This window comes from Flavobacterium tructae, assembly GCF_001853485.1.
Taxonomy (GTDB): Bacteria; Bacteroidota; Bacteroidia; order Flavobacteriales; family Flavobacteriaceae; genus Flavobacterium; species Flavobacterium tructae.
In genome coordinates, this window is sequence record NZ_MIKE01000023.1 from 115343 (window position 1) to 173013 (window position 57671).

A 57671-nucleotide genomic window follows, 5' to 3' on the forward strand; every position below is an offset into this window, starting at 1 on the left:
TGTATTGGAGTACTTTTTACGATCCCTTTTAGCTATTCCATGACTTATGCCATATATTGTGCTATTATAAAAACGGATAAAGAAGATCCTATTGACTCTATCGGTCAGTCTGATTTTTAAAAAATATAAAATTTCAGCTAAAAAAGAGTCTAACCTGCTCTGTTGAAATTTTCAAAATAAAAGATTTACTAAACCAAACATACCCCCGAATTCTATGGTAGCAAACTATAGTCTTTTCAATTCGTTGATCCCAGGAGTTGCCATACTTGGTAATGCCCTGAAATCAATTATTACGAAGTGGTATGTTATCAATTCAGATATCATATTTTACAACAATCCTAAATTGATTATGTTAGGATTGTCGATGATTGCCTTTCTGACCCTTCTCGTATACCAATTCTTCCGGATCAAGACCAGAATTGGCTACTTCATCGAAAGAAAACCGGAAACAGAAACAGTAAACAGAGAGTATCATCTCTATATTTTGTTCTTTGGTATTGCATTGATTGTAATCGAAATCATCAACGAAATTTTTAAAATCAGGCCAAAGAGTTTACTTTTAGTAAATGTAAGCATAGGCTTCTCGATGCTTTTATTTTATTTCATCATTGGTAAAATTAAATTTTTAAAAGAGCGGGTTCAGTCGATATTTATTCTGTCCTTCTTTGTTTATCTCTTTTATATCGGATACAACATCATCTATCGCACCAACGATATTATTCCTATAATTGCTTTTTTAATTTTCTTCTACTTCTCCTACAGCATCTTAAAACCCATAAAACTATACTGGTTCTTTGTTGGATTAGTTTTTACCTTTCTGATTACAACGGTTGTTTACCAATTAATCCCCGTAAAATCATCCATTATCTTAATCAACTACTGTGTTCTGATTTTCATTCTTAATCAGGTTAAATATGCCGTTTTACTAAACAACAGTGATAATTTCAGATTCACCAATGAAATTGTACACAAAGGGAATTCCCTGACTATTGCCACAAACGAAAAAAACGAAATCTTATTTTGCAGTGAAACTATCACTTCTATTCTGGGATATTTACCGGATGAAGTTATGGGAGCTAAATTTTGGAAATTAACGAATGAAACAGACTATCCTGAAAACCTCAGCAATATAAATCATGAAGAAGACAAACTTTATATCCGGAAATTAAGAAGCAAAAACGGGGAATACAAATACATACAGTGGAAAGATAAAAGATTTTCTCAGGGCTTAATTATTAGTATCGGTCAGGATGTTACAGAACAAATTACCGTTCGCGATCAATACAAAAACCTGATCCAAACCGCTACGGATATCATTTTTGAAATTGATTCTGATGGTTATTTTACCTTTATCAATGACTTTGGATTTTCGATATTGGGGTATTCTGAGAACGAAATTATCTCTCAGCATTATTCTAATTTCATCCATGAAAACTACCAGCGTAATGCCGTAGATTTCTATGAAAACCTGGAAATGAATGAAAATAATTTTCCCACCATTGAGATTCCTATTCTGAAGAAAAACGGGAAAAAGCTTTGGATTTCGCAAAAGATTATTGTTCGAAAAAATGACCTCGGACAAACAATTGGCTTTGCCGGAATAGCCCGCGACATTACTGAAATTAGAAATATTGAGAACGACAAAAGAAAACGTCTGAAGAAAATCGAATCGTATAACAATTCGATTAATAAACTCTCGACTACAGATTTTAGCCAATACGACAATTTAAATACGGTTATTGATTTTATCATAAAAGAAGCCGCAATAGTAACCAAAACCAATCGGGTGAGCTTTTGGAAATGTCATAAAGACTTAATCAGCTGCAAGAATCTTTTCAGTATTGACAAACAGCATCTTAATGACAAAAACATACTGGACAAACAATCCTATCCAATTTACTTTGAAACGCTTAAAAGCAAAGCAATCATAAATGCTCCGGACGTTTTCAATAAGCTCGAAACATCCGAATTTCAAAAATTATACTTTACTAAAAACCACATCAAATCGATGCTGGATGTCCCTATATTTTTAAACGGACAGCTTGTTGGAGTTGTTTGCTTTGAAAGTACCGAAGAAAAAAGAAACTGGGACAACGAGGATATCAATTACGCCCGCACCATTTCGGATGTAATCTCATTGGCAATCTCCTCACAAATGCGTTTGGAAGCCGAAAAAAAATTAGAATTCAAAAGTCAGCTATTGTCAGCCCTTTCCCTGTGTACCGAAAAATTTCTAATGAGTAAATCTACTCAGGAAATGTTTCAGGAGACCTACAATTTAATTGGAAAAGCAGCTAAAGTAGACCATATGTACTACTACGAAAAAGATTTTACAACAAATACCGTAAGTCAGAAATACAAATGGTCCAGACAGGGTATTGAGCATCAGATCACAAAATTACAGCGATTAACAAAAGATCAATTACAAGAAATTTACGACGCTGCTCAGAACAAAAAAATCGTCAATACACTTACCCGCAAACTAGACAATACTTTTTTCAAACAACTACTGATTGCCAATGAAATCAAATCGATTCTGATATTACCGCTGTACATCAACGATATCTTTACCGGATTCATAGGCTTCGACGATTGCACCAAAGAACGAAAATGGTCTGAAGAAGAAATCTATATTTTTCAGGTTCTGGCAAATAACATCTCATCGGCACTGGAAAGAAACCGAAACGAAACCAAAATTCTCGAAAGTGAGGAAAAATTCAAATTAATCGCCAACAACATTCCCGGTACGGTATACTTGTCAAAATTTGATGCTTTCTCTACTAAGATATTTCTCAACGATGAAATTTTAAATCTTACCGGTTATTCCAAATCAGAGTTTATTGAGAATAATTTATCATTTTTATCTCTTATTCATCCTGATGACAAAGATGAAGTGATCAACAACCAAATCGATAATCTACAAAGTGGAATGCCGTTGCACAATATCTATCGCATCCGGCGGAAAACCGGCGAGTTTATCTGGGTAGAAGAATTTGGAGACGTGATAAAAAAAGGCGATGAAATTGAATTTGTGGGTGGAATTTATTTCGACATCACCAACAAAAAAGAAAGTGAAGATGCCATAAAAGCCAAGCAGCTTGCCGAGGCAGCCAATAAATCTAAATCTGATTTTCTGGCCAATATGTCGCATGAAATCAGAACTCCTTTGAATGGTATTATTGGTTTCACGCATTTACTGATGAATACCGGCCTTGAAGAAATTCAGGAAAAATACATGACCACAATTAACCAATCAGCGCATTCGCTACTGGATATCATCAATGACATTCTTGACTTTTCTAAAATCGAAGCGGGCAAACTGGAACTTTTTATCGATTTATACGACATCAAAAAAGTACTCGGACAAGTTTTTGATTTAATTGTATACGAATCCAATCAAAAAAATCTGCAGTTAGAATTAAATGTCGCACCCGATGTTCCCAAATACATCTGGACAGATATTGTGCGTATCAAACAAATCTTAATCAATCTGCTTTCAAATGCTGTTAAGTTTACCAACAAAGGCTCTATCAAGCTTAATGTTTCCGTTTTAGAAAAAAGCAGCAACAACGATTGCACTATCCGATTTTCGGTGGTGGATACCGGAATTGGAATTCTCGAAAAAAATCAGAAGAAAATCTTCAAAGCCTTTTCTCAAGAGGATAGCTCTACGACGAGAAAATTTGGAGGTACAGGATTAGGACTGACAATTTCAAATCAATTGCTTGCTTTAATGGAAAGCCGCTTACAGCTGGAAAGCAAAATCGACAAAGGAAGTAATTTTTATTTTGACCTGAACTTAAAAACAAGCAATCAAAGCATTAGCGAGAAATACAATACCGAACTTCAAAATACCAGTCTCGAACTAAATTCCGACGACCCGGTTTCAAATCAAAAAAGCATTACCTTTTTGATTGTTGAAGACAATAAGGTCAACATGCTGCTTTTAAAAACCATCATCAAAAATTTATATAGCGGTGCCTACATACACGAATGCGAAAATGGCTACGAGGCCGTAAGTCAATTTGAAAACATCAATCCTGATTTGGTTTTTATGGACATTCAGATGCCTATTATGAACGGTTATGAAACCACAAGAGCCATCAGAAATACCATTATAGGAAAAGACATTCCAATCATTGCCGTAACAGCTGGTGCTGAAAAAGAGGAACGCAACAAATGTCTTTCTGCCGGAATGAATGACTACATCTCTAAGCCCATAATGAAAGGCAGTGTCGAAGAAGCTTTAGTAAAATGGCTAAAATAATGCAAAACTAAATTCGGCTATTACGTCATTATTCCTAAAAAAAATATAAATTCGTACAACACAAACCTTTACGAACTAAAATCCAAATTACTATGAAATGGAAAGGAACGCGAGAAAGCGATAATGTTGAAGACCGAAGATCAATTTCTGGTGGAAAAGTTGCCATTGGCGGTGGCGTTATCGGTATTATTATTCTATTATTAAATGTTTTTGGTGGTGAAACCGGCCAAACTGTAGGTAATGTATTGGAGCAAATGCAAGGCGGACAACAAGCCACTGAGACTGCTGCCCCATTGAGTAAAGAAGATGAAGAAATGGGACATTTCGTAAGATCTGTTTTAGCTAAAACCGAAGACACCTGGGAGAAAAAATTCGCAGCAGAAGGACTTACTTATAAAAAACCAAAATTAGTACTTTTCAGAGGATCCGTAAACACAGCCTGTGGGGGCGCATCATCAGCGTCAGGACCATTTTATTGCCCGGGAGACCAAAAGGTATATATGGATTTAGGCTTCTTTGAAGAACTAAAAACTAAATTTGGTGCCCAAGGTGGGGATTTTGCTATTGCGTACGTTATAGCGCACGAAATTGGCCACCACATACAAACACTACTGGGGACCTCGGCAAAAATGCGAGAAGCACAGGAAGGAAAAAGTGAAGCCGAAGCCAATAAACTGTCTGTAGCGCTGGAATTACAAGCCGACTTTTATGCCGGAGTATGGGCTCATGACAATCAGCAATATATAGAAGCTGGTGATATTGAAGAAGCCTTAAGCGCAGCCAACGCTGTTGGTGATGATGCCATTCAGAGCAAAATGCAGGGACAAGTGGTTCCGGATTCCTTTACTCACGGTACATCCGCACAGAGAATGTTCTGGTTCAAAAAAGGTTTCCAAACCGGAGACATTAAACAAGGGAATACCTTTGATGAAATAAGATAGTTCACAAACTAAATTATAATAAACAAAAAAGCATGATTTTTTAATCATGCTTTTTTGTTTATTTCTCTCACCAGTTCACCAAATCCACTAAAAAAAGTTTTAAGAATCTTCATAAACGCTGTAAGTTTCATTTCTTATTATTTCCCCCCCTCTTAAATTAAAAACTCCTGAATCGAAATTGTCCTTTAGATTTTTTTGTAATTATTGGGGTTTATTACAAATTATTCAGATTCTAAATTTTAAATTCGATTCAGGAGAAATGCTAGGATCTTCCTTACAGTGCTACCATTTTTACTTTATAAAACCATACTCTTATAGGTTAAATACTTATCTTTTACATTGTAAAGGTAGTACTGAACTTCAACCCATTACATGATTAAAATCATAGAAAATTATTTTTTTTTATTTGATAATGAAATTCTGTCGTTGATCTGCTCTCTGCTCTTCTGGACGATACTACCTAACCTAGATCATAGTGCTTTGCACTATGCTGTCGCTAAGGCTCATTCAGAGCAACAGCTTACTATATTACCCACAAAGCTCGAAACGGAAGCCTGAAACTTGGAACCTGAAACTTGAAACTTGAAACTTGAAACTTGAAACCTGAAACTTGAAACCTGAAATTTTAAAACTCTCAAGATTCGTTTTTGTATAAAAACAAAAAAAGCCTTGAATTTCTTCAAGGCTTTAAATTTCTGGGTGGCTGACCGGGTTCGAACCGGCGACCCGCGGCACCACAAACCGCTACTCTAACCAACTGAGCTACAACCACCATTTTTCTGCTTGTGCATTTCTGCTTAGCGAGTGCAAATATATAACTAATGTTGAGTTCTACAAAGAAAAAAATGAAAAATTTACAGTAAATTTTCTAAACTATTGACAGCCAAACACCTTTCAACAGTAAAACCTTCAGCAAAATCTTTCCCAACAAGCCTTCCTAGATCCTTCGCACGATAATCTAAACTCTCAAAGAAGTTTTTACTCGTAATTGGCGTAGCAGGTTCTTTTGAATTTGGGTCATAAAACTGAGTTTTATATGCCGAAACCGCTTCAACCTTTTTCTTTTCAAAACCTGTGATGTCCACTACAAAGTCAGGCACGATGTTTTTCCATTGTATATAATGGTACACCACCTTTGGTCGCCAGGCTTCCTGACGCTCTCCATCGATCGAGGTTTCGATTTTTGCCAATCCTGACAAGAAGCAGGCATCCGAAACTAATTTACTCCCTTTTCCGTGATCGATATGACGGTCGTCAATTGCATTACACAATACAATCTCTGGCTTGTACTTTCGAATCATTTTAATAACCTCCAGCTGGTGTTTTTCATCATTCGTAAAAAAACCATCACGCATGCCCAGATTTTCACGAACCAAAACTCCTAATATCTTTGCTGCCTCTTTTGCTTCTTCATCTCTGATTTCCGCCGTACCACGCGTTCCTAACTCTCCACGTGTCAAATCGACAATACCCACTTTTTTACCCAGTGATACTTCTTTTAAAATTGTTCCTGCGCAACCCAATTCTACATCATCAGGATGTGCACCAAATGCTAATATGTCTAGTTTCATAATTTTTAATATCAATGTCAAAAATCAAAATTGATGTTTTGTCTATTTTATTTACTCTTTTTTCTTTTTTGTTTCAGGTTTCAAGTTTTCTTTGTTTCAAGTTTCAGGTTTCAGGTTAACAACAAAACTTGAAACCTGAAACCTGAAACTTTTTTCCAACTTATTTTATCTTCAACACTCTTTTCATTGTCATCGACTTGTTCACGCTTTCCTCCCATTCCTTTTCGGGAACGCTTTCTTTTGTAATACCGCAACCCATGTAGAGAATCGCCTTATTCTCCTGAATTTGCATGCTGCGTAAATTTACGTAGAAATCAGAACTGATCTCATCATGAGCAAAACTGCTGTTCAACTCCCCCAGAAATCCCGTGTAAAAAGTCCTGTCGTAATTTTCATTTTCAATAATAAATGCCTTTGCCTTTTTCTTTGGCAGACCACAAACTGCGGGTGTTGGATGTAATGTATCGATTACTTCCTCAAGCGTCGAATTATCATTTAAAACTCCCGAGATATCTGTTTTGATATGCCAGATCGATCCCGCTTTTACACTGTAAGGTTCAAACACATCTACAGAAGAAGCTACTTCACGTAATCTTTTTACAATAAAATCCGTAACATATTGCTGCTCGTCTTTCTCCTTTTGCTGCCATAAAATATCCGTTTCCAGGGTTGCTTTTTGTGTTCCGGCCAAAGCCACTGTTTCAAAAACATTTCCATTAGCTTTCAGCAATCGTTCCGGTGTGGCTCCCATCCACAAACCAATTTTTGGATGAAAAAAAACATATGAAAAAGTCGTGGGATACAATTGAATCAAGTGCTGAAAAGTGGACACAAAATCGAACTCGCTTAAAGTTACTTCTTCACTTCTGGACAATACTACCTTTTTAAATTCGTCATTCTTAATCGCCTGAATTCCTTTTGAAACCAATGCTTCATAGTGTAACCTGGCCTCGTTATCAATACCTGATTCTTCAATTTCAGCAGCCTCAAAAGCAATTTCCAGCTGTTCTGCTGTTAAAATTTCGGATTCATTCTCCGGAATCAATATCAGTTGTTTTTCATCAAAAGAAGCAAAAACAAAACCTTTTTCCTTATAATCGGAGATTTTATGTAACGCGTCATTTTGCTGCAAAAGCGCAAAAATGGTAGTAGAATTCGGTTTAGAGTACATTACAAAAGGCAAACACTTTTCGTACTGTACTTTAATTTTAGAAAAAAAATCATTCATACTTCCTATACTGTTTTCTTTTTTTCCAAAACCATATTGGTCAGTTTGCAAAGCGAAATCAGATTTCCTTCTTCATCCGTAATCTTGATTTCCCACAAGTGAATACTTCTTCCTTTGTGAATGATTCTTGCGGTTCCGAAAACCCAGCCTTCCCGAATACTTTTCAAGTGATTTGCCGAAATTTCTATGCCACGTACTTCCTGTTCTTTCATATCGATAAAAAAGAAGGATGCTGCACTACCAACACTTTCTGCCAGAGCTACTGAAGCTCCACCGTGTAACAAGCCCATTGGCTGATGAACAGAAGGATTTACAGGCATTTTTGCAGTTAAAAAATCAGGCCCTGCATCGATATATTCTATTTTTAGCGTTTCCATCAATGTGTTTTTTGAGAACTCATTACAGCGCGCTAAAATCTGCTCTTTTGTATAATTCATTAAAATAGTCTTTAAAAACGTAAAATTAAAGAAAAGATGAGATACAAATTTGAAAATCCCATTCTAAAATTAAAAATCCACTTCAAACGTGTAAGTTTTTTGTTATTTTTACAAAAACATTAATTGTTAATCTGTTGCTGAGACTTTTTTTTATGCCACAGATTGCACAGATTATTACAGATTATATTTTTGCTGCGTGCAAAATCATTCTAATCCTTATTAATCCGTGGCAAAAAAACTCATTCAAATGCGTCAATACTTTGTACTTTTCATTTTCGGAATAATTCTAGCTTTTAGTTCTTGCCGAACTGATTTTGATACCGTTGCCAGTTCCGGAGATTTAAAGTTTTCAAAAGACACCGTTTATCTGGACACTGTTTTCAAGAATATTGGCTCTGCTACCTATCAGCTTAAAGTATACAACCGAAGCAAAAACGACATCTCCATTCCTATTATTCAGCTCAAAAACGGCTTAAATTCAAAATACAGAATGACGGTCGACGGTATGAGCGGAAACAATGGTAAAATTTTCAAAGACGTCACACTTTTAGCTAAAGACAGTTTGTACATTTTTGTAGAAACCACCGCAGATATTACAGATGCAAATCCAACCGATTTTTTATATACCGATCAGATTCAGTTTGACAGCGGCGCTAATCTACAACAAGTCGCTTTGGTCACACTGATTCAGGATGCTGTTTTTCTTTATCCACAACAAAATCCTGATGGAACCAAAGAGAAAATTAAAATTGAAGGCAAAGATGTAGATGGTTTTTACCTGAATGATAACGATCCTGTCAACGGAAACGAATTGCTTTTCACCAAGCAAAAACCTTATGTAATTTACGGATTTGCCGGTGTTCCTAAAAACAAAACGGTGACTTTTGAAGCGGGTGCACGCGTATACTTCCATGCCAATTCAGGTCTTTTTGTCGACGATAAAGCTTCTTTACAAATTAAAGGAACCACTTCTTCAACTCCAAAATTAGAAAATGAAGTTGTTTTTGAAGGCGATCGATTAGAATCGCTTTACGATAATATTCCCGGACAGTGGAACTCTGTTATTTTTGCTAACGGAAGCACCAATCACTCCATCAATCATCTTACCCTGAAAAATGCGGTCATTGGTTTAAATTTCAAGAATCCGAATCCTGCTTCGACCATTGAAATCAAAAACACCCAGATTTACAACACTGTCGAATATGGAATACTGGCACAAAATGCCCGTATAAGTGGAGAAAACATTGTTATCAATTATGCCGGTCTCGCCAGTTTGTCTTGTGTATACGGGGGAGATTACAAATTCACCCATTGCACCTTCAACAACAGCTGGTCAAATAATTCTCAATTTGCAGTTAGCCTCAGCAACAGTCTGGCCAATGCTGTTCCGGAAACAAATCCGCTGACACAGGCAACTTTTAACAACTGTATCATTTACGGATCGGGAACCAACGAGTTCAATTTAAACAAAAAAACCACTGCCGCCTTTGTGTACCAACTCAATAATTGTTTGCTAAAATTCAGCAGTTCTTCCACCAATCCGGATTACCAGTTCAAAACGGACCCGGCGCACTACAACCAGATCATTCTAAACGAAAATCCCAAGTTCTTTAATGTTGCTAAAAACCTATTCAACATTGACAATACTTCCTCCGCTTTCGCGAAAGGAAACCAGGCCTATAACATTCCTTTAGATATTATTGGAAAAACGAGAACTTCTCCTCCGGATTTAGGAGCTTATCAAAATGCCGCTTTTCCTAAGTAGTTTTATGCCCTCTAAAATTTAACTTCGACAGATTTCTCTCCTTTCATGTCATTTCGACCGAAGGGAGACTCGAGCGACAGTGAACAGGCGAAGCAAATCGCACGCAGAATTCGACAAAGATTGGCGACAATTGGGACGGAGTTTCGCGTGCGATTTCTCCCTTCGGTCGAAATGACAAACTGCGTTCAATTCATGGTAAAAAACTTCACACGATAAACATTTTCCACCCCAAAAAACACTCGTAAGAAAATATATCCAAAATTAAACATCACTTAACTTATATAATTCATAAAAATAGTAGATTTGCTAAAACTGATTTTCAACATTCTAAAATTCAGTATTTTAAAAACAGAAAAACAACCAAATCTTAAAGACTATTAACTATGAAAAAAAACTACTTTTTACTGTTATTGATGTTTGCCGCAACGGCATTTGCGCAAATTCCCACCGGCTATTACAACACCGCAACAGGAACAGGTTATACGTTGAAAACACAATTGTACAACATTATTAAAGGTCATACCGATAACGGATATGGGGGATTGTACACTACTTATCAAACCTCCGATGTTGATAATTTTTTCGAAAATGACGGAACTGTTTTAGACATGTATTCCGAAAACCCATCCGGAACTGACCCATACAATTATACCACAGGATCAACACAGCGTTGTGGGAACTACGTTGCAGAAGGTGACTGCTACAACAGAGAGCATATCATTCCGCAATCGGTTTTTAACGAACAATCTCCAATGGTATCCGATGCACATTTTATCACTCCGACAGATGGAAAAGTAAACGGAATCCGATCCAACTATCCTCACGGGAATGTTAGTTCTGCTACTTATACTTCTCAAAACGGAGGTAAATTAGGTTCCAGTTCGGTATCCGGATACTCGGGAACCGTTTTCGAACCTATAAACGAATTCAAAGGTGATATTGCCAGAATGTATTTTTATTTTGCTACCCGTTATGAAAATACCGTTGCGGGTTACTCTTTCCCTATGTTTGACGGATCAGGCAATAAAGTTTTTACTACGGCATTCTTAAATCTTCTAATAACCTGGCACACACAAGACCCTGTAAGCGCAAGGGAAATTGCACGAAACAATGCTATCTATGCCCGTCAGAACAATAGAAACCCTTATATCGATCATCCGGAATATGTCAATCAAATTTGGGGAGGAACACCTTCTTCAGACACTCAGGCTCCAACTGCACCGACAAGCTTAGCTTCGACTTCAAAAACAGCAACTTCTATTACACTATCCTGGACTGCTTCTACCGATAATGTAGCCGTTACAGCTTATGATATTTATGCAAACAGCGCTTTAAAAACCACTGTTTCCGGTGTAACTGCAACAATAACAGGTTTAACCCCGGCAACAGCTTATTCTATTTATGTAAAAGCAAAAGATGCCGCAGGAAATGTTTCCGCTTCAAGCAATACCATTTCAGTTACAACCGACAGTGGCGGAACAGGATCTACAACGGATCTCCTTTTCTCTGAATACGTTGAAGGGTCCGGAAACAATAAAGCAATTGAAATTGCCAATAACACAGGAAGTTCTGTGAGTTTAGCTTCGTATACGATAAAAAAACAAACCAACGGTTCCGGTTCCTGGAGTACCGGTTTGGCTTTGAGCGGAACCTTAGCCTCGGGAAGTAAATTTGTCATTGTAAACAGCTCCATATCTTCAAGCTGCTATTCAACCAGTGCGGCTAATATTTCGACAACAGCAACTGAAATGGCCTTTAACGGAAATGACCCAATTGGTTTATTCAAAAATGGCGTTTTAATCGACATCATCGGAACTTTCAATGGCGGAACTGCTAATTTCGGAGCTGACGTTACTTTAAGAAGAAAATCAACCGTAACTTCACCAAGTACTACTTTTAATCTGAGTGCACAATGGGATTCATTTTCACAAGATACTTGTACTAATTTAGGCAGCAAAAAAGTACAGTCTACTGTAGCTGGAGGAGAAGAAAACATTGCAGATTATAGCGGAATTATTGTTTATCCAAATCCTTCTAACGGGAATTTCAATATAAATTTAAACGAATCTGGCTCTTCTTATGCTGTAGAAATCGTTTCCTTCTCAGGACAGAAAGTTTTTGAAAAACAGAACGCGACAGAAAACACCATTTCAGTAAGTCATTTACCAAGTGGTATTTATATTTTAAAAATTGTTAAAGATTCGAAAACTAGCATCAGGAAAATAATCATTAACTAAAAATACTTTTCACGCAGATTTAGCAGATTTTTTTTGGAACTACTTATAAAATAGTTCCAGCATTCTAGAATCTGCTGAATTTGCGTGAAAATAAAAACTTTGCACGACAATATCCCAATTTCAGAACGGTATCATATTTTTTAAAAGAGTTTGTTTTCAAATTTGCGCTTGCTAGATATTTAAACTAAATTTGCACTTCAATACAACAAACTACACATCACAATGATCCATTTCTTTGAAAACCAAAGCAAAACTGTTTTTGCAGTACAGACGCAAAACGAAATTTCGGCTCAAGACATTTCAAAACTAAACTGGCTTTTTGCCGACTCCAATAAGATCGAAAAATCCGCACTGACGGATTTTTTTGTTGGTCCTCGTGCCACTATGATCACTCCATGGAGTACAAATGCTGTAGAAATTACTCAAAACATGGGTATTACGGGCATTATCAGAATTGAAGAATTTCATCCGGCAACAGCTGATTTTTCAGATTTTGACCCAATGTTATTACAGAAATTCAGCCAATTAGATCAGGAAATTTTCACGATCAATGTGCAGCCGGAACCTATTCTGGAAATCGATGATATTGCCGCTTACAATACAACAGAAGGATTAGCTTTAAGCGAAGAAGAAGTTGATTACTTAAACAATCTTTCTACTAAATTAGGAAGAAAACTTACTGACTCAGAGATCTTTGCTTTCTCACAAGCAAACTCAGAGCACTGCCGTCACAAAATCTTCAACGGAACATTTGTGATTGACGGAGAAGAAAAAGAAACTTCTTTATTCAAATTAATTAAAAAAACATCACAGGAAAATCCTAACGATATTGTTTCTGCTTACAAAGACAACGTTGCTTTTGTAAAAGGACCAAAAGTGCAGCAATTTGCACCAAAAACAGCTGACAAACCAGATTTTTACGAAATTAAAGAATTCGATTCTGTTATTTCGCTAAAAGCCGAAACACACAATTTCCCAACCACTGTAGAACCTTTCAACGGAGCAGCAACAGGATCAGGAGGAGAAATTCGTGACCGTTTAGCCGGAGGACAAGGTTCATTGCCATTAGCAGGAACTGCGGTTTACATGACATCCTATTCACGTTTAAAGTCCTTCGACTCCGCTCAACCCTTCGACTCCGCTCAGGGTGACCGAAAATGGGAAAATGCTGTTGAAGAAAGAAAATGGTTGTACCAAACTCCAATGGATATCTTGATCAAAGCTTCAAACGGAGCTTCTGATTTTGGGAATAAATTTGGTCAGCCGTTAATTACAGGTTCCGTTTTAACATTCGAACATTCAGAAAACGACCGTAAAATTGGTTACGACAAAGTAATCATGCAGGCGGGTGGAATCGGTTACGGAAAACTGGATCAATCCATCAAAAAGAAACCACAAGAAGGCGATAAAATCGTAATTCTTGGAGGAGAAAATTATAGAATCGGAATGGGTGGTGCTGCAGTTTCATCTGCAGATACCGGAGCTTTTGGCTCAGGAATTGAGTTAAACGCGATTCAGCGTTCGAATCCTGAAATGCAAAAACGTGCTGCCAATGCGATTCGTGGTTTAGTCGAAAGCGATAATAACCCTATTGTTTCGATTCACGATCACGGAGCTGGAGGACACTTAAACTGTCTTTCTGAATTGGTGGAAGAAACCGGAGGATTAATCGACTTAGACAAATTACCTGTTGGTGACCCTACGCTTTCTGCAAAAGAAATTATCGGTAACGAATCTCAGGAAAGAATGGGATTGGTTATTGGTCAAAAAGATATCGATACTTTACAAAGAATTGCCGACAGAGAGCGTTCGCCAATGTATCAGGTTGGAGACGTAACGGGCGATCACCGTTTTACATTCGAATCTAAAACAAATGGTTCAAAACCGATGGATTATGCTTTAGAAGATTTCTTCGGAAGTTCTCCAAAAACGGTTATGACCGATAAAACGATTGACAGAAAATATGCTGATGTTGCTTACAACACGGCAGATTTCGAAAGTTATTTACAAGACGTATTACGCTTAGAGGCTGTAGCTTCAAAAGACTGGTTAACCAATAAAGTAGACCGTTGTGTAGGTGGAAAAGTAGCCAAACAGCAAAATGCAGGACCATTACAATTGCCTTTAAATAATGTTGGAGTTATGGCTCTGGACTATTTAGGTAAAGAAGGAATCGCTACTTCGATCGGGCATGCTCCTATCGCTGCTTTGATTGACCCGGTTGCAGGATCCAGAAATGCTATTGCCGAGTCGTTATCAAATATTATCTGGGCACCAATTAAAGATCAGTTAAAAGGTATTTCATTATCTGCCAACTGGATGTGGGCTTGTAAAAACGAAGGGGAAGACGCTCGTTTGTACGCTGCCGTAGAAGGTTGTTCTGAATTTGCAATCGAATTAGGAATCAATATTCCAACCGGAAAAGATTCCCTTTCGATGAAACAAAAATATCCAAACGACGAAGTAATTGCACCGGGAACAGTTATTATTTCGGCAGCAGGAAACTGTACCGATATCAGAAAAGTAGTAGAACCTGTTTTACAAAGAAACGGAGATTCAATCTATTATATCAATTTGTCACAGGATGATTTCAAATTAGGAGGTTCTTCTTTTGCACAAATCAGAAATACAATCGGAAAAGAGACTTCTACTATTAAAGACGCTTCTTTCTTCAAAAATGCCTTCAATACCATTCAGGAATTAATTGGTGACAACCAAATTTTAGCTGGACACGATATCGGAAGCGGTGGTTTGATCACAACTTTATTAGAATTGTGTTTTGCGGATGTAAACCTTGGGGCAAAAATTGATTTTAGTGCTTTCGCAGAAAAAGACTTATTAAAAATCCTTTTTGCAGAAAACATCGGAATTGTTTTCCAGGCGAAATCGAATGCAGCTGTTGAAGCTAAATTAAAATCAAACAATATCGAATTCTTCAAAATTGGTTCGGTTCAAGAAACTGCTAGTTTGGAATTTGGAATTTATAATTTGGATATTGCGAAGTACAGAGACATCTGGTTCGAGACTTCTTATTTATTAGATCAAAAACAATCTAAAAACGGAAGAGCACAGGCTCGTTTTGAAAACTATAAAAATCAGGCTTTAAACTATACCTTCCCTGCGCACTTCACAGGAAAAGCGCCAGTCATCTCGAGCGGAGTCGAGAGACCAAAAGCGGCTATTATTCGTGAGAAAGGAAGTAATTCTGAGCGTGAAATGGCAAATGCGATGTACTTAGCCGGTTTTGATGTAAAAGACGTTCACATGACCGATTTGATTTCAGGTCGTGAAACACTGGAAGACATTCAGTTTATTGGAGCTGTTGGAGGTTTCTCTAATTCAGATGTTTTAGGTTCTGCCAAAGGATGGGCCGGAGCTTTCTTATACAACGAAAAAGCAAAAACCGCTCTCGATAATTTCTTTAAAAGAGAAGATACTCTATCTGTCGGGATTTGTAACGGATGTCAATTGTTCATGGAATTAGAAGTGATCAATCCGGAGCATGAAGTTCACGGAAAAATGCTCCACAACGAAAGTCAGAAACACGAAAGTATCTTTACTTCTGTAAAAGTACAGGAAAACAACTCGGTAATGCTATCGACGTTGGCCGGAAGTACTTTAGGAGTATGGGTTTCTCACGGAGAAGGTAAATTCAAATTGCCTTTAGCCGAAGAAAATTACAACATTGTTTCTAAATATGCTTACGAAGGTTATCCTGCCAACCCTAACGGATCTGATTACAACACAGCAATGTTATGTGACAAAACCGGAAGACATTTGGTAATGATGCCTCACATCGAGCGTTCAACCTTCCAATGGAACTGGGCACATTATCCAAAAGACAGAAACGACGAGGTTTCGCCTTGGCACGAAGCTTTTGTTAATGCCAGAAAATGGATTGAGAAAAACTAAAAATATATTTCTATAAAAAACGCCCGAATTTATCGGGCGTTTTTTTGTTTAAAAAAAAAGAGTACAACTCAAATTAACTGATCATCAAGCTTTTCAAAACTCTTAAAACAATTTTTATCTGTATTAATTAATCCCTACCAAATTGACGCGAAGCTTGTTTGGGGCAGAGCCTTCAGACATAAAAACCAAATACTTTCCGTCATTTGTCTTTCTAATAATTTGACTAGGCTGCACCAATCGGGAATTATCATCCTTCCCATTAGACAAAGAAACATCTTTAGTAGTAAGCACATTGCCATCATAATCTACGACTGCAAGTGAAGATTTTAAAACTTTATTATTTTTGGACATATCAAATGCATTCCAGGCTATAAATATTTTACCCTGTGAATAATGAGCCATCTGCGCTCCCCAGCCGGCAGTTTCTGTAGCCTTATAACTGGTTAACCAAACATCCTTAACTTTGACTGCACTTCCCATTCCGGCACCTACGCTGGAAAATATAGACAAGCGAAGATCACGACGCAGATCATTAGCAGTAAACTCATGTTGTGTAGTATAAAGAACGGCAATATTTCCATTGGGCAATTCTAATAGATCACCGGTAGCTGTATTGGTAATATTATCATTTGAAGTTGCAGAATTGGGAAGCGGAAAAACATTTGACCATGTACGATTAAACGGATCATCATTAAATTTCCAGGTTTCTATTAAAAGACCTCTTGAGGGCAACGCATCTGCATGGGCAGAGGCAAGATAACGTCCATCATTCAAAGGCAATAATCGCTGGTCGAAGTTATGGGAAATATACCAGGGACGTATAAAAGTTGATTTACCTGTAGCTGCTTCATGAAAGCTAAGCCAGGCTGCCTGATGCTCGCCCATTCCTCTGCGAGCTAAATATATACCAAAATTATCCAGTTTCTTATTGTAAACAATAATACCCTGTCCGGATCTTCCTGCTGCATGAGTATCAGAGGGATTAGGAGGAGCCTGCCATAAATCTATTGAATACTTTACGTTGCCTGAACCGTCAAAACAATAATACACAGGTCTCTTTCTTGCAATGTCATCTGAGTTCACTTCCGATGCTCCCATCATGTAACGATTATTACCAAAATACTCGTAACCCAGAAAAGTCGTATTACCCAAATTTAGTTCTTTGGGAAAGGAAATTTCGGAAACAATAGATTTAGTGCTGAGTGAGATTCTGCTTAAATGGCGGTGTCCGTCAGCAGTTGGTGCTAATTCTCCTTCCCAATAAGTATCCAGATTACCATCTTCACTAACAGAAAAGCGAATACTTGGCTTTATACCATAAGTTTCGTAAGCACTATTTGTTAATGGTCGAAGATTTTCAGGCAGGTTTACTTCAAAAGAAGAATAATTGAGACCTGTACTAACATCACTGTCTTCTTTATCACCCGTACTTCCTGTAGTATCAACCACCGGATCCTCTACATTTTTACTGCATGCTCCTAACGACAATAAGGCAACAACTAATAAGACGTAAATTTTGCTTTGAGAAATGTGTTTCATTAAATTTATTTTAGTTTTATAATAGTAATTCATTTTTTAGTCATCATTTGACGATTTACAACACCCTTTAAGAAGTGTTCCACCTCTTTAAATTCAAACCAAAGTTATAACACCTGTTTTTTATGCATTTTATACTTGTATCAAATGGTATTATTCCTGTAACAAACAGTATTATTCATAAAACTTCTGAATAAAATTCACAGGGAAATACCTTCCGATGAGAATCAGAAATACAAAAGACAGGAACAACAACGTTTCACGCTTTTATAAATTGCCGGAAAAAGAATTGAGAAAAGCTAAAAATATATTTCAATTAAGAACATCCGAATTTATCGGCTGCTTTTTTTTAACCATTCACTTTTTACATCTCACATCTCACCTTTTCAAAAAACTTCCATTTAAAAAGACTCTAAGACTAATTTAATACTATCTTAAGCCAGCTTACACCTGTGTTTTTACTGCTATAAATATCTTTGTTTCATGAAAAAATGGACATTAAATTTATCGCTTTTACTCCTCTTATTTATTATAAGCCAAGTCACGTTTGCCCAAAATTCTTCTGTAAAAGGAACTGTTTCTGACGGGAAACTGGCCATCGAATTTGTCGATGTGGTTTTAAAAAACACTGCCGATTCTACTAAAGTTGCCGGATATGCCGTTACAGATGCTTCCGGGAATTTTTCTTTAGACCATGTTACTTCAGGTGAATATAAAATTCAGTTCAAATTAATCGGTTTTAAAACCGTTACGCAAAAAGTAAAATTTACAGGATCTCCAATTTCTATTGGAACCATAACTTTAAAAACGGACACTAATCTGTTAAACACTGTTGTTGTAAATTCTCATAAAAAGCAAATTCAAAAAACCAACGAAGGCTTCATTTTTAATGCCGTTTCGAATCTTACACAAACAGGCGGAACTGCTACCGATATGCTCAAAAACATCCCTACCGTTGCTGTGGATGCAGACGGAGGAATTACTTTAAGAGGAAAATCTCCAATGATTTTGATTAACGGAAAAAACTCTGCCATTACCAATATGGATCAAATTGCAGCGAGCAGTATTGAAAGTATTGAAGTTATCAGTAATCCTACTGCCAAATACGATGCGAATGCAGAAAGCGGAATTATCAATATCAGACTCAAAAAAAACAACCAAAGCGGTATGAATGGTGCCGTGGTTTTAGGAGGCGGATTTGGAGCCAAAGGCAGATTAAACAGCTCTGTGCTCTTAAATCAGAAAACGGATAAATGGAATTTCGGACTGGGGTACGACAATCGCTTTGCCGGAAGAACTAAAAAGATCAAAGGGGAGAGAATCAATTACCTGATCGATGACGAACATTATATCAATCAAAACAGAAGCGACCAGCGTACGGAAGGCTTGCAGAATTTGAAATTCAACATTGATTTTTCACCAAATGAAAACAACAGCTTTTCTTTTGAAGCTTTGGGAAATATGGAGAGTCAGGACAATGACGAAACTTTATACACGCAGGTAAACAGCAGTGCCAATCAGTTTTTCTCGAGCAATAAAAGACATTCTTTGGAACTCGAGCGTTCTAAGGTAGCCGAACTTGCTTTTAGCTACGACCGAAAATTTGCCGATGACCGAAAAAACCTAAACGCCAGTATTACCTCCTCTTTCAATAAACACAGAGAAAACACTGATATCGATACCTATCAATTCGATCAATACTACAACCTAATTGGTGATGCTGCATGGCAAAGAACACACAATTACGAACACGAAAATATCTCGAACGCTATTGTAAATTATGCGCTTCCGGTGTCTGAAAGAACCATTTTAGAGACTGGCTACAAAGGAACCTTCCGATTCTTCGACTCCGATTTTCAAAGTGCCGATCAAAAAAATGGAGAATACGTTGTAAATCCTTTGGCGAGCAACGGCTTTAAATTCAACGAGCAAATCAACGCGGTTTACGGACTTCTAAACTCTTATATTGGCACTAAAGAAACTCCGAAATGGAAATACAATCTGGGATTACGTGCCGAGCAGGTTTCAAACAACGGAAAAACGCAAAACAACAGTGATAACTTCTCCAATCATTATGTAAAACTTTTCCCTTCTGCCTCTTTACAACTTAATTTAGCATCAGATGAATTTCTAAAAATGGGCTACAGCAAACGTATCAATCGCCCTGATTTAGACAACTTAAATCCATTTATTGATATTACCGATGCCTTGAATCCGCACGGAGGAAATCCGTACTTAAAACCGGAAATCATTCATATTATTGAGACAGGCTATTCTAAAGAATGGTCCAAATATTCCCTTTCGACCAATGTTTTTTACAGAAACGCGACCAATACAATCAGACAATATGCCGAACTGCAGGACAACGGAGTGGTTTTGCAACAGCCCAGAAATATTGGAAGCACCATTACTTACGGTCTTGAAACTATTTTCAGTCTGAAACCAATTGGATTCTACGATGCCAATATCAGTATTACCGCTTTTCAACAAAATATAAATGCCACCAATCTGGCTCAGGATGTCGTAAACAATGCATTCAGCTGGTACGGAAAGATCATCAATAATTTTGTTCCCTGGAAAGGTGGAAAACTGCAAATTATCGGAAATTATAATTCGGCTCTCGCTACTGCACAGGGAAAAAGAATTCCGATCTATAATGTTGATATGGGATTTCAGCAAAAACTGGGTAAAGGCAATGCCCGTTTAGGTTTAGTGGTAACCGATATGTTCAACACGCTAGAAAGCGGTTTTAAAAACAATACGGCTTTGTTCAGTAACAACCGTACTTCAAAATCAGATACACGCGCTCTGATGCTTACTTTTGCTTACACCTTTAAATCTGATTTTAAAGAAAAATTACTGGAAAACCAGTTTTCAACAGAGTAGCATCGTATTAAAATAAAAATATCATTCTTGTAATCGGGATTCATTTTTCTAGTGAAAATTGAACTATATTCGCCAAAAAATTTGTACCCCGAATTTTTTGGCAGCTCCAAGAACCCTTAAACCTACATAGAATGAAAACCCTGCAAGTATTTCTTTTTACTTTATTATTTAGTGCCGTAAAATTACATTCTCAAATTCACGTAGACCGAATCACTTATAAAGTCCGTGACCATTTTATTACCACCACCATCGGGTATCCGGTACCCGGAACTTTTTTGCCAGCCGGAAAAAAAGAACCCTCTACCATTTTAAATCCGGACGGAACAGGAATTATTCAATATGAAGATCTAAGCAAAAAAAAGATCAACTGGGGAATTGAATGTACCGAAGAAGGCATTCCGGTTTTTAAAGAAGGTTTCAACAGTGCTTCCTATACTTTCTGGTACCGAACCAATGACAGTGAGGAGTGGAATTACACCCAATTTTCTATCCATTTTACCAAGAAAAAAATGTTTCTGATGGGGGAAAGAGTAAAAGAATATGTAGATTATAACGTACAATAATTACTACGTAAAAATCAATTTTTCTTGATTTTTATACCTTTTACTACAAAAAAGAAAACGTTTTCGTAGATTTTCTAAAGTACTTATAATTTTTCCCATAAATTTCGATAAATATAAAAATTATACCTAATTTTTATTTAATTTGCGATAAAATTCAATATACTAACATGGTTTCAATCACACGCCTTTTTGATTTTCCCTATTATCAACAAGAAACTTATAACCTTCAGGTTGCCTTAGCAACTAAAAAAAACGGAGTCTGGGAAAAGACATCTAGCCAGGAATATATTGCAAAAGCAAATGCTATTTCGAGAGCATTATTGCGCATGGGTGTCCAAAAAGATGATAAAATTGCATTAATCACTTCTAACAATCGTACGGAGTGGAATATTATGGATATTGGTATCCTGCAAACCGGTGCTCAAAACGTGCCTATTTACCCAACTATTGCCGAAGAAGATTACGAATATATATTAAATCATAGTGGAAGTATTTTCTGTTTTGTATCCGATACAGAAGTACTTGACAAAGTAAACGCGATCAAAGCAAACGTTCCTACTTTAAAAGAAGTCTATTCTTTTAATGAAATTGAAGGTTGCAAACACTGGTCTGAATTGTTAACACTAGGAGAAGAAGACAGCAACCAAAGCGAAGTTGAAGCCAGAAAAGACAGTATTAAACCAGAAGATTTAGCTACTATTATTTATACTTCCGGAACAACAGGAAGACCAAAAGGAGTTATGCTTTCTCACCATAACATTGTTTCTAATGTTTTAGACAGCGCGCCAAGAATCCCGTTTGATCCGGGAAAAAGTTCGGCTTTGAGTTTCCTTCCTATTTGTCATATTTTTGAAAGAATGATTTTGTACATCTATCAATTTTATGGTATTTCGGTTTATTTTGGTGAATCGATTGATAAAATCAGCGATAACCTAAAAGAGGTACGACCAAATGTAATTACAGCGGTTCCAAGACTTTTAGAGAAAGTTTACGATAAAATCTACGCAAAAGGTGCTGAATTGACCGGTATTAAGAAAAAACTATTTTTCTGGGCCATTGATTTAGGACTACGCTACCAGCCTTACGGTGCCAATGGTGCCTGGTACGAATTTCAGTTAAAAATTGCCCGTAAACTTATTTTCAGTAAATGGAAAGAAGGTTTAGGAGGAAACTTAGACTTAATGGTTTCGGGAAGTGCTGCTTTACAACCGCGTTTAGCGAGAGTTTTTGCTGCTGCTGAAATTCCGGTTATGGAAGGTTACGGTTTATCTGAAACATCACCGGTAATTGCTGTAAACGACCAAAGAAACAAAGGTTTTAAAATTGGAACTGTTGGAAAACCAATTCGTAATGTAGAAGTTAAAATTGCCGAAGACGGTGAAATCCTTTGCAAAGGGCCAAACGTAATGTTAGGTTACTACAAAGATCCTGAAAAAACAGCCGAAGCTTTACAAGACGGTTATTTCCACACCGGAGATATTGGAGAAATTGACAGCGAAGGTTTCCTTAAAATTACAGATCGTAAAAAAGAAATGTTCAAAACTTCGGGAGGAAAATACATCGCTCCTCAGTTGATTGAAAATGCCATGAAACAATCTCGTTTTATCGAGCAGATCATGGTGATTGGTGAAGGCGAAAAAATGCCGGCAGCCTTCATTCAGCCTAACTTTGAATTTGTAAAAGAATGGGCCAAAATTCACAAAATAACTTTAGGAAACAGCGACAAAGACATCAGCTCTAACGCACAGGTTATCAAACGTATTGACGAAGAAGTAGAAACCATTAACGAGAAATTCGGACACTGGGAAAAAATCAAGCGTTTTGAACTTACTCCAGACGTTTGGTCGATTGACGGAGGACAACTTACTCCTACCCTGAAATTAAAACGTAAAATCATTAAAGAAATTTACAAAGATCTTTACGCTAAAATATACGGACAAAATTAATAAACCAACATAATACTAACCAACGAAAAACGGCTATCTCATAAGGATAGCCGTTTTTTAATGGTACAAACATCACTTTAAATAGTCAACAACCGTTGTGAGTGCTATACAAAGCGGACTTACGTTTTAAGCTTGTGGACGAATTAAAAACCCATTCATTTGGGTTACTTCATCCCTTTTCGCCTTTAAAACAGCCAATCCATATTCAGTAATTGTACTTTCCTGTTCTTCAGCAACTGTGAGTCTACTGTGCTTTTCTTCTAAACAGATACTACTAATTGTATTCATAATTTTTATTTTTTCAATTTTTAAAATAATGGTGTTTAAATCTTTAACTCATAATTCTCTTCTTTAGAAAAACATACTTTTAATATCCCTAAAGAAATTTCTTTTCTTAGATTTCTTTTCAGGCTTCTCCTTTTTAGCAGCACTCTTTTTTTCAAAAACTTCTTTAGCTTTTTCAATTCTCCTAATTGGTTTTGTGTCTTCCTTTTTAGAATTTTCGTAAAACTTCTTGAGAGGACGAGGGTGAAAATCAACCAAAATTGCAGCCATATTGATGACATCCATACTGGACGGATCTGTTTCTCCTTTAAAGAAGGTTTCAATAGGTCTGAACTTATCTTTTTTCTCCTTAAACTTATTCTTTTGAGTATGATCGAAATCTAAGCCCAATAGATTACTAAAAACATTCAAGTCCTCTTTTGTTGGGTTATTTTCGAAAATGAGCCAGCACAAATCACGAAGTTTTGCACGAGAAGGTTTGTACAAATAATCAAAGTATTCTCCTTCTCTTTCTATCTCGTATTTTTTTCTAATTGCTCTTTTGTATTTTTCTAATGTATTGTTACTCATAATATTCTACTTTTTTTTTCGGAATTTTCCGGAACCTCAGGGATCCTCCTGATCTCTCATCCATAGAGTGTTAAAATATCTTTACCAAGAAAATAACCTCTAAAAGAGATACAATACTTATTGCATTCCCTCTTCCTTCCGTCGCTTAGTGAGTTCTGCATCCATATCGTTATCGAAATAAACAGATACTCACTAAACCTAATTTTACTAACAAGACCAAAATCATGGTCAGGCTTACTTTTTTTACTCATGGTTAGAAACAATTAAGTTATTGGCATTTTTTGTTGGGGTCATTTCTAACTTCGAACGTTTTATTCCAAAATCAGATTTCCTTAGCTTACACATTCTTCCATCTGAAACATGGTGAAAAACAATACCTTCAACATCATTTTCTAACAAAAATCTTTTCAAATCATCAAATTCAAAATTTGAAAAGTCAAAAACCTCACTGCCGTGTTTCATCAGCATGTGTTTTTCCAGTTTTTCAGGATTTCCCTGCACTTTAGGACCGCATAATTCAAATGTCCCATCGATCTTAATTTTTAAATTATCAAAACCTTCAAAGAAAAACTTATCCTCAGGTTTCAAACGATCACATTTTAACCAATGCGGATGATGTCCCGTAATACTATCTGCTTCCTGACATGCAATCGCACCAGAAGGAACTACACGCCCTTTTTTGGCATCAAACCTTTTAAATAATTCTCCCTGAATAATTGCTGCAGCTGAGCCATCAAATTTTCTTGTGGCAATAACTTCTCCAGTTGTAACCCATTTATTTTCATCACTAACCTTATTTATTACCCTTGCCAGATCATGCGGATCTTTAACAAATAATGTACTTATCTTTTTCATCTTATATACTTTTAAATTAAATCCTCGATTTACTCGAAGAACATCAAACAACTTTTGCGTTTTTAAATTTCAATCCATAAAAAAAGCACCCGATTAAAGGTGCTTCATAACAAATACGATAATTATCATATTGCCTATAATGATGCACCAGCATGTAAACCCCTTCAAGGGCCGAACTTGCGTTTATTGGTTTTACGTTATATGTATTAAAAATGAAATCCATTTTATATATTGTTTTATTTTTAAATTCTATTGTTTTTCGAAATTCAGTGTCCCGATATTCTTCGACAAAGATAATGTCAAAAAAATCATACTTCCAAATTCTACAATCATTCAATCTATTGATTTTCAATTAACTAAACCCTAAAGTTAAGTCATAGAAATCCCTGTCCGCATATCGAAGCAGCTTTTTTATCAAATCAAATGACTGTTACTCATCAGATTACTTTTCAAGACTATATTTTGGTGTTTTTAAAATTCATTAAACATTTAATGTGTATTTTTTTAAAATATTTTTTTGTTACGATCAATTTGTAATCATTTTCCATCTTTTTTATCCTGCTGAATTATCCCCAAAACAAAAAAAGCGCCCTAAAAAGAGGACGCTTTGCTATATTTATGTTGAGTTTGTAACTTCAATTTACACTTCGATTTCATAAAAATACAGATCACATCCTGAGCCCTTAACAGGGGCAAACCCTGCTAAACGATCACTATATAGTCCTACTGACAGATTGATATTTATATTTTTCATTTCCATTTCAGGTACAAATATAGCATTTTTAGAAATTAATTTAACTTTATTTTAAGATTTGTAGAGCGTGTCTTTAATTTTCTCACTTAAGAAAGTATCATTTTCACCGCCAAAATATGCTTGCAAATTCCTCTCTTTCCCTGATAAGCCGTAAACCAGTCGCAAGTACATTTTTGAGAAGTAGTATCAATGATTACTTTATGCACCACACCAGAACCTTTTACTTTGGCTTCAATATAATTGGCTCTGCGTTCTGTGATTTCCACTTCTTCCTTATCAATTAGCTTTTTCGCATTTTTCAATCTCGGATTTAAAGATAAAATACGCTCTGTTTTAAAGGGAAGACGGCGGTAAAAATGAGCCTTTTCGCTTAAATCATAGCCTAATAATCCCATTGAAGATAAATTGGACGTTAGATTATCCATCGTACCAAAATCAATATCATTTTCAATCGAAAGCATGGTTGGGTCAAACGTCTCATTCGATTTTAACAAACTGTTTAATCCGTACACCCATTCCATCGGTAAATTTTCCGTCATGGTTTCCAGAACATTTCCTTCACCCGAAAAACCACGGTAAGAATCCGGAGAAAAAGCCATCAATAGCTGCATCTTACCAAATTCACATACAATCGCACAAGTCTGCTTATCATCTGATTCGTAAATAAAAATCTTATCTACAATGGCCAGAATCCCTTCTAATAAACGTAGTCTTTGAACGCCGCCTATTCTCACACTGTCAGAAGTTGCCAAAGTCGAAAACATAAACTTTCCGGCTCTTTTAGTGATAAAAAAATCACCTTTTACGCTTCCTTTCGGCAGACTTTGAAAAAGCTGAATGGTTTGTATTTTATTGAGTTCGAACTTCAGATCCATATCAGCCAAATAAAGCTGAACACTGGTTAATCCTTTGATCCAGCGCATAGGTAAAGTCACTTTTTTCTCGACCACTTTTGCTTTGCTGGTTATAACCTGAACGTCTTGCTGACCAACGGCAAGGGTTACCTTTTCATTTTTCTGAATCGCATTTAGCGCATTCAGCATTGGATCGTTAAAATCAACATTAGTCGTTCCATTGGCAATAAATTCGCCGTCGATGGCTTCGGGTTTCATGTCTAATCTTACATAGACTCCATTACAGGACGAAAATCCTTCAAAACGAAGTCTTTCTGAACCTGCAGAAACAATTGGGTCACGAAGGCTGGGCGGAACTGGTCCAAAACTCGAACGCACTACTTTGGCAATCGTGCTCCAGCATTTTGCCGTAACATAAGGATCAGTTAAACTTCCCCAGAAAAAGCACGGAATATTATTGACTTCCTCAATTTCGGTTTGATGGGCCAAAACCAAATTATTAATTCCTTTTGTTTTACTGTAGGTTGAAATTCCTTTATAATTATATTCTAAATCTGTCATTTTCTTTATTTTAAAATTTGCTTAATCAAAGATTTAAGCGAAGCATTATCTTTCCACTGTTCAAAAAACGCAATGACGCTTTCTGACGGTTTCTGATTGGTTTTGATTAAAACATCAACATAGTTTTCGACCATTTTCTTGAAATTTGTCGGTAGCTTTTCGCTCACTTCCAAACAAGCAAAAAAGGTGTTAAAGAACTGCAGCAATGCGCTGTTGTGTATAGGTGAAATATCTTTTAAGGCAATTATTCCATCGGTTAATCTCGAAAAAGCACCATATTTTCCTGTTGCTGCAAAAGCCGCCTTCTCAGCAAACTTCTCTATATCGATTGTTTGTTTCTCAATCAGGTTCATTAAAGTTTCGGAGGCCAGTAAGCGTAAATCTTTCTTTTCCTGGAAGAAACAAAGCGCGAATAACAATAAAACATTATCCGAGAACCTCATTTCCGGTCGGTTTAAAACGTCCAGAAAACCTTTTAATTCCGGTTTTGAACCGTCCGGAACTACACAGTTGTTCAATAAAGTCATCACTAAAGCATCCGGGTTTTGTGGCGTTAGACTGTGCCAGTAAAATGTATTCCCGCCATAGTTTATATTGTAATCCCAACTGTTCGATCTTTTGTAAATATCAAGACTGTACAATAGATAATTAGGCGTTTTGATGTATTGCGGCAGTTCGAAACGAAGTTCGTACCACGAAGGCGATCTTTCTTTTTCGTGTGTTTTATAATTGTTCCACTCGTTCCATTTTTCTTTAAAGGAGAATTCCGTTTGAAATGGCGAAACTACAAATGGAACTTGTTTTAAATAGGTGTTTTCAAATTCGCTAAAAGTATGGTCCGGATAAAATGTTCGGGCTGCAACGGCCCATAAAGATAATATTCCGCTTTCTTTAGTCGTTTTTCCTAATGTTGCCAAAAGCTTTGAAACTAATGACCCCGAATCAATCGTCAGTTTATCTTCTGCTCCCAAACAGTAGGACAGCAAGGCTTTTAATTCGCCCTCGATTTCACTCAATAAAGGAAGTGCTTCATGGGTATTTTCTCTTGGCATTCGTGCAATGGCAATTGCTAAATCCAGAGAATCAATTTCTTCGTTTGCTTTTTGATAGGCAATTACACGTTCCAACAAAACTTTAGGAGCGACCCAATACGGTTTATGACTAGGGAAAGAAAGCAATGGCAGTTTTGAATTGGATTCAATCTTCTGCTGCACTTTTTCTAATAACGGCCGGATTAAAACCAGTGTATTAATTTTTAAATAATGACTGTCTCTAGTACTTAACTTATTGTTGATGTTTTCAATTTTCTGAGACAAAAACGATTTCATATAGTTCTTATGAACACTTTCAAAATAGAATTTGTTCAATTGTTTTTGATAAGGCTGTAACTGCGCGCTGTAATCGGCGGGAAACAAATCTCTTTGCTGAATATAGGTATTCATTAGGATTTCGGTGTCCAGAACTTCTTCAGAAGCAATGAAGTTTCCAAACTGAAATAAAATTTCGTTCCAGTCCTTTGGCAGTTGCACTTCTTCGGTCAATACCAGTTCTTTTTGAGGTTGGAATTGATATTCTTCAAATCCCGCATCGTCTGCCATCAAAACATCCTCATCTAAAAACTGACTTAAACCTGATTTGATATTTCCCTGCATCAAAGTAACATAGGTACTCAGTTTTTCTTTCAGCACTTTATCTTTTGAGGAACCGATTTTCAGAATAATTTTAGACACTTTTTCCTGTAAAGTCAAATCAGAAATCACATAAACATCAGCCAGAATAGAGGCAATTTGATTGTTCAATTTCGGATTGGCTTTACTTATTTTTTCTAAAATCGGAAGAGCATTTTTTATGGCTGCTTTGCAGTCGCCACGCATCATTAAAGGTTCCAGCCATTCCAGAAATGATTTGGCTTTGAATTTTGGATGTGAATAAATTTTCTTCACCAATTCAATTCCGTAACTCGTAATAGGCGGATACGCGTTGTGCAAAAACGAAAATATATTTTCCTGAAAAACAATCAGTTCTTCTTCTGTCGCATTAAATTCTTCGATTCTTTTTCTGAAAAAAGATTTTAGATTGTTGTTCCATTCTTTGGTTTGAATCTGGATGGCATTTTCGATAAAGAAACTGCGGTCCATTTTTTTCTCGTCTAATAAGGTTTTGTAGACAATACTCCAGGTCTGGAATTCGTCATAACTTTGGTTGTCATTATCCCGAAAAAAGCTGTTGTGAAGTATAGTTTCGTAATTAAACAATTCCGGAATATCTCTCTGATATCCTTTTGTATCATTTACAAGGGTATTAATGAATTTTCTGATTTTTGTCTTGGCACGCCACTCGTTTGTTGCAGCGAGACTTAAAGCGTACAACTCGGGATTGAATTGCAGCAAACCTTCCTCTTCAAACTTTCGCAGAATATGATAATTAACACTTACCCAGTCCTGTCTTTTTACTTTATCCAGAATAAAAGTTTCCAGCCAATTGGGTTTTGCCCATAACAATGTGTCCAGAACATAGGATTTCTGATCGGCTTCATCCAGCAATTGCAGTACTTCATCCCACGAATTAATATCGGCTTTATCAAACAATGCGATAGCACTCAGGGTGATCATTTCTTTTTGCTTTTGATCACCTCTTGTTCCCCACGATGATCCCCAATTGTTACCGGTTTTATTCTTCTTCAAAAATTCCGGTTCTTTGGATAAATCAATGTATTGGGTCCAGTATTTTTTATTTTTTTTGATGTGTTTCTTTAAAGCTTCTACATTTCCTTTTGCATTTTCTTTTAAAAAAGGAAGCATCAAATGAATATCTTTTGCTTTTATAATGGCATCGTATTCCTCTAAAACAGCGGCGGAATTTGCCGCCTTACCCGTTTTTGGTTTTGAAGCTATACTCACTTCTCCGTTTTCAGAATATCCTTTTTTCAGTTTTTCGCTGACTAATTTTTCAGCATTTCGCAAACATTCTTCATCTGTTGAAAAACTCTTGGTCTGTGAAGTTCCCGAAGTTCCGTTTTTACCGTAAGTTACCGTAAATTCAAATCCTGTCACGTTTATTTCCCAGAATTTATCGGAGTTTCCATCAATGTATTTGAGACTTTTTTTCATTAGTAATCGTATAAAACAAGTGTTATTTCTAAATGTATACTATAAATAGGTAAAGTAATTGAATGTTGTTGTAATGAAAATCGTCGTTTTTTTACTGAGGGAGATCTCTTTTGTAAGCCTAAATCCTGAACTGGCGTGCTTCTATTCCCTTTTATCGACTTTTATTTTCAATCTGTAAAATAAGAATTTTATAGCAAGATCTTCTTAAAAGAACATCTTTTAAATGTTAAAAAATCCTACGAAAAAAAGCAGCATTAAATTTCAAAAAAATACCCTGCAAATCAGTATTTGCAGGGTTTGGTTTATGGTTGGAATGTCGTTTTCAGAAAATCTAAAAAACTTAATTTGCTTTTATCACACTAATTTTTTCAAGAGTAACTTTAGCATCTCCGCCTCCGACCTTTTTGATAATAATATCATAACTGGAATCTGAATTAATTAAGTCATCCGAAATGTAATAAGAGTAGTTAAGTTTTACACCGTCTGATCCAATTTCGTGGCTGTCTCCGGTTCCATGATCATGAGCTACTCCAAAGAAAGTCATTGTACCCACATACTGATCTTTTTTTCCGGGATAACGCAAATAAACCGTATAATAATCTTTTGGCTCTTTGTAAACCACTACATCAAGATTCAGAATTATTTTAGAATTGGCAGTTTTAAAAACTCTATTGGTATTTTTCGCAAAGGTATTGCTTACTTTATGGGTAAAAGCCGAAGTGCCTAATACTTTGCTCACTTTTTGCTCCCAAATCACTTCTTCTTTTGAATCCTGAAATGAAATTTTAGCTTTTGCTGCTTCATTAGCCGCTACAACCGGAGTTTTAGATCCGTAAAGTAAATCATCGTATTTATAATCTAAGTTGTAGACTGTGTTGTATACTTCCTCCATCGTATAAGTCACACGACTTCCGTCGGGATTTATAAACTGATACTGCCACGGATCTGCTTTTAGTTGCTCTAAGGTAGGGCGCTGTCCGTAAATCGAAACGTCCCAGGAATCCCAAATACGGTCGACCATACTGTGATGCAGCCAGAAAACAGGATCAAATCCGGCCGACTCTACATTGGCCATTAAACCCGAAGTAACTTTTTGGTAGATTTCGTTGTAATACGTTTCACTTGGATCGGCATATCCCCCACCGATAAGATTGTGCATATAACCATGAGGGGCACCCTCAAGGCTTCTGCTAAATCCCGCGTCGCCTGTGAAAGAAGGATTTGTTTTTAATTCTTCCAAAGCCAGCTGAATCTGATTGACCTGACTCGGCAAAATTGGTTTTCCATTGTTCAAAATGCTGTATCGCGCCGCAGTATAAAGAGAACCGGACGGTACTCTTAAAGGTTCTGCCATCACATTCTGAGACACCGCCTTACTGCCATAATTCCAGTACGGAAGCGCAAAATCGGCTTTTCCGGACAGGTCGCGAATAATTTTTTCTAAATGCCAAATGTAAAATCTGTGCCATAATAAGAAATGTAGTTTCGCATTTGGTGTTCCGTTATGCGTACAATCGGCCCATGCCCATAACTTATCATTGATGGTCTGATATTGCGGACAAAGCTTATTGGGACCTGTAATCTCTTTGGGAACACTGTGAATCGCTCCCTGATAATACCAGGAAATTCCTTTTTCGCAGCCCGCTTCGCGCATTTTCTTAAAAGCTACATTCATCGCTTCCAGATTCGCTAATCCCTGAGGCGTATTAACGTTCCATCGAATGTATTTCGCATTATTTCTATTTTGACCATAGGACATTCCCATAGTCAAAATAATACAGATTAAAATGGTAATTTTTTTCATTTTTTTTGTTTTTGGGTGATTAATAAATTGGTAGTTAACATTAAAGCACTTCGACTTCAAAAGTTAAAATCTGAGCATACTTGGGGTTTGCTTTGTCGTAGATTTTAAATTTCACCGTCCCGTTGCCTATTTTGTTGGCAGGAATTACATGAATGGCAATAAACCCCTGCTGATCCGGGTTAAGTTTATTAAAAGACGATCCTTTGGGAATTCCAATCTGGCAGGCACCGTGCTGGCACATCGAGCAATCCCACTCCTTTGGAAATGTATTCGATACGGTTTCCCAAACCAGATAAATAGGTTTATTTGAAATATTTTCGACCTTGATTTTCGAAATGTCAAGCCGTTTGTTTTTCAGCACGCTTTCTTTATTGACCGCAGTTCCTACTACCGAAAATGTAGGTTTGTTTTGCGCAAATGAAATAGAAACCGAAAAAAGGAATATCCAATAAAAGTACAGTTGTTTCATAATCGTCGATTTAAATTTTAATGGAAAACAGCAATAGCCGTTTCGTAAACTTTCTTTTTTGAAATGGGATCAGTAAAATGGTAGATCAATTGTTCTGTATCTCCCACATTTTCCAGGGAAACGAGTATTTCCAGACTTTCTCCCGGCTGCAACGCAACTTTACACCCGTTAGCCGATTCTGTTAGAGCGGTCTCACTCCCAAACCTCAGCTTTAATTTTGCATTAGGCGGAAATACAATTTCATGAAGATACAATCCCGAATTGACCAATCGAAACAGCACCGTTTCGTTTTTACGATCTAACGATTGTAAGCCCTTACTATCAGATGCAACTTTTCCGTTAATCAAAAAATAATTGGGTTTGTAGGGCGGAAGAACAATAGGTTTATTTCGAGGATCGTATTCGGTACCCATGATGGCATCGGTGTGCCATTTTGTATCCAGTTCGTTGCTGCACCAAAGAATTTCACGCAAGGGCTCAGGCGTCTGAAAATCCTTTTCTTTCGGTTCAATAATGATAATGCCAAACATTCCCGCCTGAAGATTGAACGGATAATTTTCGGGACTGTAATACAAATAGGTACCCGGTTTTTCGGCTATAAAAGAATAAAAACCATGCTCCATATGATGAATGGCCTCTTTTTTCTTCATCAGCTTATTGTTTTTGTCCCATTGAACAAAATCAATTTCTTTGCAAAATAAAGACACCGGATTTCCCTGCGAAATACTCCAGAAATCAACCCGAACTGTATCGCCAACCTTTGCCTTTATCTGCGATCCCGGCAAAGTAACCTGCCCCGAAAGAGAGTTTGTAAAACCAAAAGTCCGGATAGGAACGTTATTTTTAAGCAGCAGTTTACCCGTTGTTCTCCCGATCACTAAATGTTCGTTTTGAGAAAACAAAAACAGATTGCTTAGTAAAAAGCAAAAGGTCACTATGGATTTGGGGCATTCTTTCATTTCTTAACTTAAATCACTCATTGCCAATACATTCAGCAACGTAATTCAAATTTAGAATTAATGGTGGTTTTGAGACCCCGTAGAAATACCTGATTTTGTAGTAAAAATCTGCCTTGAGTTTTATTTTTTAAGAATACAATTCTTCTCGGATTGTAATGAGGTGAGAAAGTTTCTTTTAGATTTTTTTCCTCTTTTCTTTTGTAACACTGATTTCACTAAGCCATTTTGCTTGCGCTCTGGCTTGTTCTAAGGTAACAGGTTTCTGCTTTTTTAATTGCTTCATACTTATCTCCGCTCTTTCCTTAAATGACATTTTGTAATTCATACTTTTAAATAATCTACTACTTTACGATTTAGATAATAAATACTGCTTTTACAAAAGTAAGAAAAAGAATATATTTACAGCGGATAAAAAACACCCGAAAGTACATTACCAAATTAGCCTTGTATTTTACCGATCGCTGTTTTTATCAAAAAAAATAAATATCTTTGAATTATGAGCACAGAAACCAGACCCAGAAATATTGGCCGAAATATCAGCCGTATCCGAGAACTTCGCGGAATGAAACAAGAGATTCTTGCAGAAGCTATTGGAGTAAGCCAGCAATCTGTTTCGAATATTGAAGCCAGCGAAAATATTGACAAAGAAAAACTAGTACTAATTGCAAAAGCACTTGGCGTGACGGTAGAGGCGATCGAAAATTTTACAGAAGAATCTGTTTTTAATTTCTTTAATAATTTTTACGATAATAGTGCTAATAATGGCCATTTAAGTAACAATAATAATCACTGTACTTTCAATCCTCTTGATAAAGTAGTAGAGCTGTACGAACGTTTAGTTCAGGCTGAAAAAGATAAGGTCGAATACTTAGAAAAATTAATGAAATTGAAATAACAGTCTCACCAAGAGAACTTTCTGATAACAAAATGCGCAAATCATCCTTTTGATTTTGCGCATTTTTTTTGTTTTTATATCTTTTTTAAAGTTGTGTCAAAATTTAAAAAAATAAAAACTTTGACACAGAAGTTGTGTCAAAAAAATAAAAAATAAAAAATTTGTCACAGAAATTTTGTCGCAGAAGTTGTAACAAAACAAAAATAAAATCAATTTTGTTACAACTTTTGTGGCAAAATGAAAATTAAAAATGTTTTTGCCACAGTTTTGTGGCAAAAATAAAAAATATAAAAAAATTGCCACAGAAGTTGTGGCAAAACCAAAATAAAAATCAAATTTGCCACAACTTTTTGTTGAGGAAGGAAATTTTATTTCTTAAGCTATTACTAAGCATTAGACATCAAGTCCAGACGATTTGAAAATGAGTTCAGTTTGAAAGTGAAATAGGGGTTTCTTTTTTTATTATTGAAATCTCCAACGCCTTTTATATCGGTATAAGATACTGGCATGTTTAACCCAAAAGATTTGCTTCCTGAAATGACTTCGGAAAGGAGTAGATTTTGGAATTTTAGGGTTTGGATAATCAAATAAGTATTCTATTTTTTCGTTTTAACAAACTCATAAAATGATTGTATTAGTGTAACCGTTTTTCAATGCACTATTTGAACATTAAATTTAAATAATCTTGATTATTAATCAATGTTTCTTTAATGATTGATTTCCAATAATTGAAACCATAATATATTTTCTCTTCCATTACATCTTCCTTTATCGTTTTTATTAATTCATCTTTGCTTATTTTGTTAGCATACTTATTTATTTCTTTATTGAGTTCATAAATTGTATCAGAGCTATTTTTCCTAAATCTTTTTGGTAAATGCAATCTTGTATAATGATTATAAATTAAGTCAAATAGATTTTGCTCAATAGCAAATCTATTTTCCACAGTAAATTTTAAGGTTATTTTATCTCCATCAAATGTTGGATTACAGAATAAATATTGTTCCTCCGGTAGATTGTCTAAATAAAGATTTAGAAATACTGATTTGTTCTTTTCTCTCCAAACAGTACTTTTATGTCCATTACATTTTGAACAAGAAGGAAATAAATTTCGAGGATTTACTGAGAATTCTGGAAACTCATCTTTTGGTACAATATGATCTAATGAATTTATCTCATTGATAGTACAATTTTGGCAAGTATTAATTAATCTATTACCCTCAAGAGTAGTTACTTCTTCATTTAATTTTTGAATTACTGAGTTATCGTATTTATATAATTTTAATAAATCAATTTTATTTTGACCTGCATAACCGTGAGCTGTAAGTGAAGCAAGATTATTTGCGATGTTTTCTGTTTCAAAAGTTGAGTATTTATTTTTTACATCTGGTTTTAATATTTCTACTCTTTTTTTATAGTCAGGGTCTTTTTTAGAATTATTTTTAGCTTTTAAAACATCATCTAAAAAAGTATTTGAACATTCCTTGTGAGGCTTAAGATTCTTCATCAATAATACTTTTTAAATATAAACGTGTGTTAAGGTTAATAGGAACATTGTCAGATTCAATTTCTTTAATTATGTCGTCATAAGACATTCCTTTTTTAATCAAGTTTGATAAAATGATTTTAAACTGTTTTGGGATTCCTCTATTACCAAATATTTCTTCAATTATTGTGGATAAACTTTCACCAAATGTTTCTTTACCTGGTTTTCTAATACTTGCAAAATTTCCTTTACGTTCAATTACATATACATTTTTTGACAACAATTCTTGAACAATAATTGGAGAATGCGTTGCTATGATACAATAAGATTGAAAATTACGACTTAATTCATATATTGTATTTATTAGTTGTGATATTGCATTTGGATGTAAATGTGTTTCAGGTTCATCATAAATTAATAAAGAATCGTATCTGATGTTGGCAATTATTTCTGTTATAATTAATATTAAAATACTTTGGCCAGAGCTTAAAATATTAATAATTTTCTTAAATTTTCCATAGTCAATTGTATATTCCCCAGTTTCAATTTTATAACTGATGAATTCACTAATTATTTTTTCTTCAATAAATTCACCAATTGTTTTTTTGAAAATTTCAATTCTACTTTGCTCACTTATTTTTTCGTATGATTTCTGAAACCTTAAAATTAGTTCTTCTTCCTCCAAACGTTTACCGTTTTCATCTTTTAAACCACAATAAACATAATTAAATTCTGCTGTTTTTTTTGGTATTTCAAATCTGTCAAAAGAACTGTAAGAAACCGCAATCACTTTACTGAATAATGGAGTTTTTGGAGTAAAAACATCATCTTTTTTATTTGAAATATCAATAGGTAATGTAGTAACTAATTGAGTTTTACCAGTGCCGTTTTTACCAATAATTGCATAGATTCTATTTGGAATCACACTGTTATTATCAAAGTCAAAATCAACTTCTAATTCATTTTCTGCAAATTTTGGCTGGAACTTATATTTGAAACTATAAAGATTTTTTGAATTATAACCGTAGATTCTATATTTTACTTCACGCATTAACCTTTCTGCACTATCTTCCCTAATTAAAGAAGTTTTAAAATTACTATTGTTTTCATAATTTTCTTCTATTGATGAGAAAAATGAAGTGTCTTGAATTGCCCAAAGAATATTTTTAAAGTTATCACCAAATAAGTTTTTAATGTTTTCATAATACTTAAATTCTTGACCTAGAGAACAAAACATTTTATCTAATTGAGTAAATATACTTGGAATAACATTAGGAGTTTTAATATCTTCAAAATGAATAATTTTTAATCTACCAATAAAATTAAAATGGTTCGAATTTGGATGATAATACAGAACATATTCTGAAACTATACCAAAATCATTCCAACCATCGTTTAATTCTAATATAAAAGAAGGAAATTTAGTCGGAACTTGATGAGCACTCTTTTTATTATATAAACCTTTTGGATTATTTTTAATAAAGAAGGGAATGTTATTTTCTATTAAACCTAGAGGTATTTTATCTGCTTCCTGTTTTGGACTTACTTTATAGACTGTTAATCCACTAGCATCTATTTGAACTGCTTTTAATGATAAATTTTCCTTTTCTAAATAAGGATTTATCATTAAATAGTATTTCATTATTTCATCTTTGTTACTTCTAATATTTGGATGAATAATTCTATTTAAAAAATTAATGAAAATTTCTGTATTTTCAACAATATTAAACCTTTCTGTTAATACATAATTATATTCCCAATCATCATTGTTTACAAGATGCTGATAGGCATCATCATAAGCATTGCTAAATCGAGAATCTTGAGAAGGAAGCCCTCTAAGGTTTAGCATATCATCTAGAAACTTAATAATGTTTGAACTATCGTCATTTGGAATTCCAAATAATTCCTTTTCGGATAGTAGCACTTTTAATATATCTAATTTTAGTTTTTGAGATAATTCTAACATTTTTATCTTTTATAATTTTTTTTTATCACACTTAAAAAAAATAAATCCAACTCCTCATTCATCTTCTTACTACTTCCCAACTTACTCGCATTTTCCTAATTAAATTGTACCGTTTTCAGCAAAAATTCAGTTATCAAAATTGTAGAAAATTTTATTTGACCTTTTACGTTTTTCCATAAACATAGAAATTGAATATGTCTCAAATATATATAAACAAAAAGCCTTCAAACCAAGTAAAAACACCTGATTTAAACAAGAGTTTTTTCTCAAGTTCCAAAATAAAAACACTGCTGTGCAAAATAATTGCGCAGCAGTGTTTTACTCAATGAAAAACTATACCATTTATTCATTTAAGACGAGTTTATGTTCGTCCTCTTTTCCAAAATTATAAGTAATATTCAAAAAACCAAGAAAATTAGATTTCTCAATATCATACTTGATCGTTAAAGGAATCCAAATATCTTTAGTTACACGAATTCTGAAATCGGAACTCGCTAAAAAAGTATTCTTTTTTTCATCAGCTAATTTATTTTTCAAAATCGAATTATACTCCATATACAATTTTATTTCAAATACACTTTGGTCATTTCTTTTAAACATTTTATAGTTAAGACCGGCAGAATTTCTCAATTCTAATCTTTGAACACTCTTCTCTATTAAAGTGTCGGAGTAAACTAAATTTGATCTAATATCTAATTCCAGGTTTTTAAAACCTTGCAAAAAAACAGTCCCGAAAGTAAGTTTCTTATTATTTCCCTTATCATTAGTAGTTCCATTTAAAGAAACCGTCCATAATGCTTTTTTTTCAAGATTGGAATATTCTTTGTCTCTTAATTCATGAATTTTCGCGATATAATCTTTCAATTTTATCGATTTGTTTCGGTTTTCAAATTCAGTAATGATTTTATTAAAATAAATATTTGAATCATCTATTTTATCAAATTCTTTATTTGTCAGTATAGAGCTTGCTATGTTTATGGCTTCTATTTTTTCACTAAACTTCTTGTCACCTGTTTTATCTAATTCACTAACAAGTTTATCTTGTATTTCAGATAATTCGCTAGTCCAAAATTTATAATCAAGTGCAAGTGCAGTTTTTGCAAAATTGACAACGTCTTTGTCTCTCTGATTAATTAAAGCATAAGTAATTCCGCCAGAAAATCCTTTGTAATTAAACTGTTCATCGAAATTAAGCTTCGTATTGAACTCAAAATTTCTTGAAAATTTCTGTTTAGAAAAAACTGTATCTGTTGTGATATTATCCCAAAAAATAGATTTAATACCGTATAAGGTAGAATTAAATTCGACACTTTTGTTTGGCCCCGTTAAATTACTAGTTCCTAATTGAAATAAATTAGACAAAACTTCTTTGTAATTTCCTGATTTTGAATTATCCGTAGCTTCTCTGAATTTTTGCACTTTTTCATCTTGCGCTAACACAACATGAACAGACATTAAAAGTAGCAAGCTTATAAAATATTTTTTCATGATCTGTTTATTTAAATTTCGAAATAAAATAATTCAGTAATGAATGGCTTCGCTGTCACTCTTTTAGCATTATGAAATGGTCCTCTGGTAAAACTACCCACTACCTCAATCTCTGTTTTTCCTTTTATAGGGTTCATTCCAAATAGTTGAAGGGTATATCGACCGCTTTCTATATTAAAATCTTGATTAAAAGAAGTTGGAGATTCATACTCGATTTCTTCACGAGTATCCACGTTTTTGATTTCAACTCTAATTGAATCGGGTGCTAATCCACCACTAATTCTAACTTTTACCTTAATTGTTTTCATGATTTCTATGTTTTTAGTTAACATCTCAAAAGTATCCTGATAACAGTATATCAATCAATTACCCTTTTGGGTGATATTTTATTTTTTACAATTCTCACTTTATTTTTTGTAAGTTTATTCTATAAATACCATTTGTCTTTTTTGAGTTAATTTCTAATATCACCCAAAAGGGTAATTGCGGTCAATGAACTTATTGTACAACTTTGTAAAAGAAAATGTAACGCCATGAAGATACAAGTAGCCATAGTAGAGGATGATAAGAATTACAATCAGGCCTTAAAAAATATCATCGATTTCCAGCAGGATATGGAATGTGTGGCTCAGTTTTTTAACGGTAAAAATGCTTTGCAAAAACTGGAAGCCCTGGAACCAGACGTGGTTTTAATGGATATTCAGCTGCAGGATTTATCAGGTATTGATCTTGTTTTTAAATTAACAGACGTAATGCCGGGCACAACCTTTGTTATGTGCACCAGTTTTGAAAATGACGAAAAAATATTTTCGGCATTACGTGCAGGTGCAAGTGGTTATCTGGTAAAAGGAGATCCGCTGGACAAGATCATTCAGGCGATTCAGGAAGCTCACAAAGGCGGTGCCCCTATGAGTTTTGCCATTGCAAAGCGCGTTTTACAACATTTTCAGGAAACAAAAGTACAAGTACAAACCTTGTCGTTACTGACTGTAACCGAAAAAGAAGTTCTTGACTTGCTGGCGCAGGGACTTCTCTACAAAGAAATTGCCGATAAAAAAAATGTCACCATCGACACCATTAAAAAACACATTGGCAATATCTACCGAAAACTACAGGTAAGTAACAAAATTGAAGCAATTAACAAGTTTAACACCAAAAACTAGAAATTATGGACACTCTAAAACTACAAGAAAAAGTTACTGAAACAACAATCTCAAAAAATTTTGAAACATTCGCACCGGTAGTTCTTAAAATTATGCCGGATGAGGACGTTGATTCAAGAAATGAAGCTTTAAGAGAACTAGCAATCGATAATATGATTTATGATTTCTCTATCGATTCAGAAAATTTCATTTCTGAAATATTTAATTCTTATGATAATGCCCCCATAGAAGAAAAGAAGGTACTAGATTACTTTAAAATATACTTCATACAAGATGATAATGATCAATTTTCAATTTGTTTTTCTATATCTTCTGTAGAAACCGAAAAAATTGGAGATAAAGATTTCTTTTTCAAAATTAATACTCAAAAAATAGAAAAAATTGAGAAAGAAGCCTTTATAAAATATAGTAACAATTATAAAAATAAATTACTTCAATCAATTAATTCAAAAACCTGGATAGGTGGTCTCCAAATCAAAAATACGGAAGCCGTTAGTTATAAACTTAAAGACCTCTATTTTTTTATTCTAAAGCATTTTTTAATTAATGCTAAACCTGAATCTAGTTACTCAGAATTGTTTTTTGAAATGATTAAATTTGAAGAAAATGCTGAAGAGCCTACAAATCAAAATAAATTAAGTATCGTTGTTCGTGCACAAAGTGTTTCAAAAGGCAGAGCTCAAGCATACGACTTTGGAAGAGTTTATCCTTAACTAAATGGAAGTATTACAAATTGTTTACATAAGTTGTTTAAGCATAACAACACTAAAAGCAATAGTTTTGGGCTGGAAATATACATTTCCGGCTCAAAACTATTTGGGTATTTATCTAATTGGGACTTTAAGCTTAGAAGTCTTTGGAGAAATTAAAGCCTACTTAAAGCAATTTGACTTTGCCGTTTATTATAATATATATGCAATATTCTGCATTCTATTTTTTGGAATCTATTTTTCAAAAATCTATATCGGAAATTTTAAGCGAATTGGGTTATTCGTTTCATTCATCCTTTTATCTTACTGTTTCATTTTTATTGATATTCTAAGCACAAAGTTTTTACCGCAACTAGGAATATTGGTAGCTTTATTCTACATTTTTAATTCCATTTTGTGGTTTTATCAAAAACTTCAGATTCCGGTTGAAGGTAAGATTACCGACGATCAGAATTTCTGGATTTCAACCGCTTTACTTTTCTGGAGTACTTACATTATTTTTAGGTTTACACCTATGTATTTATTCGAAAAAGAAGATCTGTTTTTCTTAGAAATTCTAAGAAAAATTAGCTCTATAGTCAATTTTATCATGTATGCTCTATTTTATTATGCCCTTATAAAATATGAGCGAATCGCAAAAACCTCAACTAAATGAGCGAGCTGCCTCACGAAATAAAACTTACTTACATCATTGCCATCATGGTGATGCTGTTATTTGTTTGTTTTATAATTATGGTCGTGTTTGTTTACAACAAAAAACAGCTTATTCAGCAGCAGGAAAACCAAATCAAAGAAAGCGAGTTTCAAAACCAATTACTCCAAAAAGAACTAGAGCGTCAGAAAGCGATTCAAGTAGAAAGAGAGCGAATTTCGCAAGATATGCATGATGATTTGGGCGCCGGAATTTCGGCCATAAAACTTCAGGCAGAATTTTTAAAATATAAAATGCCTGAAGAAAGTTTTTCGGAAGATCTGGAAGTCATTATAGCTACTTCAGAAGATATGAATTTAGCCATGAGAGAAATTCTCTGGAGTCTGAATTCTCAAAATGATACTATTGGTAATTTTATAGAATATGTGAGTCTCTATGTCAAACGTTTTTTAGACAAAACGACTATAACATTTCAGCTTGATTCGAATATCATTGAAAAAGAAACCAATTTATCTGTAAAAGCCAGAAGAAATCTCTTTTTGGTAGTAAAAGAAGCCGTTCACAATGTCTACAAACACAGTGAGGCAAGTACTCTGCAAATTCAATTTGAACAGACTGAGAATGATCTTAAAATTACGGTGAATGATAACGGAGTTGGATTTTCTGATACGATTCAAAAAGGAAATGGTATCAACAATATGTCGCTTCGAATGGAAGCCATAAATGGAACTTTTAAAATTGTTCTTGCTCAAAAAGGGACACATTTATTGTTTGTGTGCCCCTTAGAAGATCAAATTTTAGAACAGTACAGTAAAGATTTTTTTTAAAACATCAAAAGCAGACTTTTCCTTATTTATACAATTCTTCTCTAATTTTAATTAGAGTTTGAACGGCCTTTTCTTCATCAGGTTTGTCAGGAAGATTTGAAGTTACATAATGACTTTCGATTGAAGCAATTAAATTATCAGCCATTTCTAATAAATCATCGTATTCTTTATTTCCTGCTTTTATATCTAATAATTCATCCCGATTAGAAACTCTGATATTTAATTTTCCACTTGACAAAATTTGCTCAGCAGTTTGTAAAAGCCTGATAGTATGCATCATGTTTTTACTGTCATAATTCTTTCCGTGTTGTTGGTTCGTATTGTAACGATCTTCGTTACGCTTCTCAATCCAGTTCCAGTATTCAGTATATTCTTTGCAATACTTTGAATAGCCATCCTGATTACAAGACAAGTAACCTATTAGCTTTTCATCTTTTGGAATTGATGAAAGCGAAACTTCATTGGAGGTTTCTTTCTGAATAATTCCTTTATAGCCTAAAGTTTTATTTTCGTCATAAAACATGGCAAACATTCCTTTTGAATTAGGAAGATTTACCAAACCAATTTGTTCCTGATTCCAGTTATTCTCTTTTAAAAATGCCAATAAAGAAACTGTTTCATATCCATTTAAAACATAACAAAAATCCAAAAGGTTTTTCTTTTCCTTTGGCATTGGATTTACAATTTTCTTGTTTAGACCTCTCGCCTTTTTGATCTGAGTTACGGCATAACCTGCAAAAGAATCTTTGCAGAGTTTAGACAAAAAATCTCCTAATTGTAAACGCTCCATCAGCGGATGTTTGTACAAAATACAATCTTCCGGTGAAGCTAAAATTTCTAAAATATTGGGATTATTTTTAAGCAATAATTCTACAAAACGCCCTATTTCGTAATAAACCTCATCATTCGTCTCATTACTAACCTGCGGAATATAATCTAACCCAAAGAATTTTTCTTTTGGCAGATAATAGACCCCTTTAATATCGGTATCTGATGTTGGTGTATTTAACCCAAAAGATCTACTACCCGAAATAACTTCGAATAGGATTAGGTTTTGGGATTTTAAATTTTGGATGGTCATTTTACTGAAATTTTAAACTAAACTATTCTTAAATGTTTCTCTTCTAAAAAACAAATCCAACTCTTCATTTATCTTATTCCCACTTCCTAACTTACTTGCATTTTCCGAATTAAATTGAACTGTTTCCAATAAAAAATCGGTTATTAAAGTTTCTTTAGGGTGCAAATATTTTTCATCCTGACCAGCTTTTATATTTTGCAACTCTATTATTTTCTCTTGTATATTTTGTGGTGCAATTGGTAATAAATCGGCAAAAGGAACGGGTGGAAAAGTATTCTTTTCTATAATCCATTTTCCTGCTAAAGCTGTTCTTAAAGCGTAGAAATAATTCTTTAGTTTTACTTCTTCCATTTCGCAAACTTCCATAAAGTTTTTCGTTGTTCCTAGATAATGATGTAAAACCGCTATTGGTGAAAAACATTCAACGGCTAAATCTTGCATTTGTTTTACAAAATCATCCTCCTGAAAATACACAACTGGCGAAAACAACCACTCAATCAAAGCTGTATTAGATTTTGCTAATAACTTTACAGATTTACGTAAATCCCAGCCAGAACCATCAAGATCATCTTCGGTCATAAATTCGATCACGTCGGATTTTTCCCAAAGTGACAAATAATAATCTGGCTTGTGTTTGTATATAAAACGAATATCGTAATCGCTATCCGGAGAAGCAAATCCCCAGGCACGACTTCCTGATTCTACTGCAAAAAGTATCTCTACATCCTTCTGCTTTTCTATTTCTTTTAATTTTTCTAGTATTTTTTCTTTCATGATTGTTTTCAAATATTAAGTAAACAGGAAAGCTTTAAATCAAGTAATAACACATGATTTAAAAGCCAACAGATAATCTTTAGAATTAAACCTAAATTCCAAAAAAGCTTTTAGAATTTCTCGTAGTTTCTTCTGCCACTTTAGCTAAAGTAATTCCTTTAAACTGTGCAATGGTTCCGGCCACATACGGCAGAAAAGCTGGTTTGCAACGGCGTTCGTGGTATTTCTTCAAAAGGCTGTTCGGCACATTTTTAGGAAGCATAAACGGAGCATCGGTTTCAATCATCAGACGGTCGAGCGGTACGTATTGAATCACTTCTTTTAAATGAGCGAAACGTTTGGTATCAGAAATTGCTCCGGTAAAACCCAGATAGAATCCGTTATCGAGATAGGTTTTGGCTTCTTGTAATGTTCCCGTAAAACAATGCACCACGGCTTTGGGCAATTGCGGTAAATAGTCTTTGGTAATGTTCATAAACTTGGTAAAAGCAGCTCTTTCGTGCAAAAACAAAGGTTTCTGTATTTCAATCGCCAATTCTAGTTGGGCTTTATAACAGGTTTCCTGTACATTTCTGGGCGAAAAGTCACGATCAAAATCGAGTCCGCACTCGCCAACTGAAACGACTTGTTTCTGCTTTAATAAATTTCGAAGTTTCGAAATACTCTGCGCATCGAAACTCTTCGCATCATGCGGGTGAATTCCTGCCGTCGCATACAGCACGCCCGGGTACTGCCTCGCCATCTTTGCAGATTCTTCACTGTTTCGTATGCTTGTGCCCGTGAGGATCATTTGCGATACGTCGGCATCAAGTGCGTCTTGTACGACATCGTCTGTGTCGTTTTGGAATTGCTTGTTGGTTAGGTTAATACCTATGTCTATATATGTCATTTTTTTTAAGGTGCTAAGGTTCTGAGAGGCTAAGGTGCTAAGTTTTTTCCTCTCTGTTTCCTTAAATTATTATTTGTTTTTTTGCCACTATGGCACAAGGACACTAAGTTTTTTTGTTTCACGCAGATTTTGCAGATTCTAGCAGATTTAAAATGATTTTTATAAATAATCTGTGGACATCTGCGTGAGAGAAATTTTTACAAACTCTTTACAGCTATAATAACCACAAAGTTTGTCATTTCGACGTAAGGAGAAATCTCCACGAGATACTCTACAAAGATTGGACTCACGTTGCGGAGCTACTTGCGGAGATTTCTCCTTACGTCGAAATGACAAAAATGTGGAAAAACCTTTGTGAACCTTGCGTAAATCTTAGCGCTCTTTGCGGTTAAAATTACCACAAAGCGTTAAACACACTGCTGTACGCTCCTACTCTGAAAACTGCGACTGCGACTGATCACTAAAAACACACCTCCGCACTGAAAACTGCGACTGATCACTAAAAACTGATCACTGACCACTAATCCTCCTTACTCCCATCATCCGCCATTCTCACTAATTTAGGTGTAAATTTGGCCACTACATCTACTAAGTCCTCCTGCGCTTTCATCACCTGATGGATATCTTTATACGCCATTGGCGCTTCGTCCAGACCTGCTCCGATAAGCGTAACGCCATGATCACTCAGAATCGATTTCATCTCTGTTGCTGTAATGTTTTTAATCGCCTGAGTTCGGCTCATTTGTCTTCCTGCTCCGTGCGAAGCCGAATTAATCGCGTTCTCCTCCCCTTTTCCTCTCACCAAAAATCCCGGTGCGGTCATACTTCCCGGAATGATTCCCATAACACCTTTTCCGGCCGGAGTTGCTCCTTTTCTATGCACGATCACTTCTTCGCCGTTCCAGATTTCTTTCCAGGCAAAATTATGATGGTTTTCGACTTTGGCTAAAATCGTCGCTCCTAAAGCGCGTTCCATTTTGTTATGAATAATCTCGTGACAAGCCGAAGCGTAATCTCCCGCCAAATTCATCGCCATCCAATATTCCTGTCCCAATTGGGTGTTCATATCCAAATAGGCTAAGTTTTTAGCTATTTCCGGAAGTTTACAAACCTCTTTTGCAATTTTGGTATAATGTCCGGCGATTGTGGCTCCCATTCCTCTTGATCCCGAATGTGTTAACAAAGCGACATATTTCCCTTTTGGGATATTCAATACAGCATCGTCCTGAGCAAATTCCATGATTCCGAATTCCACAAAGTGATTTCCACCACCCGAAGATCCTAATTGCGACCAGGCTTTATCTTTTAAGTTTTTCACAAACGGATTCATATTAAAAGTCTCGTTCTCCAAAACCGCATGATCCGATTTGTACTGACCGTGAAATCCGTGGCCTGCTCCAAAAATAGAATTCTTAATCAATTCTTTTTTGAATTTGGCTTCGTTTTCAAAGTAAAAATCTTCCGGAATATCATAAACCGACAACGCCATTCTACACCCAATATCAACTCCAACACCATACGGAATAATGGCATTTTTTGTGGCTAAAACTCCGCCAATTGGTAATCCGTAACCTTGGTGAGCGTCGGGCATTAAAGCTCCGGCAACGGTAACCGGTAATTTCATGGCTACTTCCATTTGTTTTCTGGCTCCGTCTTCGATATGATCCAGTCCGTAAGCCGAATACGTATTTGGATTTTGATTTAAAGCAATGAAATCTTCCGGTTTCTCGTTCGATTTTTCGATTAAAGCAACCGCCAGTTTACTGAACACTTTATCGTCTATATAATTCTCCGGAGTTTCTAAGACGTTTTTGTAATGAGCGATCATTTCGTCTCTTGTAAATCCGTTTCTTTTGCTGTTTATTTTTAAGGCAATCCCGATTATTTTTCCTTCCGGAAATCCTAATTCTAATATTTCTGTACCGTTTATTTGTGTTTTCATTTTTTCTTTTTTTTTAAAGGGGCAAAGTTGCAAAGGTTTATAGGTGCAAAGGTTTTCTACTGCTGCGCAGTTATTTTGCGTAGTTTTTATTTCTCGCAGATTTTGCAGATTCGAGCAGATCTAAAAATGATTTTTATAAATAATCTGCGCTTATCAGCTGAAATCTTTTTAAATCTGCGTGAAACATTAAACCTTTGCACCTTTATACCTCCAAACATTGTCCATCAAACCCGACAGGTTTCAAAAACCTGTCGGGTTTACAAACATTAATCAATTAATAATTGTGTCACAACTGCTGGGTTCATCGCCCATTGGGCTGTATAAACCTCATCAGCATTTTGATCTTCGGTGATTGTTAAACCTTGGGCTTCCGCTTTAAGCTGTAACAAACTACCTATATTCAATTTACTGTTCAATTTGGCAAGCAAAGCCTGAACTCCTTTAAAGTCCAAACCTTGTACGACTTGACCTCCGAAAGTCATCTCTAACCAAACGATTTCTCTTTTGGCTACATCTAAAACTCCAAAGACCAAACCTTTCGCTACATTCTGCGTCACACGAACCTGATGATCCACGCAAGACGGATCGTAAGCAACTCCAGTTTTCTCCGAAATTTTCATCGGGTGTTTGCTGTTCATCCAACCTACTATCAGATTTGGCGTGATACTTCCGTTGCTATAAGCATTGCAGGTAAAAGTCACAAACTTAGCTTTGGCTTTTGCCAATTCGTCAATGTTGATATTGATATATTCGGCAGTTCCAATTTTATTCGGAATACTTCTAATATCGCCACTATGCTGACAGCCCGTAGTCGTCAATCGGCTGAACGAACAAATATCAGAACGATCTTCGTAGGCAATATGGCAGCTTAAATCCATGTCCAGATGTTGAGCAGGCAAACCTGCACCCCACTGCATAAACAATCGCACTTCGTTGCCTTCAACCGGAAAACGCGTTCCCATTAAAGCTACAGGTAAATCCTGAACCGTATCACTTCGATCCCCTATTGAAACCGGAATGTTGAATAATTGCGGATCAATGTAGATAGTTTTATTGGTATTTTTAACCGCTGCGAATCTTTTTCTCATCGCCAAAAGACACAAATCCTCAATCTGATTTTTCATCTCCTCCAGCTGTGATTCGTCATACAAATTCAACAATGCGTTTGGGTTTACTCTTTTATTGGTTCCTCCTAAAGGCTTTACACTTCTTTGTATGTTTTTATCAAAATAATTTGACGCATACATGTTCAGCGTAAAGATTAGTCTAGCCGGAACTTTATCTATAATTTCAGAAAAATGAGCAATCGTTTCGTCTGCTCCAAACCAAAGCATATTCGAAAATAACGAACGGGCAAACAAACCCGGACGTTGCTTTAACAACGCAAATGTTTTATCGGCATCAAACTTTAGCCTTGACGAATTTACTTTCCCCTGCCAAACGTCATACACCTGATTGTAAAATACATCCATTAAAAAATTCAATTTTTCGAATCCTTTTCTTTTGCTGTATTCTGCCAAACGCAAGGCACGGATAAAACGAACCCACATTCCTCTTTTTGGATGCATCGTTTCGCACATGGCTTCAACTTCCATATCCATATTATTTAACCAATTGGCAACCATCAAACATTCTTTTCTTGAATATTTCAATTTCAAATCTTTTTGAGACGCCATTCTCGCCTGCACACTTGTATCCAAAACAGTATGAAAATGCTGTCCATTTTTAGCTGCTCTTTTAACAATCGTTTTTGGTTCAATGATCTGAAGCATTCCTGTATTTTTAAACCATAAATATCTTAAAATATCCGTTGGTGTTTTCAAAAATTGCGATGCTTGGTCTTCTTTGCCGTTTTCGATCAAAAGATCGATTACAAGCATTAAAGTTTCCTTCATTGCTACCTCAGTTTTTGGTAAAGACAAGTACTGCATAACCATTTTTAAGGTATCTGTCTGAGTGGCGTCTAAAGCAGTTTTGGATTGCAATAACGATATATAGAAATCATTTAAATCTTTTTCAGACCACAATTCCAGCATTTTTAATTTGCTTCCCTGTCCAACTTTTTCGATTTTACCAAATTCAAAAGGAGTTCCACAGAAGGGACAACCGTTGTATCTTTCTAACGGAAAAGTATTATCGGGAATGATATGTCCGCAGGATAAAGTTGTTCCGTTTTTAGTTTTAAAAACATTTCCGAAATACGTAATAACATGATCCAAAACAGATTCTCCTGTTGGAACATTCCATTCTTTTACCAATGGTGTCCAATTTTTATCAGTTCCTAAAACCTCTCTCAAAACTTCTAAAACCTCAACTTTATAAGTCGGACTTACGTTGTTTAAAGCATGAAGTAAGGATTCTGAAAATGTAAATCCCAATTTGGAAACATTGGCTAACAAAACTGATGTTGTTCCAGATAAATTTTTAACGTCATTCGTAATCATTTCTGATGGAATGAAAATAGCGTTCTGACGCAAACTGATTTTTAATAATGTTGTTGTTTTCATTTTTTTAATTTTTTAAAATTTAGATAATGGTGCTTCTGATTCTACCTAAAAGATTTGAAGTAAGAAGCACTTGACCTTAAATTGGAGTGTAATAGACTAACTAAGCTAAAATGGAGCGGGCGACCGCGAAGAAGTAAGTTAATCTTGACCCTCGTTTATTAATGATAATTTTAAAACTTGCCGGACTCGAACCGGAAATGCCGATGTTCTGAAGTAAGTTTTAATTGATCATCAATAGTGAAACAGATGGGATTCGAACCCACGACCCGGACATTAGAAATGTACGAAGTAAGTTTTGATTGACCTTTTACCGATAATCTCAAAACTACCTGCTCTACCGCTGAGCTACTGCCTCTATTATGATTGTAAAATAAAAAGGTAATGGTGTAAGTGTGTACGTTGGAAAGTTTTCTGAAGTAACTCAAACTTGACCTGTTTTATTCTTTATTTAATTGCTATGAACGTTTGTTTTTTATTTCTGAACAAAGATTTCAAAACTAGTACGCAATTATTTTGCGCAGTAAAAAAAGAATTTTAAATTTGAGTAAAAAACAATATGAATTTAGAAAAAATCTATTCTGAATTACTATCCAATATTGGCTTTCCAGCAAATGAAATTCGGCAAAACTGGATGGATTTAGAAAAGGCATATTCCAAAAAATCAAGGCATTATCACAATCTCACGCATTTAAGACAAATGATCGAGAGCTTTGAGGTCTATCGAAATAAACTTGAAAATCCGAATGAAGTATTATTCTCCATTTTTTATCATGATATTGTTTACTCTTCTTCCAGAAAAGACAATGAACTTAAAAGTGCCGAATTCGCTTTGTCAATTCTTCCCGAAAATATCACCCTAAACAAACAATTCATTTTTGATGCGATCTGTGCTACACAACAGCATTTACACAATACAGTTGAAGATATTAACTGGTTAATCGATTTTGATTTGAAGATTCTTGCCCATGATTGGGAGGATTACAAAATCTATTTCGAGCAAATTAGAAAAGAGTATCGCATTTATCCTGATTTTCTCTACAAACCCGGACGTGCTAAGGCACTGAAACATTTTCTGGAAAACGAGTTTGTTTTTCAAACGGATGAGTTTAGGAATTTATATGAAAAGAAAGCAAGATTGAATATTGAAAAAGAGATCAGTATTTTAGAAAGAAAAAAATAATCTCGCTAAGACGGGAAGTCGCTGAGTTTTTTTAGCCACTGATTAAAGGATTAAAATGATTAAAAAAATCTGCTCAATCTGCCAGATCTGCGAGAAACAAAAAACTATTACCCTTCCAGCCTTGCAAGAAAAAAAACAAACTATGTCACAAAACAAAAACGCCCTAATTCGATACAAAACGATAGACAAATGTCTTCAAAACAAATATCGGCAATGGACTTTAGACGACTTAATCGAATGCTGCTCTGATGCTTTGTTTGAATACGAAGGTCGTGCTAACCCCATCAGCAAGCGAACCATTCAGATGGATATTCAGCTCATGCGAAGTGAAAAACTGGGGTACAATGCCCCCATTGTAGTATATGATAAAAAGTACTATAAATACGAAGACGACGAATTCACCATAACCGATATACCATTAACCGAAACAGACATGAATGTGCTCACTGAAACTGTTTCGATGTTAAAGCAGTTTAAAGATTTCTCTCTCTTTAGTGATGTATCGGATATTCTACAGCGTTTGGAGGATAAAATCTATGCCGAAAAATCGCATACCAAACCCGTTATCTATCTCGACAAAAATGAAAAACTAAAAGGACTTCATTATCTGGATGAGATTTATCAGGCCATCATCAAAAAGGTGACTTTGGTTATTACCTATAAATCGTTTAAATCTCAGGAAGAAAGCAAATTTCATTTTCACCCTTTTATTTTAAAGGAATTCAATAACCGATGGTTTTTGGTAGGAAAGAAAAAAGGTTCACAACCGATTACCAATCTAGCCCTGGACAGAATTATATCTATAGATTACGATTTCAATATTCCCTATTTAGAAGAAAACTTTGATGCAGAGCTCTTTTATAAAAACGTAATTGGGGTAACCGTTAATACAGGTTTACAACCCAAAAAGATCGAACTTTGGATAGACGCAACCAACGCACCTTATGTGATAACCAAACCTCTGCATCACACACAGCGGCTCATTAAAGAAAATGACGACAAAAGCATCATCGTTCATTTGTTCATTTCTCCCAATTACGAAATGGAACGTATGCTTTTAGGATTTGGAGACGGCATCGAAATTATCAAACCTGAAAATCTAAGAAATAGAGTAAAAGCTATACTTCAAAAGGCAATTTCAAGATATGAACCCGAAAACACCATTGAATTAAAGCCATAATTTTTTACAAAATGCAGAATTTTATCTTATTTTAAAACCATAAAACAATTTTTACAGCATTAATTTTGTTAAAACATCAAAAAAGAATAGTATATTTCAATTAAATTTTAACCGTAAACCCCTATAAATCAAAGGGATTTTTTAACTAACCAAAAAATTATTAAAAAATTATATGCATGCATAGTATTTTTTAATTATATTTGAAATCGATATAGTTACATATGAAAGAGAAAACAATAGATTATATTCTGCGTGCTACATGGCAAGCTGTATCAAGAATGTACAATGAAGAGGCTGCTAAGTACGATGCCACAATGGCTACCGGGTTTGCCCTTTTGAGTATAGATAAGGAAGAAGGAACCCCATCGACAGCTTTGGGTCCCCGAATGGGCATGGAAGCCACAAGTCTTACCAGAACATTGAAATCTATGGAAGATAAAGGTTTGATTGTTCGCAAAAAAAACCCAACTGATGGTCGTGGTGTTTTGATTTACCTGACCGAATTTGGAAAAGAAAAAAGAGATTTATCTAAAAATACGGTTCTGAAATTTAATGAAACGGTAAGGAAACATGTTTCTGATGAGAAACTAAACCATTTTATCGAGGTTTCTGAAATTATAAACGAATTAATTCAGGATAAAAACATATTCAATCAAACAGAAAAATCAGAAAATGAATAACCTTAATTCATAAGGAACATTCAAATCAAATAAAAAACAAAATATTAACTATGAAACGCACAATTAAAAAAGTCGCTGTAATTGGATCCGGAATTATGGGTTCGGGAATAGCTTGCCATTTTGCCAATATTGGTGTTGAAGTTTTACTGCTTGACATCGTACCACGCGAGTTGACAGAAGCTGAAGCTAAAAAAGGATTAACGCTTGAAAGTAAAGCTGTTCGCAACCGAGTAGTAAATGAGCATCTGGCGAATTCATTAAAATCAAAACCATCTCCTATTTACAGTCAAAAATTCGCAAACCGAATTACCACTGGAAATACGACTGATGATATGGCAAAAATTGCCCATGTTGATTGGATTATTGAAGTAGTTGTGGAGCGTCTGGATATTAAAAAACTGGTATTCGAACAAATCGAGCAATTCCGTAAACCGGGAACTTTGGTTACTTCTAATACTTCCGGTATTCCAATTCACTTCATGAGTGAAGGAAGAAGCGAAGATTTCCAACAACACTTCTGCGGAACACACTTTTTTAACCCTGCGCGTTACTTAAAGTTATTTGAAATTATTCCTGGTCCAAAAACTTCAACTGAAGTATTGGATTTCTTAAACGAATACGGATCTAAATTCTTAGGAAAAACTTCGGTTGTTGCTAAAGATACTCCTGCGTTTATTGGAAACAGAATTGGTATTTACGGAATCCAAAGTTTATTCCACTTGGTAAAAGAAATGGGATTAACGATCGAAGAAGTGGATAAATTAACCGGACCAGTAATTGGCCGTCCAAAATCGGCTACTTTCCGTACGGTTGACGTGGTTGGATTGGATACTTTGGTACACGTTGCCAACGGTATTTACGAAAACTGCCCAACAGACGAACAACACGAATTGTTTAAACTTCCGGATTTCATCAACAAAATGATGGAAAATAATTGGTTAGGAAGCAAAACTGGTCAAGGTTTCTACAAAAAAGTAGACAAAGATATTCTTTCTTTAGACTTAGACACCTTAGAATACCGTGCTGCAAAAAAAGCAAATTTTGCTACACTTGAACTAACAAAAACTATCGATAAACCAATCAATCGTTTTAAAGTTTTAGTAAAAGGAACTGACAAAGCGGGAGAATTTTACCGTAAGAGTTTCGCCGGAATGTTTGCTTACGTGTCCAACAGAATTCCTGAAATCTCAGACGAATTATACAAAATTGACGATGCCATGAAAGCTGGTTTTGGATGGGAAAATGGTCCATTCGAAATCTGGGATGCTATTGGTGTTGCAAAAGGAATCGAAATCATGAAAGCCGAAGGTTTAGCGCCTGCTGCCTGGGTTACTGAAATGTTAGCTTCCGGAAGCGATAGTTTCTATTCTGTAAAAGAAGGAGCAACTTTCTTCTATAATATTCCAACAAAATCACAAACTAAAGTTCCTGGACAAGATTCATTTATTATCCTGAACAACATTCGCGAAAGTAAAAAAGTTTGGAGCAACAGTGGCGCTATTATCGAAGATTTAGGAGACGGAATCTTAAACTTAGAATTCCAATCTAAAATGAATACTATTGGTGGCGATGTACTTCAGGCCATCAATAAAGCCATCGATTTATCTGAAAAAGAATACCAAGGTTTAGTGATTGGAAATCAGGCAGCGAATTTCTCTGTTGGAGCTAATATCGGAATGATTTTCATGATGGCAGTAGAACAAGAGTACGATGAATTGAACATGGCAATCAAATTGTTCCAGGACACCATGATGCGCGTTCGTTATTCTTCGATTCCGGTTATCGTAGCACCTCACGGAATGACTTTTGGCGGTGGATGTGAAATGAGCTTACACGCTGATAAGGTAGTTGCCGCGGCTGAAACTTACATGGGATTAGTGGAATTTGGTGTTGGTGTACTTCCTGGTGGTGGTGGATCTAAAGAAATGGCTTTAAGAGCTTCTGATTTATTCCGCAAAAATGACGTTGAATTAAACGTTCTTCAGGAGTATTTCCTGACTATCGCTATGGCTAAAGTTTCGACTTCTGGTTATGAAGCTTTTGATACCGGACTTTTACAACACGGAAAAGATATTATCGTAGTCAACAAAGACCGTCAGATTGCAGAAGCTAAAAAACATGCTTTGTTAATGGCTGAAGCAGGTTATACGCAACCTATCAGAAGAACAGATGTAAAAGTACTAGGAAAACAGGCTCTTGGAATGTTCTTAGTAGGAACTGACCAAATGCAAGCTGGAAAATACATTTCTGAGCACGATAGAAAAATTGCAAACAAACTGGCTTACGTAATGGCTGGTGGTGATTTATCTGAAGCTACTTTAGTATCTGAACAATATTTATTAGATATCGAACGTGAAGCTTTCTTGAGTTTATGTACTGAAAGAAAAACTCTGGAGCGTATTCAATATATGTTAACTAAAGGAAAACCGCTTAGAAATTAGAAAATAGAACAGAGAGAATAGAATATAGATTTCAGATTTGGTAAAGTCTATTTTCTATACTCTATCTTCTATAATCTTAAAAAATAGAATAAAGAAAAAAGAATAAAGATTTTGAGACAAAGTAACAGTCTATTTTCTATGATCTATTTTCTATAATCTTAAAAAAACAAAAACAAATGAAAACAGCATATATAGTAAAAGCATACAGAACCGCAGTTGGAAAAGCTCCAAAAGGGGTTTTCAGATTCAAAAGACCTGATGAATTAGCGGCTGAAACCATTCAGTTTATGATGGATGAACTGCCTGATTTTGACAAAAAGCGCATCGATGACGTTATGGTAGGAAATGCCATGCCGGAAGCAGAGCAAGGTCTTAACGTTGGACGTTTGATCTCGTTAATGGGATTAAAAGTAGAAGACGTTCCCGGAGTTACAGTAAACCGTTATTGTGCTTCCGGATTAGAAACTATCGGAATGGCAACTGCTAAAATTCAATCCGGAATGGCAGATTGTATCATCGCTGGTGGTGCAGAAAGTATGAGTTATATTCCGATGGGAGGTTACAAACCAACTCCGGACTATAAAGTAGCTGCTGCCGGTCATGAGGATTACTACTGGGGAATGGGGTTAACTGCTGAGGCGGTTGCCAATCAATATAAAATCTCCAGAGAAGATCAGGATGAGTTTGCTTACAACTCTCATATGAAAGCATTGAAAGCACAAGCAGAAGGAAAATTTGACAAACAAATCGTTCCAATTACTGTTGAACAGACTTTCATCAATGAAAATGGTAAAAAAGAAACAAAATCATACGTTGTAAATAAAGACGAAGGTCCAAGAGCAGGAACTACTAAAGAAGCTTTAGCAGGTTTAAGACCCGTTTTCGCAGCAGACGGAAGTGTAACTGCCGGTAACTCGTCTCAAATGAGTGACGGTGCTGCTTTTGTTTTAATCATGAGCGAAGAAATGGTAAAAGAATTAAATCTGGAGCCAATCGCACGTTTGGTAAATTTTGCGTCTTCTGGTGTGGAGCCAAGAATCATGGGTATCGGACCTGTAAAAGCAATTCCGAAAGCCTTGAAACAAGCAGGATTAACGTTGAATGATATCGAATTAATCGAGCTGAATGAAGCTTTTGCTTCACAGGCTTTGGCTGTTACCCGCGAATTAAACATCAATCCGGAAATCGTAAACGTAAACGGTGGAGCCATTTCATTAGGTCACCCACTGGGTTGTACAGGAGCTAAACTTTCTGTTCAGTTATTCGACGAAATGAAACGCAGAGGCAACAAATACGGAATCGTAAGTATGTGTGTAGGTACCGGACAAGGTTCTGCAGGGATTTACGAAGTGCTATAGTTTTTTTGAGAGGAAAGAAGCAAGAGGCTAGACTTAATTTTGGAATGAAGATATTCTGTGAATAAGCTTCTTTAAAAGTAGTAAAAAACTTACTTTTTAATTTTTCTTCTTATCTTGCCTCAAAAAACATGAGACACAATTTTAAGAATTTGAAAATTTGGATTTTAGCTATAGAAATTACAAATGATATCTATAAACTAACCGCCACTTTTCCAAAATCAGAAACGTATAGTTTGACAAGTCAAATGAACAGATGTTCTGTTTCAATACCTTCTAATATTGCCGAAGGTTCAAACAGAGGAAATAAACACTTTCAGCATTATCTGAATATTAGTTTAGGGTCATCATTTGAGTTACAAACACAATTGTTGATAGCTTGTCAAAATGACTATTTAACAAAAGAAAAAACAGAAAAATTAGAAAATAAAATAATTGAATTTCAAAAGATGACCACAGGCTTCATCAACAAGTTAGACAACAATCTTCCTTCTTGACTCTTGCATCTTAATTTAAAAACATACAAAAAACAAAAGCAATGGCAGATACTATCGAAAAAAACGTGACTCGTGGTGGTCAGTTTTTAGTTAAAGAAACAAAATGCGAAGATATCTTCACACCGGAAGATTTTTCGGAAGAGCAATTAATGATGCGTGACTCTGTAAAAGAGTTCGTAGACAAAGAATTATGGGCGCATAAAGATCGTTTCGAGAAGAAAGATTACGCTTATACAGAATCTTCTATGCGTAAAGCAGGTGAACTGGGACTTCTTGGAGTTGCTGTTCCGGAAGAATATGGTGGATTAGGAATGGGATTTGTTTCTACAATGTTGGTTTGTGACTACATTTCAGGAGCAACGGGTTCTTTCTCTACAGCTTTCGGTGCACATACCGGAATTGGAACTATGCCAATTACGCTTTATGGTACTGAAGAACAAAAGAAAAA

At 35.4% G+C, this 57671-nt stretch carries 43 protein-coding genes and 2 tRNA genes (2 of these 45 running past the window's edge); 21 read left to right on the forward strand and 24 right to left on the reverse strand.

Annotated features, from left to right (window positions below):
- From BHE19_RS11455 to ypfJ, 3 genes are all read left to right on the forward strand, one after another.
- Positions 1 to 120: the 3' portion of a hypothetical protein gene (locus tag BHE19_RS11455; RefSeq protein WP_070907237.1), read on the forward strand. 669 nt of this gene lie to the left of the window's left edge; 120 of the gene's 789 nt are visible here — the last part of the coding sequence; its start codon lies off the left edge, out of view; the stop codon is at positions 118 to 120.
- A 94-nt stretch (positions 121 to 214) separates the two neighbouring features.
- Positions 215 to 4267: a PAS domain S-box protein gene (locus tag BHE19_RS11460; RefSeq protein ID WP_070907238.1), complete on the forward strand. Its 4053-nt coding sequence runs from the start codon at positions 215 to 217 to the stop codon at positions 4265 to 4267.
- A 92-nt stretch (positions 4268 to 4359) separates the two neighbouring features.
- Positions 4360 to 5208: a KPN_02809 family neutral zinc metallopeptidase gene (gene ypfJ, locus BHE19_RS11465; RefSeq protein ID WP_017496064.1), complete on the forward strand. Its 849-nt coding sequence runs from the start codon at positions 4360 to 4362 to the stop codon at positions 5206 to 5208.
- A 698-nt stretch (positions 5209 to 5906) separates the two neighbouring features.
- Here the strand turns inward: ypfJ and BHE19_RS11475 are convergent.
- The 4 genes from BHE19_RS11475 to BHE19_RS11490 form a co-directional block, all read right to left on the reverse strand.
- Positions 5907 to 5980 (reverse strand) — tRNA-His (locus tag BHE19_RS11475).
- Positions 5981 to 6062: 82 nt separating this feature from the next.
- Complete coding sequence (gene bshB1 / locus BHE19_RS11480) at positions 6063 to 6779, reverse strand: bacillithiol biosynthesis deacetylase BshB1 (protein ID WP_017496065.1); 717 nt, start codon at positions 6777 to 6779, stop codon at positions 6063 to 6065.
- 160 nt (positions 6780 to 6939) lie between these two features.
- Positions 6940 to 8007 (reverse strand): chorismate-binding protein, encoded by a 1068-nt coding sequence (locus BHE19_RS11485; protein WP_070907240.1) that lies wholly within the window; start codon positions 8005 to 8007, stop codon positions 6940 to 6942.
- 5 nt (positions 8008 to 8012) lie between these two features.
- Positions 8013 to 8444 (reverse strand): PaaI family thioesterase, encoded by a 432-nt coding sequence (locus tag BHE19_RS11490; RefSeq protein WP_017496067.1) that lies wholly within the window; start codon positions 8442 to 8444, stop codon positions 8013 to 8015.
- A 247-nt stretch (positions 8445 to 8691) separates the two neighbouring features.
- Between BHE19_RS11490 and BHE19_RS11495 the strand changes: the two genes are divergently transcribed.
- The 3 genes from BHE19_RS11495 (at position 8692) to purL (ending at position 16358) form a co-directional block, all read left to right on the forward strand.
- Positions 8692 to 10209: a hypothetical protein gene (locus BHE19_RS11495; RefSeq protein WP_070907545.1), complete on the forward strand. Its 1518-nt coding sequence runs from the start codon at positions 8692 to 8694 to the stop codon at positions 10207 to 10209.
- 383 nt (positions 10210 to 10592) lie between these two features.
- Entirely contained in the window at positions 10593 to 12446 is a 1854-nt protein-coding gene (locus BHE19_RS11500; RefSeq protein WP_070907241.1) for an endonuclease, read from the forward strand.
- A gap of 222 nt (positions 12447 to 12668) precedes the next feature.
- On the forward strand, positions 12669 to 16358 hold the full coding sequence (gene purL, locus BHE19_RS11505) for a phosphoribosylformylglycinamidine synthase (RefSeq protein WP_070907242.1): 3690 nt from the start codon (positions 12669 to 12671) through the stop codon (positions 16356 to 16358).
- Between the two features lie 123 nt (positions 16359 to 16481).
- On the opposite strand, the gene BHE19_RS11510 is transcribed toward purL, so the two are convergent.
- A complete protein-coding gene (locus BHE19_RS11510) occupies positions 16482 to 17897 on the reverse strand; it encodes a hypothetical protein (protein ID WP_123923544.1) in 1416 nt (471 codons plus the stop codon).
- 480 nt (positions 17898 to 18377) lie between these two features.
- Here BHE19_RS11510 and BHE19_RS11515 point away from each other — a divergent pair, with 480 nt between their 5' ends.
- The 3 genes from BHE19_RS11515 (at position 18378) to BHE19_RS11525 (ending at position 23289) form a co-directional block, all read left to right on the forward strand.
- Positions 18378 to 20780, forward strand: a complete 2403-nt coding sequence (locus BHE19_RS11515) for a TonB-dependent receptor domain-containing protein (RefSeq protein ID WP_070907244.1) — start codon at positions 18378 to 18380, stop codon at positions 20778 to 20780.
- 131 nt (positions 20781 to 20911) lie between these two features.
- A complete protein-coding gene (locus tag BHE19_RS11520) occupies positions 20912 to 21343 on the forward strand; it encodes a hypothetical protein (RefSeq protein ID WP_017496073.1) in 432 nt (143 codons plus the stop codon).
- Positions 21344 to 21510: 167 nt separating this feature from the next.
- Entirely contained in the window at positions 21511 to 23289 is a 1779-nt protein-coding gene (locus BHE19_RS11525) for an AMP-dependent synthetase/ligase (RefSeq protein WP_070907245.1), read from the forward strand.
- Between the two features lie 126 nt (positions 23290 to 23415).
- Here BHE19_RS11525 and BHE19_RS22790 read toward each other — a convergent pair whose 3' ends face one another.
- From BHE19_RS22790 to BHE19_RS22795, 9 genes are all read right to left on the reverse strand, one after another.
- The gene (locus BHE19_RS22790; RefSeq protein ID WP_165607925.1) at positions 23416 to 23577 is read right to left on the reverse strand and encodes a hypothetical protein; all 162 of its coding nucleotides are present in this window, start codon (positions 23575 to 23577) and stop codon (positions 23416 to 23418) included.
- Positions 23578 to 23640: 63 nt separating this feature from the next.
- On the reverse strand, positions 23641 to 24144 hold the full coding sequence (locus tag BHE19_RS11530; protein WP_070907246.1) for a hypothetical protein: 504 nt from the start codon (positions 24142 to 24144) through the stop codon (positions 23641 to 23643).
- A 243-nt stretch (positions 24145 to 24387) separates the two neighbouring features.
- Positions 24388 to 24999, reverse strand: coding sequence for an RNA ligase 1 family protein (locus BHE19_RS11535; RefSeq protein WP_070907546.1), 612 nt, complete (start codon positions 24997 to 24999; stop codon positions 24388 to 24390).
- An 840-nt stretch (positions 25000 to 25839) separates the two neighbouring features.
- A complete protein-coding gene (locus tag BHE19_RS11545; protein ID WP_070907248.1) occupies positions 25840 to 27168 on the reverse strand; it encodes an SWIM zinc finger family protein in 1329 nt (442 codons plus the stop codon).
- A 5-nt stretch (positions 27169 to 27173) separates the two neighbouring features.
- Positions 27174 to 30278, reverse strand: coding sequence for a DUF6493 family protein (locus BHE19_RS11550; protein WP_070907249.1), 3105 nt, complete (start codon positions 30276 to 30278; stop codon positions 27174 to 27176).
- A gap of 340 nt (positions 30279 to 30618) precedes the next feature.
- Positions 30619 to 32082: a tyrosinase family protein gene (locus tag BHE19_RS11555; protein ID WP_070907250.1), complete on the reverse strand. Its 1464-nt coding sequence runs from the start codon at positions 32080 to 32082 to the stop codon at positions 30619 to 30621.
- Between the two features lie 40 nt (positions 32083 to 32122).
- Positions 32123 to 32551, reverse strand: coding sequence for a hypothetical protein (locus BHE19_RS11560; RefSeq protein WP_070907251.1), 429 nt, complete (start codon positions 32549 to 32551; stop codon positions 32123 to 32125).
- Between the two features lie 17 nt (positions 32552 to 32568).
- Positions 32569 to 33429: a multicopper oxidase domain-containing protein gene (locus tag BHE19_RS11565; protein WP_233431375.1), complete on the reverse strand. Its 861-nt coding sequence runs from the start codon at positions 33427 to 33429 to the stop codon at positions 32569 to 32571.
- Between the two features lie 256 nt (positions 33430 to 33685).
- Positions 33686 to 33835, reverse strand: coding sequence for a hypothetical protein (locus BHE19_RS22795; protein ID WP_165607926.1), 150 nt, complete (start codon positions 33833 to 33835; stop codon positions 33686 to 33688).
- Between the two features lie 171 nt (positions 33836 to 34006).
- Between BHE19_RS22795 and BHE19_RS11570 the strand changes: the two genes are divergently transcribed.
- Positions 34007 to 34405, forward strand: a complete 399-nt coding sequence (locus tag BHE19_RS11570) for a helix-turn-helix domain-containing protein (protein WP_017496085.1) — start codon at positions 34007 to 34009, stop codon at positions 34403 to 34405.
- Between the two features lie 658 nt (positions 34406 to 35063).
- On the opposite strand, the gene BHE19_RS11580 is transcribed toward BHE19_RS11570, so the two are convergent.
- The 4 genes from BHE19_RS11580 to BHE19_RS11595 form a co-directional block, all read right to left on the reverse strand.
- On the reverse strand, positions 35064 to 35912 hold the full coding sequence (locus tag BHE19_RS11580; RefSeq protein WP_070907254.1) for an HNH endonuclease: 849 nt from the start codon (positions 35910 to 35912) through the stop codon (positions 35064 to 35066).
- A complete protein-coding gene (locus BHE19_RS11585; RefSeq protein WP_070907255.1) occupies positions 35899 to 37857 on the reverse strand; it encodes an AbiJ-related protein in 1959 nt (652 codons plus the stop codon). Before BHE19_RS11585 ends, BHE19_RS11580 begins: the two co-directional genes overlap by 14 nt.
- A gap of 342 nt (positions 37858 to 38199) precedes the next feature.
- Positions 38200 to 39345: a hypothetical protein gene (locus tag BHE19_RS11590; RefSeq protein WP_123923546.1), complete on the reverse strand. Its 1146-nt coding sequence runs from the start codon at positions 39343 to 39345 to the stop codon at positions 38200 to 38202.
- A gap of 11 nt (positions 39346 to 39356) precedes the next feature.
- Complete coding sequence (locus BHE19_RS11595; protein WP_123923548.1) at positions 39357 to 39653, reverse strand: hypothetical protein; 297 nt, start codon at positions 39651 to 39653, stop codon at positions 39357 to 39359.
- A 225-nt stretch (positions 39654 to 39878) separates the two neighbouring features.
- Between BHE19_RS11595 and BHE19_RS11600 the strand changes: the two genes are divergently transcribed.
- The 4 genes from BHE19_RS11600 to BHE19_RS11615 are packed head-to-tail and all read left to right on the forward strand — an operon-like array spanning position 39879 to position 42697.
- Positions 39879 to 40508 (forward strand): response regulator transcription factor, encoded by a 630-nt coding sequence (locus BHE19_RS11600; protein WP_017496092.1) that lies wholly within the window; start codon positions 39879 to 39881, stop codon positions 40506 to 40508.
- Between the two features lie 5 nt (positions 40509 to 40513).
- Positions 40514 to 41221, forward strand: a complete 708-nt coding sequence (locus BHE19_RS11605) for a hypothetical protein (protein WP_070907258.1) — start codon at positions 40514 to 40516, stop codon at positions 41219 to 41221.
- Positions 41222 to 41225: 4 nt separating this feature from the next.
- On the forward strand, positions 41226 to 41873 hold the full coding sequence (locus BHE19_RS11610; protein ID WP_070907259.1) for a hypothetical protein: 648 nt from the start codon (positions 41226 to 41228) through the stop codon (positions 41871 to 41873).
- Positions 41870 to 42697, forward strand: coding sequence for a sensor histidine kinase (locus BHE19_RS11615; RefSeq protein WP_070907260.1), 828 nt, complete (start codon positions 41870 to 41872; stop codon positions 42695 to 42697). Before BHE19_RS11610 ends, BHE19_RS11615 begins: the two co-directional genes overlap by 4 nt.
- 22 nt (positions 42698 to 42719) lie before the next feature.
- Here the strand turns inward: BHE19_RS11615 and BHE19_RS11620 are convergent, their stop codons facing one another.
- From BHE19_RS11620 to BHE19_RS22800, 6 genes are all read right to left on the reverse strand, one after another.
- The gene (locus BHE19_RS11620; RefSeq protein ID WP_070907261.1) at positions 42720 to 43778 is read right to left on the reverse strand and encodes a nucleotidyltransferase domain-containing protein; all 1059 of its coding nucleotides are present in this window, start codon (positions 43776 to 43778) and stop codon (positions 42720 to 42722) included.
- Positions 43779 to 43790: 12 nt separating this feature from the next.
- Positions 43791 to 44552, reverse strand: coding sequence for a nucleotidyltransferase domain-containing protein (locus tag BHE19_RS11625; RefSeq protein ID WP_070907262.1), 762 nt, complete (start codon positions 44550 to 44552; stop codon positions 43791 to 43793).
- 91 nt (positions 44553 to 44643) lie between these two features.
- Positions 44644 to 45441, reverse strand: coding sequence for a TatD family hydrolase (locus BHE19_RS11630; protein ID WP_070907263.1), 798 nt, complete (start codon positions 45439 to 45441; stop codon positions 44644 to 44646).
- Between the two features lie 520 nt (positions 45442 to 45961).
- Positions 45962 to 47383, reverse strand: coding sequence for an RtcB family protein (locus tag BHE19_RS11635; protein ID WP_070907264.1), 1422 nt, complete (start codon positions 47381 to 47383; stop codon positions 45962 to 45964).
- Between the two features lie 266 nt (positions 47384 to 47649).
- Entirely contained in the window at positions 47650 to 49890 is a 2241-nt protein-coding gene (locus BHE19_RS11640; RefSeq protein ID WP_070907265.1) for a hypothetical protein, read from the reverse strand.
- Between the two features lie 238 nt (positions 49891 to 50128).
- Positions 50129 to 50245 (reverse strand) — tRNA-OTHER (locus tag BHE19_RS22800).
- A gap of 201 nt (positions 50246 to 50446) precedes the next feature.
- Between BHE19_RS22800 and BHE19_RS11645 the strand changes: the two genes are divergently transcribed.
- The 7 genes from BHE19_RS11645 to BHE19_RS11675 form a co-directional block, all read left to right on the forward strand.
- Positions 50447 to 51070: an HD domain-containing protein gene (locus BHE19_RS11645; protein WP_070907266.1), complete on the forward strand. Its 624-nt coding sequence runs from the start codon at positions 50447 to 50449 to the stop codon at positions 51068 to 51070.
- Positions 51071 to 51212: 142 nt separating this feature from the next.
- Complete coding sequence (locus BHE19_RS11650; RefSeq protein ID WP_070907547.1) at positions 51213 to 52250, forward strand: helix-turn-helix transcriptional regulator; 1038 nt, start codon at positions 51213 to 51215, stop codon at positions 52248 to 52250.
- Between the two features lie 221 nt (positions 52251 to 52471).
- A complete protein-coding gene (locus tag BHE19_RS11655) occupies positions 52472 to 52930 on the forward strand; it encodes a MarR family winged helix-turn-helix transcriptional regulator (RefSeq protein ID WP_017496101.1) in 459 nt (152 codons plus the stop codon).
- 50 nt (positions 52931 to 52980) lie between these two features.
- Positions 52981 to 55371 carry a 3-hydroxyacyl-CoA dehydrogenase/enoyl-CoA hydratase family protein gene (locus BHE19_RS11660; protein WP_070907267.1) on the forward strand — a complete coding sequence of 797 codons (2391 nt, stop codon included), beginning with the start codon at positions 52981 to 52983 and terminating at the stop codon, positions 55369 to 55371.
- A 176-nt stretch (positions 55372 to 55547) separates the two neighbouring features.
- Positions 55548 to 56729 (forward strand): thiolase family protein, encoded by a 1182-nt coding sequence (locus tag BHE19_RS11665; protein WP_017496103.1) that lies wholly within the window; start codon positions 55548 to 55550, stop codon positions 56727 to 56729.
- 128 nt (positions 56730 to 56857) lie between these two features.
- Complete coding sequence (locus BHE19_RS11670) at positions 56858 to 57223, forward strand: four helix bundle protein (protein WP_070907268.1); 366 nt, start codon at positions 56858 to 56860, stop codon at positions 57221 to 57223.
- A 41-nt stretch (positions 57224 to 57264) separates the two neighbouring features.
- Positions 57265 to 57671, forward strand: partial view of an acyl-CoA dehydrogenase family protein gene (locus BHE19_RS11675; protein WP_017496105.1) — the 5' portion only. The gene runs 1399 nt beyond the window's last position; only the first 407 of its 1806 coding nucleotides appear in the window; the start codon lies at positions 57265 to 57267; its stop codon lies beyond the right edge, outside the window.

What these genes read in the sequence shown, in the direction of transcription:
- BHE19_RS11640 (WP_070907265.1), bottom strand. Translation starts at nt 49,890, where the DNA reads ATGAAAACAACAACATTATTAAAAATCAGTTTGCGTCAGAACGCTATT.
- ypfJ (WP_017496064.1), top strand. Translation starts at nt 4,360, where the DNA reads ATGAAATGGAAAGGAACGCGAGAAAGCGATAATGTTGAAGACCGAAGA.
- BHE19_RS11545 (WP_070907248.1), bottom strand. Translation starts at nt 27,168, where the DNA reads ATGACAGATTTAGAATATAATTATAAAGGAATTTCAACCTACAGTAAA.
- BHE19_RS11615 (WP_070907260.1), top strand. Translation starts at nt 41,870, where the DNA reads ATGAGCGAGCTGCCTCACGAAATAAAACTTACTTACATCATTGCCATC.
- BHE19_RS11490 (WP_017496067.1), bottom strand. Translation starts at nt 8,444, where the DNA reads ATGAATTATACAAAAGAGCAGATTTTAGCGCGCTGTAATGAGTTCTCA.
- BHE19_RS11630 (WP_070907263.1), bottom strand. Translation starts at nt 45,441, where the DNA reads ATGACATATATAGACATAGGTATTAACCTAACCAACAAGCAATTCCAA.
- BHE19_RS11580 (WP_070907254.1), bottom strand. Translation starts at nt 35,912, where the DNA reads ATGAAGAATCTTAAGCCTCACAAGGAATGTTCAAATACTTTTTTAGAT.
- purL (WP_070907242.1), top strand. Translation starts at nt 12,669, where the DNA reads ATGATCCATTTCTTTGAAAACCAAAGCAAAACTGTTTTTGCAGTACAG.
- BHE19_RS11645 (WP_070907266.1), top strand. Translation starts at nt 50,447, where the DNA reads ATGAATTTAGAAAAAATCTATTCTGAATTACTATCCAATATTGGCTTT.
- BHE19_RS11555 (WP_070907250.1), bottom strand. Translation starts at nt 32,082, where the DNA reads ATGAAAAAAATTACCATTTTAATCTGTATTATTTTGACTATGGGAATG.
- BHE19_RS11460 (WP_070907238.1), top strand. Translation starts at nt 215, where the DNA reads ATGGTAGCAAACTATAGTCTTTTCAATTCGTTGATCCCAGGAGTTGCC.
- BHE19_RS11605 (WP_070907258.1), top strand. Translation starts at nt 40,514, where the DNA reads ATGGACACTCTAAAACTACAAGAAAAAGTTACTGAAACAACAATCTCA.
- BHE19_RS11625 (WP_070907262.1), bottom strand. Translation starts at nt 44,552, where the DNA reads ATGAAAGAAAAAATACTAGAAAAATTAAAAGAAATAGAAAAGCAGAAG.
- bshB1 (WP_017496065.1), bottom strand. Translation starts at nt 6,779, where the DNA reads ATGAAACTAGACATATTAGCATTTGGTGCACATCCTGATGATGTAGAA.
- BHE19_RS11650 (WP_070907547.1), top strand. Translation starts at nt 51,213, where the DNA reads ATGTCACAAAACAAAAACGCCCTAATTCGATACAAAACGATAGACAAA.
- BHE19_RS11570 (WP_017496085.1), top strand. Translation starts at nt 34,007, where the DNA reads ATGAGCACAGAAACCAGACCCAGAAATATTGGCCGAAATATCAGCCGT.
- BHE19_RS11660 (WP_070907267.1), top strand. Translation starts at nt 52,981, where the DNA reads ATGAAACGCACAATTAAAAAAGTCGCTGTAATTGGATCCGGAATTATG.
- BHE19_RS11535 (WP_070907546.1), bottom strand. Translation starts at nt 24,999, where the DNA reads ATGAAAAAGATAAGTACATTATTTGTTAAAGATCCGCATGATCTGGCA.
- BHE19_RS11520 (WP_017496073.1), top strand. Translation starts at nt 20,912, where the DNA reads ATGAAAACCCTGCAAGTATTTCTTTTTACTTTATTATTTAGTGCCGTA.
- BHE19_RS11655 (WP_017496101.1), top strand. Translation starts at nt 52,472, where the DNA reads ATGAAAGAGAAAACAATAGATTATATTCTGCGTGCTACATGGCAAGCT.
- BHE19_RS11635 (WP_070907264.1), bottom strand. Translation starts at nt 47,383, where the DNA reads ATGAAAACACAAATAAACGGTACAGAAATATTAGAATTAGGATTTCCG.
- BHE19_RS11530 (WP_070907246.1), bottom strand. Translation starts at nt 24,144, where the DNA reads ATGAGTAACAATACATTAGAAAAATACAAAAGAGCAATTAGAAAAAAA.
- BHE19_RS22795 (WP_165607926.1), bottom strand. Translation starts at nt 33,835, where the DNA reads ATGAATTACAAAATGTCATTTAAGGAAAGAGCGGAGATAAGTATGAAG.
- BHE19_RS11590 (WP_123923546.1), bottom strand. Translation starts at nt 39,345, where the DNA reads ATGAAAAAATATTTTATAAGCTTGCTACTTTTAATGTCTGTTCATGTT.
- BHE19_RS11515 (WP_070907244.1), top strand. Translation starts at nt 18,378, where the DNA reads ATGAAAAAATGGACATTAAATTTATCGCTTTTACTCCTCTTATTTATT.
- BHE19_RS11665 (WP_017496103.1), top strand. Translation starts at nt 55,548, where the DNA reads ATGAAAACAGCATATATAGTAAAAGCATACAGAACCGCAGTTGGAAAA.
- BHE19_RS11610 (WP_070907259.1), top strand. Translation starts at nt 41,226, where the DNA reads ATGGAAGTATTACAAATTGTTTACATAAGTTGTTTAAGCATAACAACA.
- BHE19_RS11510 (WP_123923544.1), bottom strand. Translation starts at nt 17,897, where the DNA reads ATGAAACACATTTCTCAAAGCAAAATTTACGTCTTATTAGTTGTTGCC.
- BHE19_RS11620 (WP_070907261.1), bottom strand. Translation starts at nt 43,778, where the DNA reads ATGACCATCCAAAATTTAAAATCCCAAAACCTAATCCTATTCGAAGTT.
- BHE19_RS11485 (WP_070907240.1), bottom strand. Translation starts at nt 8,007, where the DNA reads ATGAATGATTTTTTTTCTAAAATTAAAGTACAGTACGAAAAGTGTTTG.
- BHE19_RS11670 (WP_070907268.1), top strand. Translation starts at nt 56,858, where the DNA reads ATGAGACACAATTTTAAGAATTTGAAAATTTGGATTTTAGCTATAGAA.
- BHE19_RS11550 (WP_070907249.1), bottom strand. Translation starts at nt 30,278, where the DNA reads ATGAAAAAAAGTCTCAAATACATTGATGGAAACTCCGATAAATTCTGG.
- BHE19_RS22790 (WP_165607925.1), bottom strand. Translation starts at nt 23,577, where the DNA reads ATGAATACAATTAGTAGTATCTGTTTAGAAGAAAAGCACAGTAGACTC.
- BHE19_RS11500 (WP_070907241.1), top strand. Translation starts at nt 10,593, where the DNA reads ATGAAAAAAAACTACTTTTTACTGTTATTGATGTTTGCCGCAACGGCA.
- BHE19_RS11600 (WP_017496092.1), top strand. Translation starts at nt 39,879, where the DNA reads ATGAAGATACAAGTAGCCATAGTAGAGGATGATAAGAATTACAATCAG.
- BHE19_RS11560 (WP_070907251.1), bottom strand. Translation starts at nt 32,551, where the DNA reads ATGAAACAACTGTACTTTTATTGGATATTCCTTTTTTCGGTTTCTATT.
- BHE19_RS11595 (WP_123923548.1), bottom strand. Translation starts at nt 39,653, where the DNA reads ATGAAAACAATTAAGGTAAAAGTTAGAATTAGTGGTGGATTAGCACCC.
- BHE19_RS11585 (WP_070907255.1), bottom strand. Translation starts at nt 37,857, where the DNA reads ATGTTAGAATTATCTCAAAAACTAAAATTAGATATATTAAAAGTGCTA.
- BHE19_RS11525 (WP_070907245.1), top strand. Translation starts at nt 21,511, where the DNA reads ATGGTTTCAATCACACGCCTTTTTGATTTTCCCTATTATCAACAAGAA.
- BHE19_RS11495 (WP_070907545.1), top strand. Translation starts at nt 8,692, where the DNA reads ATGCGTCAATACTTTGTACTTTTCATTTTCGGAATAATTCTAGCTTTT.